This is a genomic window from Candidatus Omnitrophota bacterium (genome assembly GCA_023819145.1).
GTDB lineage: Bacteria > Omnitrophota > Gorgyraeia > DTHP01 > DTHP01 > JBFWKV01.
On record JAMWCW010000001.1, the window covers coordinates 148,111 to 205,781 of the forward strand.

At 37.3% G+C, this 57,671-nt stretch carries 58 protein-coding genes, 3 tRNA genes and 2 pseudogenes (1 of these 63 running past the window's edge); 58 read left to right on the top strand and 5 right to left on the bottom strand.

What is annotated here, in order from left to right; all coding sequences use genetic code 11:
* The coding region (locus NC818_00535; GenBank protein ID MCM8783257.1) for a non-canonical purine NTP pyrophosphatase at positions 1-189 on the top strand (189 nt) is incomplete at its 5' end.
* Here the strand turns inward: NC818_00535 and NC818_00540 are convergent.
* The gene (locus NC818_00540) at positions 155-2,017 is read right to left on the bottom strand and encodes an AsmA family protein (protein ID MCM8783258.1); all 1,863 of its coding nucleotides are present in this window, start codon (positions 2,015-2,017) and stop codon (positions 155-157) included. The two genes, NC818_00535 and NC818_00540, sit on opposite strands and share 35 nt — an antisense overlap.
* A gap of 90 nt (positions 2,018-2,107) precedes the next feature.
* Between NC818_00540 and NC818_00545 the strand changes: the two genes are divergently transcribed.
* The 12 genes and pseudogenes from NC818_00545 (at position 2,108) to mscL (ending at position 8,063) form a co-directional block, all read left to right on the top strand.
* Positions 2,108-3,196, top strand: a complete 1,089-nt coding sequence (locus NC818_00545; GenBank protein MCM8783259.1) for a PilT/PilU family type 4a pilus ATPase — start codon at positions 2,108-2,110, stop codon at positions 3,194-3,196.
* Between the two features lie 79 nt (positions 3,197-3,275).
* A tRNA-Pro gene (locus tag NC818_00550) sits at positions 3,276-3,351 on the top strand.
* A 141-nt stretch (positions 3,352-3,492) separates the two neighbouring features.
* Positions 3,493-3,566: transfer RNA gene (locus tag NC818_00555), tRNA-Arg, on the top strand.
* Between the two features lie 35 nt (positions 3,567-3,601).
* On the top strand, positions 3,602-4,720 hold the full coding sequence (locus NC818_00560; GenBank protein ID MCM8783260.1) for a DUF748 domain-containing protein: 1,119 nt from the start codon (positions 3,602-3,604) through the stop codon (positions 4,718-4,720).
* 18 nt (positions 4,721-4,738) lie between these two features.
* Positions 4,739-4,816, top strand: a tRNA-His gene (locus tag NC818_00565).
* Between the two features lie 99 nt (positions 4,817-4,915).
* The gene (locus NC818_00570; protein ID MCM8783261.1) at positions 4,916-5,722 is read left to right on the top strand and encodes a PKD domain-containing protein; all 807 of its coding nucleotides are present in this window, start codon (positions 4,916-4,918) and stop codon (positions 5,720-5,722) included.
* A gap of 52 nt (positions 5,723-5,774) precedes the next feature.
* The gene (locus tag NC818_00575) at positions 5,775-6,263 is read left to right on the top strand and encodes a hypothetical protein (GenBank protein MCM8783262.1); all 489 of its coding nucleotides are present in this window, start codon (positions 5,775-5,777) and stop codon (positions 6,261-6,263) included.
* A 163-nt stretch (positions 6,264-6,426) separates the two neighbouring features.
* Positions 6,427-6,591 (top strand): zinc ribbon domain-containing protein, encoded by a 165-nt coding sequence (locus tag NC818_00580; protein ID MCM8783263.1) that lies wholly within the window; start codon positions 6,427-6,429, stop codon positions 6,589-6,591.
* Positions 6,588-7,070, top strand: a complete 483-nt coding sequence (locus tag NC818_00585; protein ID MCM8783264.1) for a metallophosphoesterase — start codon at positions 6,588-6,590, stop codon at positions 7,068-7,070. Before NC818_00580 ends, NC818_00585 begins: the two co-directional genes overlap by 4 nt.
* Before the next feature lie 10 nt (positions 7,071-7,080).
* Entirely contained in the window at positions 7,081-7,425 is a 345-nt protein-coding gene (locus NC818_00590) for an MTH1187 family thiamine-binding protein (GenBank protein ID MCM8783265.1), read from the top strand.
* Positions 7,400-7,678, top strand: coding sequence for a GYD domain-containing protein (locus NC818_00595; GenBank protein MCM8783266.1), 279 nt, complete (start codon positions 7,400-7,402; stop codon positions 7,676-7,678). The genes NC818_00590 and NC818_00595 overlap by 26 nt, the downstream gene beginning before the upstream one ends.
* A 70-nt stretch (positions 7,679-7,748) precedes the next feature.
* A pseudogene (mscL, locus tag NC818_00600) lies at positions 7,749-8,063 on the top strand (large-conductance mechanosensitive channel protein MscL).
* Between the two features lie 162 nt (positions 8,064-8,225).
* On the opposite strand, the gene NC818_00605 reads toward mscL, so the two are convergent.
* Both NC818_00605 and NC818_00610 read right to left on the bottom strand, forming a co-directional pair.
* Entirely contained in the window at positions 8,226-9,272 is a 1,047-nt protein-coding gene (locus NC818_00605) for an MFS transporter (GenBank protein ID MCM8783267.1), read from the bottom strand.
* Entirely contained in the window at positions 9,269-9,481 is a 213-nt protein-coding gene (locus NC818_00610; protein MCM8783268.1) for a hypothetical protein, read from the bottom strand. The genes NC818_00605 and NC818_00610 overlap by 4 nt, the downstream gene beginning before the upstream one ends.
* A 30-nt stretch (positions 9,482-9,511) precedes the next feature.
* Between NC818_00610 and NC818_00615 the strand changes: the two genes are divergently transcribed.
* From NC818_00615 to NC818_00675, 13 genes are all read left to right on the top strand, one after another.
* Positions 9,512-10,588, top strand: a complete 1,077-nt coding sequence (locus NC818_00615; GenBank protein ID MCM8783269.1) for a DUF763 domain-containing protein — start codon at positions 9,512-9,514, stop codon at positions 10,586-10,588.
* A gap of 142 nt (positions 10,589-10,730) precedes the next feature.
* A complete protein-coding gene (locus tag NC818_00620; protein ID MCM8783270.1) occupies positions 10,731-11,717 on the top strand; it encodes a hypothetical protein in 987 nt (328 codons plus the stop codon).
* Positions 11,718-11,818: 101 nt separating this feature from the next.
* Positions 11,819-12,814, top strand: coding sequence for a hypothetical protein (locus tag NC818_00625; GenBank protein ID MCM8783271.1), 996 nt, complete (start codon positions 11,819-11,821; stop codon positions 12,812-12,814).
* Positions 12,815-12,835: 21 nt separating this feature from the next.
* Positions 12,836-14,029 carry a pyridoxal phosphate-dependent aminotransferase gene (locus tag NC818_00630; protein MCM8783272.1) on the top strand — a complete coding sequence of 398 codons (1,194 nt, stop codon included), beginning with the start codon at positions 12,836-12,838 and terminating at the stop codon, positions 14,027-14,029.
* 3 nt (positions 14,030-14,032) lie between these two features.
* Positions 14,033-15,292: a hypothetical protein gene (locus NC818_00635; GenBank protein MCM8783273.1), complete on the top strand. Its 1,260-nt coding sequence runs from the start codon at positions 14,033-14,035 to the stop codon at positions 15,290-15,292.
* Between the two features lie 118 nt (positions 15,293-15,410).
* On the top strand, positions 15,411-15,680 hold the full coding sequence (gene rpsO / locus NC818_00640) for a 30S ribosomal protein S15 (protein ID MCM8783274.1): 270 nt from the start codon (positions 15,411-15,413) through the stop codon (positions 15,678-15,680).
* 2 nt (positions 15,681-15,682) lie between these two features.
* Positions 15,683-17,797, top strand: coding sequence for a polyribonucleotide nucleotidyltransferase (gene pnp, locus NC818_00645; protein ID MCM8783275.1), 2,115 nt, complete (start codon positions 15,683-15,685; stop codon positions 17,795-17,797).
* Positions 17,798-17,799: 2 nt separating this feature from the next.
* On the top strand, positions 17,800-20,067 hold the full coding sequence (locus NC818_00650) for a DNA translocase FtsK (protein ID MCM8783276.1): 2,268 nt from the start codon (positions 17,800-17,802) through the stop codon (positions 20,065-20,067).
* A gap of 25 nt (positions 20,068-20,092) precedes the next feature.
* The gene (locus tag NC818_00655) at positions 20,093-20,803 is read left to right on the top strand and encodes a DUF4115 domain-containing protein (protein MCM8783277.1); all 711 of its coding nucleotides are present in this window, start codon (positions 20,093-20,095) and stop codon (positions 20,801-20,803) included.
* A gap of 18 nt (positions 20,804-20,821) precedes the next feature.
* The gene (gene rimO / locus NC818_00660) at positions 20,822-22,168 is read left to right on the top strand and encodes a 30S ribosomal protein S12 methylthiotransferase RimO (GenBank protein ID MCM8783278.1); all 1,347 of its coding nucleotides are present in this window, start codon (positions 20,822-20,824) and stop codon (positions 22,166-22,168) included.
* Positions 22,169-22,219: 51 nt separating this feature from the next.
* Positions 22,220-22,810, top strand: a complete 591-nt coding sequence (pgsA, locus tag NC818_00665; GenBank protein MCM8783279.1) for a CDP-diacylglycerol--glycerol-3-phosphate 3-phosphatidyltransferase — start codon at positions 22,220-22,222, stop codon at positions 22,808-22,810.
* Positions 22,811-22,917: 107 nt separating this feature from the next.
* Positions 22,918-24,753 carry a SpoIIE family protein phosphatase gene (locus NC818_00670; protein ID MCM8783280.1) on the top strand — a complete coding sequence of 612 codons (1,836 nt, stop codon included), beginning with the start codon at positions 22,918-22,920 and terminating at the stop codon, positions 24,751-24,753.
* Entirely contained in the window at positions 24,713-25,522 is an 810-nt protein-coding gene (locus NC818_00675; GenBank protein MCM8783281.1) for a hypothetical protein, read from the top strand. The genes NC818_00670 and NC818_00675 overlap by 41 nt, the downstream gene beginning before the upstream one ends.
* On the opposite strand, the gene thpR is transcribed toward NC818_00675, so the two are convergent.
* Both thpR and NC818_00685 read right to left on the bottom strand, forming a co-directional pair.
* Positions 25,499-26,065: an RNA 2',3'-cyclic phosphodiesterase gene (gene thpR, locus NC818_00680; GenBank protein MCM8783282.1), complete on the bottom strand. Its 567-nt coding sequence runs from the start codon at positions 26,063-26,065 to the stop codon at positions 25,499-25,501. The genes NC818_00675 and thpR overlap by 24 nt on opposite strands.
* Positions 26,066-26,167: 102 nt before the next feature.
* Positions 26,168-27,418, bottom strand: a complete 1,251-nt coding sequence (locus tag NC818_00685) for a competence/damage-inducible protein A (GenBank protein MCM8783283.1) — start codon at positions 27,416-27,418, stop codon at positions 26,168-26,170.
* A gap of 161 nt (positions 27,419-27,579) precedes the next feature.
* Here NC818_00685 and recA point away from each other — a divergent pair, with 161 nt between their 5' ends.
* From recA to NC818_00845, 32 genes and pseudogenes are all read left to right on the top strand, one after another.
* On the top strand, positions 27,580-28,608 hold the full coding sequence (gene recA / locus NC818_00690; GenBank protein ID MCM8783284.1) for a recombinase RecA: 1,029 nt from the start codon (positions 27,580-27,582) through the stop codon (positions 28,606-28,608).
* A 178-nt stretch (positions 28,609-28,786) separates the two neighbouring features.
* Positions 28,787-30,268, top strand: coding sequence for a Do family serine endopeptidase (locus NC818_00695; GenBank protein ID MCM8783285.1), 1,482 nt, complete (start codon positions 28,787-28,789; stop codon positions 30,266-30,268).
* Positions 30,269-30,277: 9 nt separating this feature from the next.
* Positions 30,278-30,736 carry a recombination regulator RecX gene (locus NC818_00700; protein MCM8783286.1) on the top strand — a complete coding sequence of 153 codons (459 nt, stop codon included), beginning with the start codon at positions 30,278-30,280 and terminating at the stop codon, positions 30,734-30,736.
* Positions 30,737-30,823: 87 nt separating this feature from the next.
* Positions 30,824-33,475 (top strand): alanine--tRNA ligase, encoded by a 2,652-nt coding sequence (alaS, locus tag NC818_00705; protein MCM8783287.1) that lies wholly within the window; start codon positions 30,824-30,826, stop codon positions 33,473-33,475.
* Positions 33,472-34,689, top strand: coding sequence for a histidinol dehydrogenase (gene hisD / locus NC818_00710; GenBank protein ID MCM8783288.1), 1,218 nt, complete (start codon positions 33,472-33,474; stop codon positions 34,687-34,689). The genes alaS and hisD overlap by 4 nt, the downstream gene beginning before the upstream one ends.
* Before the next feature lie 76 nt (positions 34,690-34,765).
* Positions 34,766-35,365, top strand: a complete 600-nt coding sequence (gene hisB, locus NC818_00715) for an imidazoleglycerol-phosphate dehydratase HisB (protein MCM8783289.1) — start codon at positions 34,766-34,768, stop codon at positions 35,363-35,365.
* Positions 35,366-35,368: 3 nt separating this feature from the next.
* Positions 35,369-36,091, top strand: coding sequence for a 1-(5-phosphoribosyl)-5-[(5-phosphoribosylamino)methylideneamino]imidazole-4-carboxamide isomerase (hisA, locus tag NC818_00720; GenBank protein MCM8783290.1), 723 nt, complete (start codon positions 35,369-35,371; stop codon positions 36,089-36,091).
* A complete protein-coding gene (gene hisI, locus NC818_00725; GenBank protein MCM8783291.1) occupies positions 36,081-36,467 on the top strand; it encodes a phosphoribosyl-AMP cyclohydrolase in 387 nt (128 codons plus the stop codon). The genes hisA and hisI overlap by 11 nt, the downstream gene beginning before the upstream one ends.
* 52 nt (positions 36,468-36,519) lie before the next feature.
* Positions 36,520-37,998 (top strand): anthranilate synthase component I, encoded by a 1,479-nt coding sequence (gene trpE / locus NC818_00730; protein ID MCM8783292.1) that lies wholly within the window; start codon positions 36,520-36,522, stop codon positions 37,996-37,998.
* A gap of 26 nt (positions 37,999-38,024) precedes the next feature.
* Complete coding sequence (locus tag NC818_00735; GenBank protein ID MCM8783293.1) at positions 38,025-38,594, top strand: aminodeoxychorismate/anthranilate synthase component II; 570 nt, start codon at positions 38,025-38,027, stop codon at positions 38,592-38,594.
* Positions 38,587-39,597: an anthranilate phosphoribosyltransferase gene (trpD, locus tag NC818_00740; protein ID MCM8783294.1), complete on the top strand. Its 1,011-nt coding sequence runs from the start codon at positions 38,587-38,589 to the stop codon at positions 39,595-39,597. Before NC818_00735 ends, trpD begins: the two co-directional genes overlap by 8 nt.
* A complete protein-coding gene (gene trpC, locus NC818_00745) occupies positions 39,594-40,385 on the top strand; it encodes an indole-3-glycerol phosphate synthase TrpC (protein ID MCM8783295.1) in 792 nt (263 codons plus the stop codon). Before trpD ends, trpC begins: the two co-directional genes overlap by 4 nt.
* A gap of 26 nt (positions 40,386-40,411) precedes the next feature.
* A complete protein-coding gene (locus tag NC818_00750) occupies positions 40,412-41,041 on the top strand; it encodes a phosphoribosylanthranilate isomerase (GenBank protein MCM8783296.1) in 630 nt (209 codons plus the stop codon).
* Between the two features lie 172 nt (positions 41,042-41,213).
* Entirely contained in the window at positions 41,214-41,702 is a 489-nt protein-coding gene (locus NC818_00755; protein MCM8783297.1) for a hypothetical protein, read from the top strand.
* A 92-nt stretch (positions 41,703-41,794) separates the two neighbouring features.
* Positions 41,795-42,304, top strand: a pseudogene (locus NC818_00760) (hypothetical protein).
* Positions 42,304-43,269: a DUF523 and DUF1722 domain-containing protein gene (locus tag NC818_00765; protein MCM8783298.1), complete on the top strand. Its 966-nt coding sequence runs from the start codon at positions 42,304-42,306 to the stop codon at positions 43,267-43,269. Before NC818_00760 ends, NC818_00765 begins: the two are co-directional and overlap by 1 nt.
* Positions 43,270-43,356: 87 nt before the next feature.
* On the top strand, positions 43,357-45,075 hold the full coding sequence (locus NC818_00770) for a cation:proton antiporter (protein ID MCM8783299.1): 1,719 nt from the start codon (positions 43,357-43,359) through the stop codon (positions 45,073-45,075).
* 324 nt (positions 45,076-45,399) lie between these two features.
* Positions 45,400-45,720, top strand: coding sequence for a hypothetical protein (locus tag NC818_00775; protein MCM8783300.1), 321 nt, complete (start codon positions 45,400-45,402; stop codon positions 45,718-45,720).
* Positions 45,701-46,390, top strand: coding sequence for a nucleotidyltransferase domain-containing protein (locus NC818_00780; protein MCM8783301.1), 690 nt, complete (start codon positions 45,701-45,703; stop codon positions 46,388-46,390). Before NC818_00775 ends, NC818_00780 begins: the two co-directional genes overlap by 20 nt.
* Positions 46,390-47,535: a tRNA (N6-isopentenyl adenosine(37)-C2)-methylthiotransferase MiaB gene (gene miaB / locus NC818_00785; protein MCM8783302.1), complete on the top strand. Its 1,146-nt coding sequence runs from the start codon at positions 46,390-46,392 to the stop codon at positions 47,533-47,535. The genes NC818_00780 and miaB overlap by 1 nt, the downstream gene beginning before the upstream one ends.
* A gap of 55 nt (positions 47,536-47,590) precedes the next feature.
* On the top strand, positions 47,591-48,325 hold the full coding sequence (locus tag NC818_00790) for a tetratricopeptide repeat protein (GenBank protein ID MCM8783303.1): 735 nt from the start codon (positions 47,591-47,593) through the stop codon (positions 48,323-48,325).
* A gap of 14 nt (positions 48,326-48,339) precedes the next feature.
* The gene (gene miaA, locus NC818_00795; protein MCM8783304.1) at positions 48,340-49,275 is read left to right on the top strand and encodes a tRNA (adenosine(37)-N6)-dimethylallyltransferase MiaA; all 936 of its coding nucleotides are present in this window, start codon (positions 48,340-48,342) and stop codon (positions 49,273-49,275) included.
* Between the two features lie 12 nt (positions 49,276-49,287).
* Positions 49,288-50,544: a GTPase HflX gene (hflX, locus tag NC818_00800; protein MCM8783305.1), complete on the top strand. Its 1,257-nt coding sequence runs from the start codon at positions 49,288-49,290 to the stop codon at positions 50,542-50,544.
* A 27-nt stretch (positions 50,545-50,571) separates the two neighbouring features.
* Positions 50,572-51,180 carry an HAD family phosphatase gene (locus NC818_00805; GenBank protein ID MCM8783306.1) on the top strand — a complete coding sequence of 203 codons (609 nt, stop codon included), beginning with the start codon at positions 50,572-50,574 and terminating at the stop codon, positions 51,178-51,180.
* A gap of 6 nt (positions 51,181-51,186) precedes the next feature.
* Positions 51,187-51,621: a hypothetical protein gene (locus NC818_00810; GenBank protein MCM8783307.1), complete on the top strand. Its 435-nt coding sequence runs from the start codon at positions 51,187-51,189 to the stop codon at positions 51,619-51,621.
* Positions 51,569-52,189, top strand: a complete 621-nt coding sequence (locus NC818_00815) for a nitroreductase family protein (GenBank protein MCM8783308.1) — start codon at positions 51,569-51,571, stop codon at positions 52,187-52,189. Before NC818_00810 ends, NC818_00815 begins: the two co-directional genes overlap by 53 nt.
* Positions 52,190-52,233: 44 nt before the next feature.
* Positions 52,234-52,905, top strand: a complete 672-nt coding sequence (locus tag NC818_00820) for a ribonuclease H-like domain-containing protein (protein ID MCM8783309.1) — start codon at positions 52,234-52,236, stop codon at positions 52,903-52,905.
* Between the two features lie 18 nt (positions 52,906-52,923).
* Complete coding sequence (locus NC818_00825; GenBank protein MCM8783310.1) at positions 52,924-54,003, top strand: DUF362 domain-containing protein; 1,080 nt, start codon at positions 52,924-52,926, stop codon at positions 54,001-54,003.
* A 13-nt stretch (positions 54,004-54,016) separates the two neighbouring features.
* Entirely contained in the window at positions 54,017-54,706 is a 690-nt protein-coding gene (locus tag NC818_00830; GenBank protein MCM8783311.1) for a hypothetical protein, read from the top strand.
* Between the two features lie 78 nt (positions 54,707-54,784).
* Complete coding sequence (locus NC818_00835; GenBank protein MCM8783312.1) at positions 54,785-55,213, top strand: hypothetical protein; 429 nt, start codon at positions 54,785-54,787, stop codon at positions 55,211-55,213.
* Between the two features lie 119 nt (positions 55,214-55,332).
* On the top strand, positions 55,333-57,285 hold the full coding sequence (locus tag NC818_00840) for a hypothetical protein (GenBank protein MCM8783313.1): 1,953 nt from the start codon (positions 55,333-55,335) through the stop codon (positions 57,283-57,285).
* Between the two features lie 98 nt (positions 57,286-57,383).
* Positions 57,384-57,671, top strand: the beginning of a protein-coding gene (locus NC818_00845; protein ID MCM8783314.1) for a thymidylate synthase. Its footprint extends 471 nt past the window's final position; 288 of the gene's 759 nt are visible here — the first part of the coding sequence; it begins with the start codon at positions 57,384-57,386; its stop codon lies off the right edge, out of view.

The window sequence follows — 57,671 nt, forward strand, 5'->3', positions numbered from 1 at the left end:
GGAAGCGTCGCAAAAGAAATAAGGGGAGATTACGGATTTGGTTATGACCCTCTTTTTATCCCTAACGGATACAACAAAACTTTTGCGGAATTGGGAGAGGAGATAAAGAACAGAATTAGCCACCGCAGTCGTGCTTTGAAGAAGATGAAAAAGTTTATTGCAGAATATTTTGAAAAATGTTGCCTATAGCAGGCAGGATTTTATACTCTGGATTTTTGATTGTTCCTTTTATATAAACTTCTTTTATTAGGCTTCCTGCTCCTTTTAATAATATATCCTGAAATTTATCCAGAACGCCACTTGTTTCCTTTTCTTCCTGTGGTAATTCCATCCTTAATTTGAGGTCTAAGTTGCCATTTAGATAGATACTCCCTTCGGTTTTAAGGGTTAGGCGCTTACTGATTAACTCTAAATCTTTAGTGGTTATTGCTTGGTTCTTGACTACAAAATTTGCATGTGCCTCTCTAAAGACATTCTTCTCTATGCCGGGAATCTCTATTATCTTGCTCAATTTACTGAAAACAGGTAATTCCCAGAGTAAGCCATCGATTATTTCAAACCATCCTTCTCCATTTAACTCTTTTAATTTCTTTGCTTCTCCTCGACAAGTAAACTCTCCATGCATGATACCGGCCAGATCCTTCCCTAATTTCAAAGAGATTTCATTCAGTTTTTTTAAATCTACTTCATCAATAATCAGATTGGCTACAAAAGGAAGATTTTCTTTAAGAGAAAGGTCTTTGATATCGATTACGAAAGAACCTCCATAACCATTGCTTTTTAATTCCGTATTCAGTATTCCCCTCTCAGTTCTTACACGCAGACTAAAATCTTCAAATATAAATTTATCCATCGTGAGATTTTTAGCCTTAACTTTTATAAGAGAATTAAGCAGGTTTAACCTTTTTAATTCTCCAGAAACATGTGCATCAATTTCTAAAAGAGAGGTTAGATTTAGTTTTTTTGGCTGGATATTTTGTCTTAAAGGAAAGGCTTCCAGATCAGCGGTATCCATAATGCCCTCTAAATATAATTCAACTTGCCCTGTTTTAAGATTTTGAACCTTCCCCTTTAGGTTTAGTTTTGAATGGGGAAGAGTCAGTAATACTTTTTCAATATTTATTTCTTTATTTATATATTCTCCATTGCCCTCTAAGGAAAGTTTATTATCTTCTAATCTAAATTCAAGGCGCGGTTTTGTGGATAAATTAGTTATTTTTCCTGAAAGTTTATAAGGTCTATTGTTGAAAGATATTCTTAAGTTATTTAAATTAAATGTTTCTTCTTTGAATATTGTTTCTCCTTGTGAAATAACAATATTATCTTTTAGTTGAGGAGAAGAAATAATCATATTTCCCGGATTAAATGTTGCTTTTACTATTTCCCATTTGGATTTTGACTTTTTGGTATTTAACGAAACCGCAAAGGAACCAGTTATGGAATGGTTAAATGCTTTGAGGTTAACTTTCTCTACAGGGATATTTGCCTCTATGCTTAAGTCTCCTGCAGGGGACATCTCAAGGCTTATCTCTGTTTCAGCATTGCCTTCCATGATTTCTACAGGCAGATGAGGAAAGAGATACTTGGCAATGGAAAGAGGCAGGTCATAGATGTATAGTTTTGAAGTTAATTTTTTATCCCTTAGTGAATAATTTCCCGATGTCTCAAAACTCACCCCAATTTTTTCCATAGGAGAGGTGGTAATGTTATAGACAAATTCTTTTCTTAAAAACAATGGTAGATAAGCAATTTTTAGATTAAGCTGGGAAAATTTTAGAGGCAATTTTGCAAAGGGAGTATAAATGGTAAAGTTTTCTATGGTAATGCCTCTTAGGAAAGAAGAATAAATCTTTTCTATCGCTGGTTTTTCACCTGTCCATCCTTGAATAGCATTACTTAAGAGAGGTTCTATTTTTTGGGGAATGATGAAATTATTTATGGCGATGTGAGCTAAAATTATACCGATGCCCACAAAAACAATAATAATTGCTACGATAATAAACAGAATTTTTTTCATAAACAATCACATTCTATAACCAAAAGAGAGATTTATCAAGCAAAAATATTATTGCATTAGATTTTTTTCCATGGTATTCTTTATCAGCAAATGGAGATAAAAAATTTATTTAAAATAATGGTTGAGAAAGACGCCTCGGAGATTTTCTTTAAAGTAGGGTATCCTCCTTATTTAAGACTATTGGGGGAAATTACGCTGATAGAATCAGAAAAACCTATAAGTTCTCAAGAGATGGATGATATAATCAAAACCCTGCTTACCCCCGAACAAATAAATATCTTTCGGGAAAGGAAAGAAGTAGATTTTGCCCTGGATTTACCGGACATAGGTCGTTTCCGGGGCATCCTTGCTTTAGACCGTCAACAGCCGTCTTTAGTTTTTCGTAATGTCAGAAGAAAAATTCCTTCCTTTGCTGATTTAGGACTTCCTCCCAAGATATTGGAGAAACTTTCTTTAGAAAGAAGGGGGTTTGTGCTCTTATCTGGTTCTACGGGAAGTGGGAAATCTACGACCATTGCCAGTATGATTGACTATATTAATCAAAATAGAAAAAAGCACATCCTAACCATCGAGGACCCCATTGAATTTTTATTTGAGAATAAGAAGTCGGTGATTACACAAAGAGAAATTGGTGCGGATTGTCTATCCTATATGGATGCTTTGCGCGAAAGCACCTATCAGAGCCCGGATGTGATTTTTATTGGGACTATTCGCGATAGGGATACAATGCATGCGGCAATTATGGCGGCAGAGGCTGGACAGCTTCTTTTAAGCACAATTCACTCTATCAACGCTTCTCAGACTGTGGAACGCATCATTAATTTTTTCCCTCCCCATCAGCATGATGAAATCAGGATGCATCTTTCCCTCTTATTAAAGGGAATAATCTCCCAGCGACTTATTCCCCGTTCTGATATTCAGGGTAGAATTCCTGTTTTAGAGATAATGGTAGGAACACCTACCATTTCTTCCTTGATTCGAGAAAACAAACTCCATCAACTCAATCAATACATTGAGTCCGGTGCATTTTTTGGAATGCAAACTTTCCATCAGTCCTTAGCGCGTTTATATTTTGATAAAAAGATAAGTTTGGATACCGCAAGAGAATTTGCTGACAATCCTAAAGAATTGGAACTTTTCATTCAAGGAATAAAAAAATTAGACGGAACTGTTGAGTAATCTCTTTCCTTTTTGTAATTGACTTAACTATCCTCTCTTGTTAAAATTAATATCAATTTAGTAATTTAACGATTTATTCCGGGGAGTGGCTCAGTTTGGCTTAGAGCGCTTGGTTTGGGACCAAGAGGTCGGCGGTTCAAGTCCGCCCTCCCCGATAAAGAGTATCTTATATTATTTGAGATTTAAAGGATCAGAATTAGCAGTTTATTAGTTCATCAATTTGGTAATAAACTAATGTGCGCCTGTAGCTCTCCACCACAAAACCTTGACGGATTCACTGGAGGAAATAAGTTAATGCGCCTGTAGCTCAATAGGATAGAGCACCTGCCTTCTAAGCAGGGTGTTGGCCGTTCGATTCGGCCCAGGCGCGTGAGAGTTTAGTTAAATAGTTGAATTAGTTAAGGGATGAAAAAGATAAAGAAGATAGTTTTATTTTTTTTAATTACAATCATTATTTTAGGATATTTCTTCTTAAGGTTTAAACTTAGCTCTCTTTTGGCTATTCAACTTTCTAATTATTTGAATCGTCCAGTTAGTATTGGGAGCATAGATTTGAGTTTTCCTCTTTCTCTCTCTGTAAAAAATTTAGTTATTCTGGATAGACCTTCAGAAAAAGAAGAACAGGAATTCTTGAAGGTAGATGTAATAAAGATTACTCCGGCAATAATTCCAATTCTTAAAGGAAAGTTATTTTTATATTCGCTATTAATTGATAATCCACAGTTGAAAATAGTGAGACTAACTAAAGATAAGTTTAACTTTTCTGACCTTATTACTTCTCGAATAAATACTTCCTCTGGGACAAGTCTTCCTCTATTGGTTCTAAAATTTTTAATAAACAACGGAGAGGTAAACTTTATAGACAAGGCTCTTGGAGAAACACCGTTTAATTTTCTTCTTAAGGACATTAATTTTTCCCTAAGCAAACTTGCCTTTCCCTTGACGGATGTTGCTACCGAATTTGTTTTAGAGGCAAAGTTAGGCAGAGAAATTGTGAAAAATTTTGCAGAATTCAGGTCTTCAGGATGGATAAATTTTACGCGCAAGGATATGGAGGCAAAATTTGGTTTAGACAATTTAGATTATTTTAATGTTAAGCCATATTTAGGAGAGGCGATTTCGGGTAAAATTAGCCAGGGAATAATCAATTTTTATGCCGATGCTAATTCTCAGGCGAATGATTTAAGTTTAAAATGTAAAATTGTCCTGGAAAAGATTATCGCGGAGGAGACTGCTTCTAAGATTTTTGGTGTTTCTCTGGATAAAGTTGTTGAAACATTTAAAGATAAAGAAGGTAAAATAAGTTTTGATTTTGACATAAAAACAAAATTTGACCAGCCCAAGATAGATTATGCTAAAATAGGGGAAGGTCTCTGGAAGCAAATAACCAATAGATTGGCAGGTAAGGCACCTCTGCTTATTTTAGAAAAGGTTACTGATAAAACAAAAGAAGGAGTAGAAAAGGTAATAACTGACCCTTTAAAGGCAATAAAGGATAAATTACAAGAACCTGTAAAAGAATAAGACTTTAATAAGACTTTGGCGAGCGTAGCTCAACTTGGTCAGAGCACCTGACTGTGGCTCAGGGCGTTGGGAGTTCAAATCTCCTCGCTCGCCCCAAATGTTTAAGATGAGGTGAGATTTAATTGTTGGTAAAAGCGTTTTTTCTCTCGAAAAAAAATAACCCCTTTTATTAAAAATAGAGAAAGGAGGGAAAGGATGGATAAAAGAAGGGTTTTTCTGGTTGTTTTGTTTTTAGTAACAGTTTCTTTTTTATTTATGCCATTAAGAGTAGGTTTTTGCGCCGAGCAGAAAAAAGTTACTATTCCGCAACAAATCCAAGCTCAGCCATCCCCACAGTCAACCCCACCCCAGGTGCCCACTACTCAAAGGGTTCCTGAAGGACCAAGAGTTCCTATTCAAGATGAACCGACGATTCGTGAATTTAGTATAGAACCTACTACTGTTTTGCCCAATAATAGAATTGTAATTAATTGGCGAGTTGAGTCCGGGATGAGTCGGATTAGCGAAGTGCGTATTTCTTCGCCTTCATTGGGTATTAATTTACGTTCTTCTAATGCATCAGGAAACTATACCTATACCATACCCGGTAGCGTAGGATTGGGCAGATACCAGGTTAGTCTTACTGCTACTAATGAGGCAGGAAGGACTACGGCTCCGCGTTTAATTGATTTAAATGTTGTTGGGGAATTAGGGCTTAGGGTTACACGACTCTGGGCAGAGCCGGAGGAGTTTGCCGATGGTCAGAATGTAGAACTAAATATAGGTTCAAATACTAATAGCGGTGAAGATATAAGAGATTTAATGGTTTTTATATTCCACGAGGGAAGGGAGGTAGCAAGATTAGGACCTATTTGGATTGGCAGAGGGGGGATGATGCATCGTTCTATCCCCAATTTTTCTGCACGGCCCGGAACTTATGTGGTTGAACTGAGGTCAGGAGAAAGGGGGTCGCGTTCGGAATTTAGAACCGAGAGTTTGACACGCTACAAATTTTTGAGGTAAACAGATAGAGAGAATTATAATAGAGAATAATTTTTAGAAAGGAGGTTAAGAAATGAGTAAAGGATTAGGATATTTTTTAGTTTTGATGCTTTTGGTAAATTTGACATCCGCCTTTGCTGAGACCAAGACCGTCACCTTGCCCCAAGGAACAAGAGTAGAGAAATTGGGAAGTGGAAATTTTAAATTTTTACTTCCGGATAAGAAAATTATTGAGGTGAAAAATTTTGACCCCAAAAGCGGTAATATCGGTTATGTTTCTATTATCGACCTCGCCCCGCCTTTAAAACCTAATATTTCAGGCAGTCAGGGTAGATTTATTGGCCAGAAGATACAGGCAGTGCGTATTTCTTCGGGCACTGAATACGTGATTATTGACGATGATATTGCTTGGCTTAAAAAAGGATTAATTCCTAAATCCAGTTATCTAATGATTGACGATGAACCTACCCGGCTTCCCTCGACTATCCAGTTTGAGGTACAGACGCAAGGAATACAAAAACTTTCTCCCCCACTTGATTCGGCGGGGAGTTTGAAGAAGTGAAACTGCATTTTACTAAAGATTAGGTATTAGCAATTGGAATAGAGAAAGAAGTTTGGGCCTAAAATTTCTTTATTCAAAAAGTCTTTGCCTCTTAGAGGAAAAATTTTTATAATTAAAATAAGAGAAAAATTAAATTTTTTTGATTTTTACAGGAGGTGAGCTTATGCCTGTATATGAATTTCAATGTATAAAATGCAGTCAGAACTTTGAAGTAAAATGCTCTTTGGAAGAATACAGGAAAATGAAACCCGCTTGTCCTAAATGTAAAAGTGAAATGGTAGAAAGGAAAATTTCTCTTTTCTATGCCCAGACCGAATCTAAGACATGAAGATAGGAATTATCTCTGATACTCATGATAATCTTGATAACGCAGAGAAAGCCTTAAATTTATTTAAAGAGCAAGGAGTGGATTTCTTTATTCATGCTGGAGACTTTGTCGCCCCTTTTTCTCTTAAGCCATATTTTGAAAAGGGGTTTGATTTTGTAGGTGTTTTTGGTAATAATGATGGAGAAATAATGGGATTGAAAGAAAAATCAAAAGGAAAGATTAAAGAGCCTCCCTTTATTTTTAATCTTGGAGATAAAGAAATTCTTGTAGTTCACGAATTATCTCAAATTAGAAACCTTAACCAACACAATCTTCCTGCGGTGGTTGTTTCAGGGCATACGCATATCGCCGAGATAAAAAAAGAGAAAAACACTCTTTTTATAAATCCGGGAGAAGCAGGGGGGTGGCTTACGGGGAGAGCGACCTGCGCTATCCTTGATCTTGATAAGATGGAAGCAGAAATTATTGAGGTAAAATAGGAGGACACTTATGCCTATAATGGATATAAATATCATACCTATTGGAACGAAGGGAACATCTTTAAGTAAATATGTTGCTTGTGCCGAGAAAGTTTTAATGAGAGAGAAGGATGTTAAGATGCAAATTACGGCGATGGGAACCATAGTGGAATCAAGGTCTTTGAAGAGGCTTTTAGAAATTGCACAAAAGATGCATCGAGCAGTTATTACTTCGGGAGCAAAGCGAGTTTTGACCAAAATAGAGATTGATGAGCGCAGAGATAAGCGAATAAGTATTGAGAGTAAAGTAAAATCAGTTAAAGAAAAGTTTGGGAAGGAGGTGAAGAAGCATGGCAAAATTTCTGATGTTAGGTAAGTATACTTTGGAAGGGATTAAGGGGATTAGTAAAGAGCGCACAAAAAAGGGGGCAGAGTTAATTGAGAAAGCAGGAGGGAAAGTGGAGAAAATGTATGTTCTCTTAGGAAACTACGACCTTGCTTTCTTGGCAGATTTTCCTGATAATACACAAGCGCTTAAGGCTTCGGTTGGACTCACAAAACTGACGGGGATTGGTTTTACTACCTGTCCTGCACTTAGTGTGGAGGAGTTTGATAAGCTGGTAGGATAATAGAGTAAGAAACAAAAAATATCAATTAAACATAAAAATTTAAGCATAAAATTAGGAGGGGGGAGGCAAGATGTCAATCATTAAAGAATTTAAGGAGTTTGCGGTTAAAGGGAATGCTATTGATATGGCAGTAGGTATTATTATTGGTGCTGCTTTTGGTAAAGTGATAACTTCACTGGTTAATGATGTGATTATGCCTCCCATCGGGCTACTCATCGGAGGAGTGGATTTTAAAGATTTGAAATTGGTTCTAAAGCAAGCTGTGCTTGATAAGCCCGAAGTTGCCTTGAATTATGGTAAATTTATCAATACATTGCTTGATTTCTTAATCGTGGCCTTTGCTATTTTTATAATGGTTAAGGCAATTAATACTCTAAAGAAAAAAGCACAAGCAACAAAATAAACTTAAGTCTATAGAATTTATTAGTTAATCAAAGAAGAAGTAGGGCTTTTTATTTCATAATTTTCAAAAAAGCATATATAGGCAGGTTGATACTGCTTAGTATACCTTAAAAGGTCTTAAGAACTTTCTTTAAGTCAGTTACCTTCAAAAGTAGCTGAGAAGGGGTTGTTTTTTTACCTCTCGCACTTCTCTAATTCTTCGAGAAAGTAAAAGCACTACCAGCCAACGTAAAGAACTTGAAACTAGGAAAAGGAGAAGAATTTTATAGCCTCTTAAAGGAGGAAGGTATTTTACTAAGAAACCTCCTAAAAACGCTCCTAGACAGAGAGCTATTCCATTAAAGACATTAAAATAGGCAACGCACCGCGTTCTTTTCTGAGGGGTTACTGCATCAAGAATAAAATTTGTTGCTGAAAGGTTAAATCCCGACCAGGCAAATCCTGATAGTGCTTGGATAAAAAATAGGTAAAGAGGGTTTTGATTAATAATCCAGAGAAAAGGAAGACAGGCAATAAAATGGGAAGTAATCTTTAGAATCCGCACATTCCCTACTTCATCTGCCATCCTCCCCCAACGGTCAACCAAAATGATGGAAAACATTGCTACGGTTGTAACCAAAATGGTATAGGTCAAATAATTAAATTTGAGGTCTCTGAGCATAAATACTGAGAAAAAGGGAGCGGCGATATTCACAGAGAAGTTTAGTCCAGAGACAAAGGTTACAAATTTCAAAAAATTTGACTCCCTGATGCGTCTAATAAAATCTAAGAAACTAAAATATGATTCAGGTCTGTTCCTAAAAGGAGGTTCATACATCCGGATTAAGAAAAACCAAGAGAGCATTCTAAAGATAAATGATAGGCTAAAAATAATAACAAAGCCTTTTAACGGTTTTTGTTTCAAAAAATGCAATATAAATCCGGAAATAAAGGAAGCACTGATTATTATGGTTTGAAAAAGTTTATTTCTTTTACCAAAGAATTTACCCCTTTTTTGCCAAGGAATATATTCAGAGATTAAAGAAGTCCAAGGTGGCCCGGCGAAGGCATTTAAGCTGTTGAGTAGAGCTACAAAAAGAATAAGAAAAAACACGGTATTTTCTTTGAAGATGTAAGGAATAAAGACAAGTGGTATAAACATTAGGGCATGTAAAAGAACAAAGATATTAATAATCTTTTTCCTGCTTTTCATTTTTTCTGTGAAATCCGCGGATTTAGTTGGACTAAAGAAGATGAAAGATTGGATAAGGCGGAGAGAGTTCCTATTTGTTTTACATTTGCTTTCAAAGCCAAGGCATAAGGAGTGATATAATCGGTAGTCAATCCAAACATACAAGAGGCAAAAATCCCATCCCACAAAGAATAACCAATGCTTTTTCTAATTTTATTTTGCTTATTCATATTTTTATATTATAATAAAAAAATAAAAAGATGAAAACGGGGATAGCACACCTGCCTTTGCATTATGGTAAAGCTCCTTCCTGGCTCTTTACCCGAATGAAAGTTCTTGCCCGCGAAATTATTTTAATTATAGTTAAGGAATTTGGGCAAGAGGAGATTTTATTTAAACTATCTGACCCTTTTTGGTTCCAAGCGTTTGGTTGCGTTTTAGGTTTTGACTGGCATTCTTCAGGGTTGACTACCACGGTTTGTGGGGCAATCAAAGAAGGGTTAAGGGATGTTTCCAAAGAGTTGGGAATTTTTGTCTGCGGAGGCAAAGGTGGGGTTGCGCGTAAGACTCCTCAGGAAATAGAGCAGCTTGCGGAGAAAAGATTCATTGAGGTTTCACCCGAACGACTTGTCTATGCCAGCAAGATGTCTGCTAAAGTAGATTCTACTGCTTTGCAGGACGGTTATCAAATTTATCATCACAGTTTTATCTTGACCCGCGACGGCCAATGGTGTGTAATCCAACAGGGAATGAACAAAGATACACGTTGGGCAAGAAGATATCACTGGTTGAGCAAGAATTTGGAGGATTTTGTTTGCGAACCCCATAAGGCGATTTGCTGTGACCAAAGAGGTAGAGTTCTAAATATGGTGGCAAAAGAGAGTTCATCGGCGAGAGCAATGAGTGTTATTTTGTCGCGAGAAAAACCCCAAAAAGTTTTGGAAGAATTTAGGAAAGTTAAAGAATTAAAATTATCCTCAAAGCATCCTTTATCTTTCAGGAATATTCGTCCAGAAAATTTAAGAAAAATTTTACTAAAGACTTATGAAGAAAGACCAGAAAATTTTGAAGAACTTCTCGCCATAGAAGGGGTAGGCCCAAAAACTATTCGTGCTTTAGCGCTTATTTCTGAGTTAATCTATGGTAAGAAGGTTTCTTTTTATGACCCGGTGAATTTTGCCTTTGCGCATGGTGGAAAAGATGGCTATCCTTATCCGGTAAATAGAAGAACATACGATTTATCTATTCAGGTTTTAAAGGATTGTCTTAATCAGGCAAAGATAGGCGAATATGATAAATTGAGAGCATTAAGGAAGTTATCTCTTTTTGTTGTTTAGTAATTTTTTAAATGAGGGTTATTCATTTTTGTTGCAAAATTCTCTTTATTGTTATAAGGTATAGTAGCTAACCTAATATACGCTCATGAGCTTAAAAAAGTTTAAGACGTTTTCTAGAAAAATAGTTTTATTGATTCTTCTATTGTCATTTATTTATTCTGAACGGGCAATTCCTGCGGAAATAAATGATTATTTGGATAAGCTTATTTTTGTTGATTTACAGACTTCTGCGGTAACCATAGAAATGTATAAATATTTGGGATGGGTTGAGGATCGGAACGAATGGGGCAGGGCTTCGCTCAAAGCTATAGGAGATTTAGAAAAAATAAAAGAACATCTTGAGAGTTTAGATTTTCCCGAGGAATTAAATGGACTGAAAAATATGTATGGGATAATTATTGCAAGTCTTAAATCAATCTATACAGGTATTGACCAAAAAGATGAAAGTAAGATTAAATCGGAGTTTAGAACTTTTAATACTCTATATGCCAAATATTCAGAGAACTTAAAGATGTTTAAGGATGTTAAGAAACAAGCGGGGACTTCAATGCCTGTAGAAGAAATTTTGAAATTTATAGATAATGAAGAGGATAAAAACAATTTCCTGCAGGCGGTAAAGTTGATGAAGTCCAGAAAGTATCTGCAGGCTTATAGTATTTTAAATAAATTAAAAGAAAAATATTCAGGGACCGTTTTTGGAGATTGCGTTATGTTGAAAATAACCGATTGTTATCTCCGGGAAGACACCGACATTGAGGTAGTTAATCGCTATAAAGCGACTGAGGATGCTCTTATAGTTTTGAAAACAATTATTAACAAAAATGTCTATTCTCCTATTCTTTATGAGGCATTCTACAAATGGAGAACGATAGAACAGGAGTTTAATCACGGCATGTCTAATATCTCAGATATACCCAATATGGAATATAATGAGCAACGATGGAAAATAGTTCAGGTAATAAAGGCATATCTTAAGGATAATCCACTTGACCGTTGGGCGAAAATACAGATTGACTTGCTTCTCGGTTTACCTAATATAAAACGTGGTGGTGCGATGGGGAATGATAACTTGATACATTGGGGAGTGCTTTACACTGACCTTGCTCAGAGGATAAGCCCTAATTTCTAACCGCTATTTATCTCTCCTGGTGCTTTTAAGATGCGTATTAAAATTTTAGAAGAAAAACTCATTTCTATTTTTAAACAGTTCGATAAAATGGATAAAATCTAATGAGAAAATTCCATTATTCCACTGATAGATATAATCGGTTAGTTATAAAAGCAAAAAACAAAATGTATCCCGTAGAAGGAGAGTTTAAGATTAAGAATAATGAATTAATATTTTTTCCCCATCCCAAATCGCGTTTTACCAAAGAACTTGACTTACCACGGCGAATACAGTTTGAAGGTAGATGGAGATTGGATAAGAATCATAATCTCTGTCTGTTACTTGAGGATACGGATTACCATTATAAAGGAGACATACTTGAGATTAAGGGTAAGATAATTGCGGTTGAAGCCGAAGAACTGATTTTTCAGACCCGCTTTAAAAAAGCTCCAGAAGAAGAAAATATTACTTTACTGCGTTTAGGAGGGAGGTGGCAGGCGGATGAATTTAATCAGTTGCTTTTTTTAGTTACACGGGATTTAGAAGAAGATGTTTTGAAATTTTCTTCTGGTTGGGAGGTAAACGAAAATTATAGCATTATCTACACTTATGAAAAAAGAGATTTACTTACGCGAGAGAAAACCGTAGAATATATAGAATTTAAAGGCTACTGGGAGATTTGTAAGAAGAGGCGCATAAGTTATGTTCTTGATTTTAAAAATAATTCTTTCTTTCAATTTGTGGGGTATTGGAATATTCCCGATGAGCGCGGAAGGGAAGGAGAGATTAAGTGCAGGATAGGGGTGGGAGTAAGAAAGCTCTACCGGGAGAACGTTTTCTCGCTTCTGGGCGAATGGCGGATTAAAGAAAAAAATAAACTTTTATTTGAGATAGAGTATAGAGACAAAGGCTTGCCAGGGATAGTTTTTAAGACAGAAATTAAGAGGCGTGATGATAAGAATTTAGTTTTTGCGCTTAAGAATAAAAATGGCGAGCCCTTGGGAATAGAGTTAAGTTTCGAAATGAGTTTTTTGAAAAAGAATAAGAAATTTTTTCTACGCTTTTTAAGTTCAGATAAAGAAAAACGTTTAGAAGGAGGATTAAGTTCTAACTGGTAGTTGCTTAAAGAAAGGAGAGAGATGAGCATATCAAATAAGGTTAGTCAAATCAGTCCGTCGTTAACCTTAGGGATTACCGCTAAGGTAAAACAGATGCAGAATGAAGGGATAAAGGTAATTGGTTTTGGCGCAGGAGAACCGGATTTTGATACCCCTTTACATATTAAAGAGGAAGCAAAACGTGCCATTGAGCGTGGTTTTACAAAATATACTCCTTCTTCAGGAATAAGAGAATTAAAAGAAGCAATTTGTGCAAAATTTAAAAATGATAATCAATTAGATTTCTCTCCGGAAGAGGTAATCGTTTCCTGTGGAGCAAAACACGTTATTTTTAATGCTATCTTTACTCTTTGTGATGAAGATGATGAAGTAATTTTACCTTCTCCTTACTGGTTGAGTTATCCAGAAATGATTAAGTTAAGCGGTGCAAAGCCAGTGATTGTAGAAACGAAGGCAGAAAATGGTTTTAAAATCACCCCACAGCAGATAGAGAAAGTAATCAATTCTAAAACAAAGCTTTTTATTCTCAATTCTCCCTCTAATCCTACAGGCATGGTTTACAATCGACAGGAATTAGAGGAAATTGCTAAGCTCTTAGTAAAGCATGGTATCTGGTGCATTTCTGATGAGATTTATGAAAAGCTTATCTATGATAACGTAAAACATATCAGCATTGCTTCTTTTGGGGAGAATGTTAAGAAAAAAACATTGGTGGTAAACGGTGTTTCCAAAACTTATGCTATGACCGGGTGGCGCATTGGTTATTGTGCCGGTCCAAAAGAAATCATTCAGGCAATGTCCAATTTACAGGACCATTCTACATCCAATCCTGCTTCCATTTCTCAGATAGCTGCTTTGGAAGCATTGAGAGGAAGTCAGGAGGGTTTAAATAAAATGGTAAACGAATTCAGGAAAAGAAGAGACTGCATGGTAGAAAAGATAAATTCTTTGCCCTTGCTTAAAACAATTAAACCTCAAGGAGCATTCTATTGCTGGGTAGATATTTCGGGTATACTGGGTAAATCTCTTGATAAGAAATTGATTAAGAGTTCTTTGGATTTTACTGAAGTGCTCTTAAATTCAGCTCACGTAGCGGTTGTTCCCGGAGGCGCCTTTGGCGATGAACGATATATTAGGCTTTCTTATGCTACCTCGATGGAGAATATTGTTGAGGGTTTGAAGAGAATTAAAGAATTTTTGGAAGAGAGGATTTAAAAGTTGAAAAGAGAGTTTGTTCTTTTTATTTTTTGGATATTTTTGGTGTTTCTCTTTCTAAACACAAAGAAAGTATACCCATATTTTTTAGAATTTTGGGATAAGGGAAGAGAATGGTTAAATCCCGAAATGCCTTTTTGTAGCGGTGTAGAAGAAAGTGAAGGAGTTCCTGCTAATGTAGGGAATCTGAATAGATTCTTATCTTCTATAGACAACATGGCGGGTCTATCTGGAGAAGATACGGATGGATATCCCATAGGAGATTTACTGCCCAAGGATTATGATTTTTTTTGGGAAGAGATGCGTTTTATAAATGCCCCTGATTATCTACGTATTCCTACCTATGATGGCAGTGGACAGGCAGTACATCCCGATATAGTTTATTTTCCTCAAGGTTGGCAAGGTTATGCTTATTGGATGGTTTTTACTCCCTATCCTTGGAGCAAACGGAGTTTTGAGAATCCATCGATTGTTGCTAGCCACGATGGTTTTTATTGGGAAGTTCCTCCGGGTTTGAAAAATCCTATCGTAGAGAGAGTGAACATGGGTTATCATGCCGACCCAGACCTTATTTACAATCAGGAAACCAATGAATTATGGATTTATTTTATGCGGTTTAAAGACAATAAAAGTTATCTTTTTAGAATCCGTTCTTCCGATGGGATAAATTGGACTCAACCGGAATTGATATTGTGGGAACCCTTCTTTGGCATGCTTTCTCCTTCCATAGTTTATAGAGAAGGAGTTTATCATCTTTGGTATGTAGATTCAGGAAGACAGGGTATTAATGCGAGCCATACCGAGGTTAAATATCGCACCTCTTACGACGGCGTTAATTGGAGCCAGGCAAGTAAAGTAAATATAAATATAGATGGTATTCAAATCTGGCATCTGGAGGTGAATTACATTCTCTCCCAAGGAGAGTTCTGGATGTTTTTTCCCGGCTTTAAAGAAGGCACTTCTGCTGATAGAACAGATTTATATTTTGCGAGAACAAATAATCCTCTTAATTGGACAACGCTACTTTCACCGGTATTGACCAGAGGAACGGGAAAAATTTGGGATAATACAAGAATTTATCAGACAAGTTTTATTTATGATGAAGAAACCCAAGAAATCCATCTTTGGTATTCTGCAGGACAGAAGGTTTGGAAGGTTTTTTATATTATTCCCTATCCCACCTATCAGTGGAGGATTGGTTATACAAGCCTTAAAATTCCTTTAGTCCAAAGAAACATCCCGGATTTGCGAAAGAACTTTTAAGCTTTTTGGTTTATAATTGACAAACTGAAAGAATTAAGATAATATATTAAAATATCTAAAAGAGATGGATTCTTTTTGTTTTTTATGAGTTTAATATCGTGAAAGGAGGAGATAAAAATTGGCACTACTTACCGAACAGAAAAAAAAGATAATTACTGATTTTCGGGTGCATGAGAAAGATACCGGTTCCTGCGAGGTGCAGATTGCTTTACTTACAGAGAGGATAAATCTCTTATCCGAACACCTTAAGACCCATAAAAAAGACCATAGTTCTCGCAGAGGGCTACTAAAGTTGGTGGGGAAAAGAAGAAGATTGCTTGATTATTTAAAGAGGCACGACCGCAGAAGGTACGAGAAAATCATAAAGGTTCTTGACATACGGAAATAAAGATGGAGCCGATACGTTTAGAGACAAAGATTAATGGCAATCCGTTAATTATTGAAACCGGGAAACTTGCAAAACAAGCAGATGGAGCAGTTACAGTGCAGTACGGCGAGACTGTAGTTTTGGTTACGGCAGTTATGTCGCGAGAGATTAAAGAGGGAGCAGATTTTCTTCCCCTTACCGTAGAGTATCAGGAAAAAACATACGCTGCGGGAAAAATTCCCGGAGGATTTTTTAAACGCGAAGGCAGACCGTCCGAGAAAGAAATCCTTACTTCCCGCCTTATTGACCGTCCTATAAGACCTCTTTTTCCCGATGGCCTACGCAATGAAATACAAATTATGGCGATGGTTCTATCAAGCGACATTAGTAACGACCCGGATATTTTAGGCATTATTGGTGCCTCTTCTGCTTTACATATCTCTGATATCCCTTTCTTGGGGCCAGCGGGAGCAGTGCGTGTTGGGCGTTTAAATAACGAGTTTATTATTAATCCCACGTATAGTGAGTTAGAAAATTCTGATTTAGACCTCGTGGTGGCAGGGACCAAAGAGGGAGTGGTGATGTTAGAAGGCACTGCGCGGGAATTGCCAGAAGAATTAGTTCAAGAAGCAATCAATTTTGCTCTCCCAGAGATAATGAAAATAATTGACTTACAAGATAAACTGAGAGATTTATGCGGAAGACAAAAGAGAACTTTGGAGCTGGATAAGATTGACTCTTCTTTGCTGGAAATGGTAAGAGAAAATAGTATTGAGAATTTACGCGAGATTAATATGCTTTCTGACCGAGAAAAACGTATTGAAGCCATTGATTCGCTGGTTAAAGAGATAACTGTTACGCTTTCTAAAATAAACCCCGAATACGATGAAATAAAGGTTAGAAGCGCGTTGGATAAGATAGAAAAAGAAGAAGTTCGCAAAATTATTATTAAAACCAAAAAACGGATTGATGGGAGAGAGTTAACCGATATACGTCCTGTAAAATGTGAAGTAGGGGTTCTTCCGCGTACCCATGGTTCCAGCCTTTTTACGCGTGGACAGACTCAAAGTTTAGCAGTTACTACTTTGGGTACAAGCACGGATGAACAGATGATTGATGCTTTAGAAGGAGAGACCTTTAAGAAATTTATGCTTCATTATAATTTCCCTCCTTTTAGTGTAGGAGAGGTAAGACCAGTAAGGGGCCCGGGAAGAAGAGAAATTGGACACGGTGCCTTGGCGGAGAGGGCGCTTCTTCCGGTTATGCCCAAAGAGGAGGAATTTCCTTATACTGTACGGGTGGTTTCGGATATTTTGGAGTCAAATGGTTCTTCAAGTATGGCTACTGTTTGTGGAGCAAGTCTTTCTCTAATGGATGCGGGTGTTCCCATAAAGAAAGCAGTAAGTGGAATTGCGATGGGTTTAGTAAAGGAAGCTACCGAGGAGATTGTGCTTACCGATATTGCGGGGCTTGAAGACCACTATGGGGATATGGATTTTAAAATAGCAGGCACAGAAGACGGAATAACCGCCATTCAGATGGACTTAAAGATAAATGGTATTGGCGTGGGGTTGATTAGTAAGATATTGTTCCAGGCAAAGCCTGCCCGAATTTTTGTCTTGGGGAAGATGAAAGAGGTGATAGGTAAGCCACGGGAGAAGATATCCAGTTATGCTCCTAAGATTACTACTTTAAAGTTCCCTCCTGATAAAATTGCGCTTATCATTGGTCCGGGTGGAAGAAATATAAGAAAGATTATAGATGAAACAGGGGTGAGCATTGACATAGATGATTACGGCGTGGTTTCAGTTTCAAGTATTGACGAGAATAATCTTAACCGGGCAATTGAAATGATTAATTTTCTTACTCAGGAATTAAAGGTGGGAGAAATTTATAAAGGTAAGATTACTCGTGTAACAAATTTTGGGGCTTTCTGCGAACTTGCTCCCGGTAAAGAAGGATTAATTCATATTTCAGAATTGTCCAATAAGTTTGTAAAAGATGTAACCGACATCGTAAAGGCAGGAGAAGATGTAAGAGTAAAGGTTATTGGGATAGACGAACAGGGCAGAATAAGTCTGAGTATTAAGCAGGCAAGTCCTTTGGATAAAAAAGAAAGCCCTAAAGAAAAAAGCTGATTATGCAGAGAGAGAAATGGGAAGAGATTTTAGGAGTTATATTTCTGGCTATCGGTATTATCATTCTTTTTAGTTTCATTTCTTACACTACTGATGATTTATCTTTTTACACCTCCTCACCCAATATACCCCCGCGTAATTTTATACGTATTTTTGGTGCGATTTTTTCAGGAATAGTTTTCTTTCTCTTCGGTTATGCAGGATATTTTATTCCGCTTTTCTTTATCGCTTGGGCGGTAAAAAAGTTCTTGCATCTTTCTCCCGAAAGAATAAAATTAAAAATTTTTAGTTTAATTATTTCAGGACTGGTTTTGTCAGGAATTTTTTCAATGATGGGGCTGGAGAAAACAGCCAAATTCAAAATGGGGGGATTTATTGGACACCATATCTCTCTTTTTCTCTTAAATTATTTTGGTAGATTAGGGGCATGGATAATTTTAATGACTTTGGGACTACTCTCTATCATATTGGTTACGGACATTCTCCTCACCCCCTACATTGCCGGTTTTAGAGAGTGGTTTGTGGAGAGTATAGGTTTTTTTAAAAAATCAAGTTTTAAAATACTGCGTAGAGAGAAGAAAATAGATAAAGGAATAAAGGGATATGGAAGAGAAAAAGAAGAATCAATTTCTCTTGTAAATGAGAAAAAATGGGCAGAGACCTTGGATAAGCCTCCGGAGATTAATATTACCCCCTCGGTGACGCGCCCAAGAGAGGAACCTAAGGAAGTAAAAAATATTTCTCATCAAGAAAAGTATTTAAAAGAAGAGAGAAGTTCCCAGTTTGTTCTTCCTTCCTTTGACCTTCTGGAATCTCCTCCTCCCATTGAAGAGCGGGAGATCAAAGAAGACCTTGAAGAAAATTCACGTATCTTAGAGGAAACTTTACGTGATTTTAGTATTGAGGCAAAAGTCGTAAGAGTAGAACGTGGTCCGGTGGTTACTCTTTATGAACTTCAACCTGCTCCCGGAGTAAAGATTAATAAGATTGTTTCTCTAAGTGACGATATCGCTTTGGTGATGAAGGCTTCCAGTGTAAGGGTGGTAGCACCGCTTCCCGGAAGAGGGACAGTAGGAGTAGAAGTTCCTAATTCTCTTACTACTCTTGTATATCTAAGGGATATTCTTGAGGTTAAAGAGTTTAGGAACGCTAATTCCAAATTAGCTATTGCTTTAGGAAAAGATATATCGGGAAATCCTTTAATAAGCAATCTCCAGGACATGCCTCATCTCCTTATTGCTGGGGCAACCGGCTCAGGAAAGACAGTTTGTGTCAATACCATTATTATGAGTATACTTTTTAGAGCCACTCCTTACGATGTCCGTTTTATTCTTATTGACCCAAAGATGGTAGAGTTGGCGATGTTTAATGGGCTACCCCACCTCCTTTCTCCCGTGGTAACCGATGCTAAAAAGACCGCCTTGGTTCTTTCCTGGTTAGTAGAAGAGATGGAGTGGAGATATCGTATATTTGCCAGATTAGGAGTACGTAATATTGAAGGGTATAATGAAAAAATTGACCAAGGAGTAAAACTTTCTGCAGAAGATTTTGATGAAGAATTGGCTAATGATTTTCATACGATAGATTTTGACAAACATATGCCTTATATCGTTACAGTGATTGATGAATTGGCTGACCTTATGGTCGTAGCTTCTCGGGAGATAGAAGAAGCGATTACACGCCTTGCCCATCTTTCGCGTGCTGTAGGGATACATCTTATCTTAGCCACACAGAGACCTTCGGTAGATGTAGTTACGGGAGTAATCAAGGCAAATTTTCCTGCGCGTATCTCTTTCCGCGTTGCCTCCAAAGTAGATTCGCGCACTGTTCTTGATATGAATGGTGCAGATAAACTTTTGGGTAAAGGGGATATGCTTTTTCTGAGACCGGGGACTTCTAAGCCCATCCGTGCTCAGGGGAGTTTAGTTTCCGATAGGGAAATAGAGAGGGTTGTGGAGTTTTTGAAAAAACAAGCTCCTCCTGCCTATAATGAATTTTTATTGAAGGATGCAGAAAAAAGAACATTTGGGTTAGGGAAGGACAAAGATGAGTTATATGATGAGGCGGTTAAAGTGGTATTAGAAACAGGGCAGGCTTCTGCTTCTATTCTTCAGCGCAGATTACGTCTTGGTTTTACACGTGCAGCTAGACTTATCGATATGATGGAAGAAGAAGGTATTGTCGGACCTTATAGAGGGGCAAAACCGAGGGAAATACTGGTTAATAAAGAGGAATTAACGAGAGACCCCAATATTAAAGAACAAACATAATGGTAGTAAGTTTTAGATTAGAGCGATGATAAACATTGGTGAAACATTAAGAAAGAAACGTGAAAGCAAGAAATTAACCTTGGAATCTGTCTATCAGGCTACGCGTATTCCTCCCCATATTCTTTCTCATTTAGAAAAAGAAGAGTTTGATAAATTAGCAGGTGTTTTGTATGTAAAAGGTTTTTTAAAAAAATATGCCGAATTTTTAGGTCTGAATAGTAGCGAAATAGTTAATACCTATCTTTCTTCTCTTTCTCAAACCGAACCTCCTTCTGTTACCCCCGTTGCTTCTTCTAAAGAGGTGTTTTCCATATTCAAGAATAAGGGAATTATCAGAAAAATAATTGTAGGCCTCGTTCTAGTTATTGCAGTGTTTCTTCTTTTTAAAACTATCAGTTTTTCTAAGAAAATATCGGCGATGAGAAAAGAAAAAAAGATTTCTCTGAAGGAGAAACCCGCTGAGAGTCTTTTTATCCCCAAGAAGGAGGCGTTAATCTTAAAGATTAAAGCCAAGAAGGATACATGGATACAGCTCAAGGCAGATGGGAAGATTGTTTTTCAGCACATCTTGAAAACAGGTACTGAAGACTCCTGGAATGCGAAAGAAAATTTTGAACTCTGGGTAGGTGAAGCGAAAAATCTTACTCTTTTCCTTAATGAGAAGCCTTTGGAGATTAAAGGTGAAGGGGTGCAAAAGGGCATTCTCATTGACCATGCAGGGCTACATAGAGAATAGTTTCCCTCCTTTGTTAACATGAAAAAACTCAAAGTATATCTTTTAAGTTTAGGTTGCGCTAGAAATCTTATCGACTCAGAAATTATCTTGGGTATTTTAAACGATAAAGGTTTTAGAATAGTTAACCAGCCTAAAGACGTAGATTTAGCAATTGTCAATTCCTGTGCTTTTATAAAAGAGGCTAAGGAAGAGTCGATTGAAACAATTCTGGAATTTATTGAACTTAAGAAGGAAGGAGTTATCCAAAGATTATGGGTTATTGGTTGTCTTTACCAGCGCTATGATGAGGAGTTAAAGAAAGAGTTACCTGAAGTGGACGGTTTTTTAGGAGTAGAAGCGTGGAAACATAACTTAGAGGAGATGATAGAAAATTTAGTAAACCCCAGTTCACAAAGAGTTAAGTTTAAGATTCCTCGAATGAAGAGTAAACGAGGATTTAGGTCTTTGAGGTTTAGGCTTACCCCTTCCCACTATGCTTACATAAAATTAAGCGAAGGTTGTGATAACTTTTGTAGTTATTGTATCATTCCTAAAATCAGAGGCTCCTTGCGTTCCCGTCCGCTGGAGGAGATTATTAAAGAAGTAAAGAGTTTGGCGAGAGGGCATTTATTGAAGGAAATAAATCTGGTGGCTCAAGATACCACTCTTTACGGTAAGGACCTTTATGGAACGCCTACACTTCTTGCCTTGCTAAAGGAACTGGTAAAGATAAAATCTATCTCTTGGATAAGGATACTCTATATGCATCCTGCCCACATAACTGATGAATTGATTGAGTTTATTGCAGAGAATGAAAAAATATGTCGCTATATAGATATGCCTATTCAACACATCTCTAATAGAATATTGGCAAGGATGGGAAGAAAGATTTCAAAAGCGCAAATTTATCAACTTATAGATCGTCTGAGAAGAAAGATTAAGAATGTTGCTTTGAGGACTTCCATTATAGTTGGATTCCCTGGAGAAAAAGAAGCAGATTTTCAGGAATTAGTTAAATTTGTTCAAGAGGTTAAATTTGAACATTTGGGTGTTTTTGTTTATTCCAAAGAAGAAGACACTCACGCCTATAATTTTCCAGAGCAGGTTCATGAGAAAATAAAAAGGGAGCGTTATAACTATCTTTTAGAAATACAGAAAGAAATTTCTTTAGAGATTCTCAAGGGTTATATAGGGAAAAGCATAAAGGTGCTTATCGATGAGAAGCTTCCCGAGGATAGTTTTACCTTCTTAGGAAGGACTGAATATGATGCTCCCGAAGTAGATGGGGGTGTAATTATTAGGGATAAGAGTTTGAAGCCGGGAGAATTTATAAAAGCAAAGGTCATTGATACCTGGGAATATGATTTACTGGCACAGAAAATATAGATTTCTGTTTGTGAAAATCGTTTATACATAAAGGAATTTTTTGTTTTCAAGATGAATCTACCCAATATTCTTACCATTCTGCGGGTTTTACTTACTTTCATTTTTATGTATTTTCTTTTCTTGCCGGGAATCTTTGCCAAATTGATGGCGATCTTTATCTTTTTTCTAGCAAGTCTTACAGATTATTGGGATGGGTATTTAGCGCGGAAGAATAATTTAGTTACAAACTTTGGTAAACTTATGGACCCCGTAGCAGATAAAATTCTTGTTTTGGCGGCATTTATTGCTTTTGTAGAGATGGGGTTAATGTTCTCCTGGATGGCAATGATTATTGTGGGAAGGGAATTATTGGTTACAGGAATCAGAATCTTGGTGATGATGAATGGGACAGTAATTCCTGCAATGCGCGCCGGTAAGCATAAGGCGGTATCTCAGTTCTTTACAATCATTACCGTCCTCTTATTTCTCTTTGTTCGTGAATTGTTGATAGGCAAGAACTTATGGAACAGTTTCTGGGAGGGTGCTTTTAACCATACGGTTTTTTGGTTATTTTTCTTTGTTACCTTTGTGACTTTGCTTTCCGGGATAAGCTTTCTTTATCATCACCGTTTTTATCTATCCCGGATAATTAATAAAGAATAATGTTCAGAAAATAGATTAAATTTACAATTTTTTCATACTTTTTAAAACTTGACGATTTGGTGGTGTTGTGTTATATATTTAATAAGTAAAAGAGAGGAGTTCTGGTGATGGCCAAAGTTATGAGAAAATCACAGAAAATTTGCATAAGAATTTTAAGCTTGGGATTCTTTATTTTAATATTTTCTTCTTTATTAGGTTGGCATGACTCAATAGAGTTAAAAATCTATGATTTCTTTCTAAAGTTTAGGCCTAAAGGAAATTCTTCTAATTCCCTCATTATTTTAGAGGTAGAGGAAGAGGTAAGAGAAGATGGACTCTGGCCATGGAAAAAGGAGTGGCTACCTTATTTGGTAAATTACTTGAGCGGTTTGGGAGTAAAAGCAATACTTGTGGATTCATCATTGAAGAAATATATAGATTTTGAGCATCCTTTTTTGAAATCTCCCCCCACCAAAACTCAAATATTTTATCCGCAAGAAAATTCTTTGGATTTTGAAGACAGAGATTTAATTCTTGACCAGGATGGAAAAATACGTAGATATCGATTGTTTTTAGAAGGGAAAAAATCTTTAGTCCTTCAAACTTACCTATCCTATATGGAAGAGGACTTAAGCTTTCCTTTCCATAAAGAGTTTTTGATAAACTACGATAAAAATAAATATTCAGGGGTTGAGAGGTATACATATTTTAATTTAGTAATCTCTATTTTCTTATCTTCCCGACAAGAATCTCCTAAAATAGATTTCTCTCGTTTTAAGGACAAAATTTGTATAATTGGTATGGCTCCGGTGGTAGTAAACAAATCTTATCCTACACCTTTTAATTTAACTTCTCCCTTAGAGATTCGTCTGCAGGTTCTTGATAGTCTTCTAAGAAGCAAATTCTTACACCGGGCTAATAGATGGGGAAATACCGGAATTCTTTTGCTTTTATCTTTATTAAGTACTGTGGTGTTTCTAAAAGTAAGGCGTTCCCGAAGATTTCTTTTTGTCTTTCTTTTTATTCTTTCTTATTTAGCGATTTCTTTTATAGTATTTTATCTTTTGGGATTTTGGATGGATAATTTTCTTCCCGCTTTTTCTTCTTTTTATATTTTCCTGGCTATCACTATTTATCGCTATAGTGCCGAAATAATGCTTAAAAAAGAGGAAAAGAAAAAAGAACTGGCTTGGAAATTGAAGCAAGAAACATTTATTAACAACAATTTAGTAACCAAGGACGTAGAAATAGTTATTAAGACATCCTTTAGTCATGAGGCAGAAGGAGATTTTTTTGATATTATTAAACTTGAGGATAATCAGATTGGGGTTTTGTTAGGCAGGGCATCGGGTAAAGGATTGGAGACAGTTAACTACATTACGAAATTAGTAAATGAGTTTCGTCTCCAGGCTCCTTTATGTAAAAGGCCACGCATATTATTCAATGCGGTAAATAATATTCTTTTTGCGGAAGGAACAAAAGGAATGTATGCTACTTGTTTATATCTTTTAGTTGATATGGAAAAAAGGATTTTAAGTTTTGCTAATGCAGGACATGAACCTTTAATTATGGCTTCCGAAGGCAAACAGGAGATAAATCTATATGAAGCTTTAGATTCTACTCCTTTAGGTATTGCTAAGAATGTAGGATTTTTTGACCAGGAAGTGGGATTGAATAAAGGTGATTTAGTTGTTGGTTTTACCGCGGGCGTTGTAGAGATAAGAAACAGAGAGGGTAAAGAGTTTGGTATAAACAATTTGAAGGATATCATTAACCAGTATCGGACTTGGAATGTGGCAAAGTTGGGAAATAAAGTTTTTGAGAAGATTCATCGTTTCAGTCAAAGCCAAGGTGCTCATAGTGAATTTAGTCTTTTGCTCCTAAAGGTTAAGGAAGAAGTAGTTAAAGAAAAGGAAACGGTCCATGAAAGAAGAAAAACGCTTGTTCAACAGATGGTTAAATAATAAAAATGGCTTTCGTATTGACAGTGGTAATAAAGAAAGAATTAGCCAACTGTTGATAGAAGGCATTGCTAATCTGGAGAGGGGATTGCGCGTTTTAGACCGTAATCTCATCCTTACCAAGAGACCTTTAGATATTCTTGCGGTAGACCTCTTAGGAGAATTGGTGATAATAGAATTGGAAGTAGGGGATGATGAAACGGTAATTCTTCGTGCCCTAGAACACTTTGACTGGATTCTTAATAATATAAATTCTATAGTCCAGAAATACAATAAAGATAAAATTGATATAACTCTTGCACCCAGAATAATAATTGTAGGAGGTAATTTTGGCGAGGATTTTATCCGGAAACTCAGCTATGTCAACACTACAAAGATTGAACTCTATGAGTATGAACTTAAGAATGAAGATGGTATTTCCCACCTTATTCTAAGACCATATGCTTTGTCTGTTTCCGTACAGAAGAATATCGAAATAAGTAAACCACGGTTTGAAGATTTAATTAATTCCATTAAAATTTTATCCTTAAGGCAATTGTGCCATAGAATTATTAGGGAATTGCGAAACATAAATATAGATGCTACTGTAGATACATCACGGGGATTTATAGAAATGCAAGAAAAAGGAAAGATTTTGCTCCGTGTCTATCCTCAGACCGATTTCTTCTGGGTAAGTTTTTCTTCCCATGGTAGATGGCAAGGGATTAAAGTTGATGAGGTCAAGAAAGGTGAAGAGATTATTCGGAGATTAAGAGAAGGGGAATTCAACTAATTTGGTATAGATAGGGCCCAAAGAGGTAAGCTCACTTTTAAAAAGAAATATTTTATCGACAATAAGGTTATTTTCTGTCCGAAAATTAATTCTCTCCTCAAAAATCTTTTTTAATTTATCTTTATTTTTAAAAGACCTTAATCTCCCTAAGGTAAGATGGCAGGAATATGGTTTTTTTTCTTTCGGAAAACCTCTTTGTACTAAACATTTTTCTATCTTTTCAGCCAAGAGAGTTAAGTTTTCCTTGCCCTTTTCTATCCCTACCCAGATAACACGGGGAAAGTCCAATTTTGGAAAAGCGCCGAGTCTAAAAAAATTTATTTCAAAAGGATTTGTGTCCTGGATGTTTTTCTCGAGAACCTCTTTTATCTCTCTAAGCTCCTTTTCTTCGGTGTTTCCTAAAAATTTTAGCGTAAGATGCATGTTCTTGGGGTCAACCCACTTTACATCTGCGTCAGATTTTTTCAACTCATTTTGCAATTGAGAAAATTCTTTGCGTAAAGGTTCAGGGATTTCTATGGCGATAAAGGTTCGTATACCCATTTTTAAAAATAGTAAATGTCAAATATTCATGATAAAAAACTTGGGGGTTAGGTAGATATTTTCATTGTTAACGGTTACCATAAGATTAATCAATGAGCAATATTACTTGGTTTTTGTATTTAGTAAGCGTTTTCTTACCATTTCCAAAGCTGCTTGTGATGTTTTCAGTTTTATATCTAACCTGTCTCCGATAAAGCGAAATTCTTGGACCATCGTTTTATCTTCTGTAGATAGGGCAATATAGACCAAACCCACCGGTTTCTGGTAAGAACCTCCTTTAGGACCCGCGATTCCTGTAACTCCTAACCCGATGTCTACTTTTGCTATTTTACGGACATTTTTTGCCATGATTTCTGCTACTTCTTTACTTACCGCGCCATATTTTTCTAAAATTTTCTCAGGGACTTTAAGTAATTTAATCTTCTCTTGATTGGAATAAGCGACTATTCCTAAAACAAAATACTGCGAACTTCCAGAGATATTTGTAAGACGGTTGGCAATCAGTCCTCCAGTGCAAGACTCCGCTACCGCCAGAGTTTTTTTATTTTTGGCTAAAAATTTTCCCACCACTTCCTCCAAGGTTTCTTTATCTTTCCCAAAGACATAATTTGGGAGACGGCTTTTGATAATTTTCTCAATTTTAGCAATCTTTCTTAAAGCCTCTTTCTTGTTTTTTGCTTTGGCAGTAATTTTTAAATCTATCTCTGCAGGATGAGCATATATGCCTACGGTTAAAGGAGGTTTTGATTCCAAAAGGTCTTTTATACTTTCCGCAATTTCTGATTCGCAGAGACCAGTAAGTTTTAAAGTTTTGCTGAAGATAATTTCTTTTGTCTTGGTTTTATCTTTTAAGAAAGGAATAATTTTCTTTTCAAACATCGGTTTTAATTCTAAAGGAGGGCCAGGTAAAGCAACGATAAATTTCTTATCTTTATCCAATATAAAACCAGGAGCAGTTCCTATGCTATTTTCCAAAATATGAGAGTTTTCAGGAACATATGCTTGACGTTTGTTACTGGGAGGAGTTTTTAACCCGCGCTTTTTGAAATGTGCTTCTATCCTTGAAAGAATTTCTTCATTGAATATAAGTTTACATTTAAAAGTTTTGGCAATGGTAGCAACAGTAATGTCATCTACTGTAGGACCAAGACCACCGGTGGTAATGATTATCTCCGAACGTCTAAAAGCTTGTTTCAAAAGAAAAGAGAGTCTTTTGGGATTGTCGCCTACGGTTGATTGATAGTAAACATCTATTCCCAACTGCGCCAGTTTCTCAGCTAAATAGGCAGCGTTGGTATTAATAAGTTGACCTAAGAGTAATTCTGTGCCGATAGAGATAATTTCTGCCTTCATTTAACTCTAAAGTATAGAATAGATTTCAACAAAAAACAACCAGATTTTTCTTTACAAGATAAAATAGAGGGGATATAATTTAATAAATCAAATTTTATTATTAGTTTAGCAAGAAAATAAGCATAAAACAAATTGTTATTAGATGAACAAAAGGAGGCAATATGGCAGAAATAAAAGCTAAAGAAGAAAAAAAAGAGGTAAAGACAGAGAAGGACCGTGCTTTAGATTTAGCCCTTGCGCAGATTGAGAAACAATTTGGTAAAGGTTCTATTATGCGCTTGGGTCAGGAGACAAAATTAGAAGTTGCTTTTATTCCTACGGGGTCGATAGCTCTTGACTATGCCTTAGGTATCGGCGGTGTTCCGCGAGGAAGAGTAGTAGAAATTTTTGGTCCTGAATCTTCAGGTAAAACTACACTTGCTTTAAGCATTATTAGTCAGACACAGCGCACAGGAGGGGTGGCCGCTTTTATCGATGCGGAACATGCTCTCGACCCCACCTACGCAAAAAAAGTGGGGGTAAATCTGGATGATTTGTTGATTTCTCAGCCCGATACAGGAGAGCAGGCTTTAGAGATTGCCGAAACTTTGGTGCGTTCCAATGCGGTAGATGTTATTGTGATTGATTCGGTAGCAGCACTGGTTCCCCGCGCGGAGATCGAAGGCGAAATGGGGGACCAACTTGTTGGCCTACAGGCAAGACTTATGTCCCAGGCAATGCGTAAGCTTACTGCTGCCATTAGCAAGTCCAAGACGTGTGTTATTTTTATTAACCAAATAAGAGAAAAGATTGGGATTATGTTTGGTAATCCTGAGACTACTCCGGGAGGAAGGGCTTTGAAATTTTATGCTTCCGTGAGAATAGATTTGAGGAGACAAGAAACTATAAAATCAGGTGATAATATTTTGGGGAGTAGGGTTAAGGCAAAGGTGGTGAAGAATAAAGTTGCTCCTCCTTTTCATGAGGCAAGTTTTGATATCTACTATGAAGAGGGAATCTCTAAAGAGAGTGGAATTATTGATTTAGGTACAGAACTTGGGATAATTGAAAAATCAGGTGCTTGGCTGGTGTATGGAGATAAGAAATTAGGTCAAGGTAAGGATAATGCGCGGATTTTTTTGAAAGAAAATGCCAAAGTTTCCCAAGAAATTGAGACAAAGATAAGAGAGCGGATAGAAGCTACTTCTTGATAAAATCAGCCACTGGGCAACAAGTCTAATTAAATTAATTTTGTAGGTCGTAATCTAGTAGTCAATGACCCAAAAATTAAGAATAAATTTTATGTTTTGTAATTTGCATTTTGTTTTTTGGAGGTATTCAAGATTCAGGATTGTTTGTCTATAACTTGGATTGAAAGGAGGGTGGAGGATGAAGGTAAATTTAAATAAAAAGACTTTTGCCGGAATTTTAATGATGGGATTGATTGTAGGATTAATTAGTGGGGTTATTATTACCGCGAGATTCAATTTTACGCCACAGAGCCAAGCTCTTTCTCAGGGAGAGACAGGTGATATTCTAAACGCTTTAGAGAGTGCTTTCATCAAAGTTGCCGAAGAGGTAGGACCTGCGGTAGTAAGTATTAGCACAGAAACTACCGAGGTGATGAAAGGAGGAGATTTCTTTTTTGGACCTTTTGGAAATGATTTCTTTGATGATTTCTTTAAGGAGTTTTTCGGAGAGGTTCCACGGAGAAAATTCAAGCGTATGGGAATTGGGTCGGGAGTAATTGTGCATAAAGACGGTTATATTCTTACCAATCAGCATGTGATTGAAGGGGCGCAAAAGATTATGGTTACTTTGCCTGATGGTAGAGAATTTAAAGGCGAAGTTAAGGGAGTGGATGCACGAGGAGACCTGGCGGTGATTAAGATTAGTGCCCATAATCTTCCGGTGGCAAAATTAGGAAATTCTGATGGAGTTAAAATTGGACAGTGGTCAATTGCTATTGGTAATCCTTTTGGATTTGCAATTAATAATCCTAAACCGACTGTAACTATAGGAGTGGTTAGTGCTTTAAATCGTTCCCTACCGCGCACCAGTCGGCGTGACCGTCTCTATACAGGGTTGATCCAGACCGATGCTGCCATTAATCCAGGCAATAGCGGAGGCCCTCTAGTTAACATCAAAGGAGAGGTAATTGGTATCAATGTCGCTATATTTTCTACCAGTGGTGGATTTCAAGGGGTGGGGTTTGCTATTCCTATAAATACTGCCAAAGCGGTCTTACAGAATTTAATTGAAGGTAAAAAAATCTCTTATGGTTGGTTAGGAGTGAACATTCAAGATATCGACGAAAAGATTATGGATTATATGGAATTGACAGATAGAGAAGGAGTGATTATTGCCGAGGTTTTACCTGAAACTCCTGCAGAAAAAGCAGGTTTAAAGGAAGGAGATATTATAAAAACTTATGAAGGGGAAAAGATTAAGGATACCAATGATTTGTTGGTCAAGGTGGGATATACTCCTATAGGCAAGAAAATAAAATTGGGTATAATCCGAGATAAAAAAGAAATAAATATCGAAGTAGTGGTGGGAGAAAGACCGGAAGAATTTGAAACTGCAAAAGGTAAGGCTTCTGCTGGGAGTTGGAGGGGGATGGAAGTGGAGACTTTAACTTCTGAGGAAGCAAAGCGGAGGAATTTGGGAATATCACGGGGAGTGATTATTGTTAAAGTTGAAGAAGATAGCCCTGCAGAAGAAGCAGGTCTTAGTGAAGGTGACGTAATTTTATCCATTAACAATATCCCCATCAAAAATGTGGAGGATTATCAGAAAGTGATCGATTCTGTCAAGGGAGATTGTTTGGTTCGGACGCAAAGAGGATTTGTGGTTTTGAAGGAGAAATAGCTTTATTTAATGGAACAAGACAAAGCAAGAAGTTATGCGCTCCGTTTGCTTAAATATCGTCCACGCACAAGGAAAGAGATTTTAGAAAGGCTTAGGAAGAAGAATTTTTCTTCGGAATCGATAGAAAAGACAATTCAGGATTTAACAGATTTGGGTTTAATTGACGATAGAGCGTTTGTAAAGTTTTGGATTAACTGGAGAAAAGAAGTTAATCCGCGCAGTAAGAACTTTGTTTTGTGGGAGCTTCGTCAAAAAGGTATCTCGCCAGATTTGATTGAAGAAGAGATAAAGGCGATAAGTTCAGAAGTAGACTTTCTACAGGCAAAAGAACTGGCAAAAAGGCGGTTTGAAAAATTTAAATATCTCACACCTGATAAAGCCAAACGTCGTATATACGGGTATCTTCAAAGAAGGGGTTTCGCTCAAGAGGTGATTTTTGAGGTAATAAAGACGATATTCAAAAGTTAAGAGGATTTTCCCTCTTAATTTGCTATCGTATTTTTCGTAAAGTAAACCAAGCACATATACAAGTATAGCCGGTTAAGCAAATATTTTATGCAGACAGATGAGATTCGGAAAAAATTTCTGGATTTTTTTTCCTCTAAGGAACACCGAATATTTCCTTCTTCTTCATTAGTTCCCCAAGACGACCCTACAGTTTTATTTACCACCGCAGGTATGAACCAGTTTAAAGAGCAGTTTTTGGGAAAGATTACTGATTTCCGCAGAGCGGCAAGCTGTCAGAAGTGCTTAAGGACAGATGATTTGGATAAGGTAGGTAAAACTCCCAGTCATCATACTTTTTTCGAAATGTTGGGCAATTTTTCTTTTGGTGATTATTTTAAAGAAGAAGCAATTACCTGGGCTTGGGAATTTGTTACGCAGGTTCTCAAAATCTCTGTGGCCAAACTTTGGGTTTCCGTCTATCTTGATGATAACATCGCGTATGAAGTCTGGGAGAAAAAAATAAAGATAGACAGAAATCGGATAATAAGGCTGGGACAAGAGGAAAATTTTTGGCCTTCTAATGTTGTTATTGAAGGTCCCAATGGTCCCTGCGGTCCTTGTTCTGAGATTTTCTTTGACCAAGGAGAAAAAACCGGCTGTGGTAGAAAGGACTGCAATCCCTCTTGTAATTGTGGTCGGTTTGTAGAGGTTTGGAATTTAGTCTTTACCCAATACAATCGCCTTGAGGATGAAAGTGGCAGAGGATATCTTAAACCCCTTCCCCAACAAAACATTGATACGGGAATGGGACTGGAGAGAATTTCCGCGGTTATGCAAGGAGTATTAACTAACTTTGAAATAGATATTCTTAAGCCGATAGTAAAAGAAATTAAAGCCGAAATTCGGAATCCAGTATCCGGAAACCTAAGTTCAATTTATGCTATTGCTGACCATACTCGGGCAGTAGTTTTTGCCATTGGCGATGGAGTTTTACCTTCTAATGAAGAAAGGGGTTATGTGGTAAGGAAGTTAATTCGTCGTGCATTTTGGTATGGATATTGTTTAGGCATAAAGAAGGAATTTCTTTATAGGATTGTTCCTATAGTTACCAAGGCAATGTCTGTGCCCTATCCTGAACTGGAGGAACGAAGAGAAAATATTTCTCAGATTATTCTTGCAGAGGAGAAGCGTTTTCAGAACACCCTGGAAGAGGGATTAAATATTTTAGATGGCTTAATGGGTGAGGTTAAGAAAAAAAATGACAAGGTAATAAGAGGAGAAGATGCTTTCAAATTGTATGATACTTATGGTTTTCCTCTTGAACTTACCCAGTTGATTGCCAAAAGAGAAGGTTTAGAAGTAGAGAGAGAAAAATTTAATCTGCTTATGGAAGAACAAAGAAAGCGTTCCCAAGAAAAGAGTAAAATCAGGAAAGAAATTTTTATTTCTGAAGTTGCCGATGGTTCCAGAATTGAGAGGATTAATCCCACGGTATTTGTGGGTTATGATAATTTTGTTATTTTTACAAAAGTTTTAGGTATTTTTAGCAAAGAAGAGTTTATCGAAGAAGCAAATTCCGGAGAAGAGGTAGAGATAATTTTGGAAGAAACTCCTTTCTACCCAGAAGGCGGGGGGCAGGTTGGAGATACGGGATTAATAGAAACAGAAAGTGTTAAGGTAGAGATTGAGAATACACTGCGCAAGGGAGACCATATTTTGCATCACGGAAAGGTGATTTCGGGTAAGATAAGCTTAAATGATAAGGTTAATGCTAAAATAGATAAGGAGAGAAGGTTGGATATTACGCGTAATCATACCGCAACTCACCTTTTGCAATTTGTTCTACGGGAGGTTTTAGGAGGGCATATTCAACAGTCAGGTTCTCTTGTAGAATCCGAACGTCTCCGTTTTGACTTTTCCCATTTTAAAGCTATAAGCGAAGAGCAACTTGGACGGATAGAAAGTAGGGTTAATGAACTTATCAGAAATAATAATAAACTGGAGTTTGAATTTAAAAATATTGAAGAGGCAAAAAGGAGTGGGGCTTTGGCTTTCTTCGGAGAAAAATATAAGGAGGAAGTAAGGGTAGTAAAAATCGGTGATTATAGTAAGGAATTATGCGGGGGGACGCATGTGAATTACACTGGAGAAATTGGTTTATTTGTCATTATCAGTGAATCTTCAATTGCTCAAGGTGTAAGAAGGATAGAAGCCTTAACGGGAAGAGTGGCGTATAATAGAATAAGCCAGATGTTTGCGCATATAAAGGGAATCTCCTCACGTTATAAAATTAGCGCAGAAGAGGTTTCTAATTATATTGATAATTTACGGGAAAAGTTAACCTCTTTGGAGAAGGAGACGCAAGAATTAAAACTAAAGATTTTTGAAAAAATAGATTTAGGAAAATTGATGGAAGAAGCAAAGGAGTTGGGATGGGTAAAGATAATATTTAAGAGAGTTGATGAACCTGTAGAGATATTGAGGAAATATATAGATATTTTGAAAGAAAAGGCTAAAGAGGATCTCTGTATAATATTTTCCTCTTTGTATGAAGGCAAAGCAACAGTGCTAGTTGGGCTGACGAAAGAAATTACAGGGGTTCTTGAAGCAGGGAAGATAGCCCAGAGGATTTCTTCATTAATTGGTGGTTCGGGTGGAGGAAGGAATGATTTAGCTCAGGCAGGGACAAAGGATGTGGATAAAATTAATTTTATTAATATTGACACTGTTTCTGAGTTGATAAAGGAGTTTAAAAAATGAGGCTTTTGAAACTTTATAGTAAAGAGCTGGAGAAATTAATCAACCGTATTTGTCTTCGCAAAAAACGGGTGGAGAAGACAGTAACAAAGATTATTGACAATGTGCGCAACAATGGAGACGAGGCGGTTCTGAAATATACCTATAAGTTCGACAGAGTAAAATTAAACTCTCGGCAGATGCGCGTTACTGAGGCAGAGATAAGCGGAGCGTTTCAGAATATCCAGCCAGAATTTGTAACTAATCTTAAAGCCATCATTGATAACGTAGAGAGATTTTATAAGAAAAGAATAAAGAAATCCTGGCGCATGCGCAGTGATGAAGGAGTAATTTTAGGAGAGGAAGTCTTTCCGCTTAAGAGAGTAGGGATATACATCCCGGCAGGAACCGCGCCTCTGATTTCTACTATTTATATGACGGTTATTCCCGCAAGAATTGCCGGAGTGGAGGAGATTGTTTTGGTTACTCCTCCTGGCAAAGATGGTTTTGTAAACCCTTATATTTTAGTGGTTGCCAGTCTTCTTAAGGTTAAAGAAATTTATAAGATGGGAGGAGCTCAAGCAATTGCCGCTCTTGCTTTAGGAACAAAAACCATAAAAAAGGTGGATAAAATTGTTGGACCAGGTAATGTTTATGTTACGGAAGCAAAACGTCAGGTTTTTGGATATGTGGACATCGATATGCTTGCAGGTCCTTCGGAAGTGGTGATTATTGCAAATAGATTTAGCAATCCGGCTTTCGTCGTTGCGGATTTGAAGGCACAAGCAGAACACGTTGGGGGAACATCTTTCTTAATTACTACTTCTAAAAGTCTGGCGAAGTTGGTAAAAAAAGAAGTAGATACAGGTTATCTTATTCTGGTCAATAATTTAGATGAAGCGATAGAGTTAGCCAACCGCATTGCTCCGGAGCATCTTGAGATTCTTGTAGAGAATCCTCGGCGGATAATCAAGAAGATACGCAATGCGGGATGTGTTTTTGTTGGTCCTTATAGCCCGGTGGCGGTAGGAGATTATGTAGCAGGACCGAGTCACGTATTGCCCACCGGAGGAAGTGCAAGATTCTTTTCTGCTTTGGGGGTTGAAGATTTTATGAAGACAACTCACTTGATCATATATTCCAAAAAAGCTCTCGAGAAGGAAAAAGGCCTTATCGAAACAATTGCCAAGATTGAGAGGATGGAGAAGCATATTAATTCAATAAATGTGAGATTCTAAAATAAGTATAAATCTCTTTCCAAAAGGGCTATTTGGTTATAAATTTTGAATAAATTTGAATAAAAAGGAGAGAATAATGGAAAAGCGTAAAGCTTCATTACGAAGAAAGACAAAAGAGACAAACATTTCTATTCGTTTAAACATAGATGGAACGGGTAGATACCAAATAGATACAGGTATTGGTTTTCTAAACCATATGTTAGAATTATTTTCTTTTCATGGATTTTTTGATTTAGATATTAAGGCAAAAGGAGATTTGGATGTGGATATTCATCATACCAACGAAGATATTGGTATAGCTTTAGCCGAGGCATTTAATAAAGCTTTGGGTGATAAGAAAGGTATAAGAAGATTTGGTTCTTCTTTTATTCCCATGGATGAAACACTTGTGCAGGTTGTTTTGGATATTTCCGGAAGGCCGAATCTGATAATTGCTGGAGTCCCAGAGCAACAGCGTGATAAACAGAAAAAAGGCTACAATTTAAATGATGCTAAACAGTTTCTCAAGGCATTTGTTAATACTTTAGGCATTAACCTCCATATTCAGATTCTTTATGGCGAGGATACCCACCATATTATTGAGGCGATATTTAAAGGGTTGGCTAAGGCATTAGATGAGGCTTCACAAATAGAGGAACGTAAGCGAATAATTCCTTCCACTAAGGGGAAAATATAAAAGGTGTTAGTAATTCCTGCAATAGACATTAAAGAAAGTAAGGTAGTTCGTTTAGAAAAAGGAGAATTTGATAAAGTATCTCTTTATTCTGATAATCCTCTGGAGGTGGCGCTTTTTTGGGAAAGAGAGGGTGCAGAGATACTTCACATTGTAGACCTGGAGGGAGCATTATTAGGGATTCCTCGAAACTTAGATTTAATTAAGGAAATAGTCAAGAATTTAAAGATTCCTGTACAGGTGGGAGGAGGCATTAGAAGAAAAGAAGATATTGTCCAACTTTTGGAGGCAGGAGTAAAAAGAATCGTGATGGGAACAAGGGCTTGCGAAGATATTGATTGGCTAAAAACGGTAATAGAAGATTGCCCGGCTAAAATTATCGTTAGTTTAGATATTAAGGATGGTTTTTTAGCTACTGAGGGATGGACAAAAAAAACCGTAATTAAACCTGAGGATTTTGTTAGAGATTTAACTAATTTAGGAATGGACACTTTTATTCTTACCGATATTAAAAGAGATGGAACATTAAAGGGGATAAGAATTGATTATATTTCTGAATTCTTATCAAGGACAAATATAAAGGTTATTGTTGCCGGAGGAGTGGGAAGTCTCGAAGACCTCCAGGCACTTAGAGCGATTTCCGATAAGGGGGTAATAGGTGTAATTATCGGAAAGGCACTCTACGAGAAAAAATTTACTTTTAAGGAGGCGAGGAAAATTGCAGAATAAGTTACGGATTATACAGGTAAAAAAAGGATTAAAATCGTTTCTCAAAGAATTGAAATTTGATGAAAAAGGGCTTATACCCGCAGTTATTCAAGATTTTAAAACAGGCGAAGTGCTGATGGTGGCTTATATGAACAGGTCTTCTTTGAGCAAAACAATTGAAGCCGGAAAAACTCATTTTTGGAGTCGCTCAAGGAATAAACTTTGGTTGAAGGGAGAAACTTCGGGGAATTTTCAGATAGTTAAAAAGATATTCTATGATTGTGACGGTGATTGTTTATTGTTTAAAATAAAACAGGTGGGAGGGGTTGCTTGCCATACGGGAAACCGTTCCTGCTTCTTCAGAGAATTTAAGCCTAAAGTTAAAGAGCAGAAATAAAAACTTCTAATTAGGGATTACCAATTTCAAATTACGGATAAGAGAATATTCCATGGTTTACCCAACTAAAAAAGATTTTATCAAATTATCCAAAAAAGGTAATCTCATTCCCGTATACTGTGAGTTATTGGCTGATTTAGAGACACCTGTTTCTGCTTTTATGAAAATTGATACTGAAGATTATTCTTTTTTATTAGAATCTGTGGAGGGACAAGAGAATATTGCCCGTTACTCTTTTTTAGCAAGTGGAGCATCTTTGATTTTCAGCGCCAAGGGTAAAGAGGTAGAAATTATTGAGAAAGGCAGAAAGGTAAAATCCTTAACGGAAGACCCTTTAGAGAATATTAAGAAGGTGCTGAAGAAGTTTCAATTCGTTGTTCTTGAAGACCTTCCGCGTTTCTCCGGAGGTTTGGTAGGGTATATTGGATACAATACGGTAAGATTTTTTGAGGATATACCACTCCAGAATAAAGATGACCTTGGCCTTCCCGATTGTTTATTCATGCTTGCGGATAGTCTGATTATTTTCGACCATCTCAAGCATAGAATTAAAGTAGTAGTCAATGCTTATATCGAGGATAATAAATATAGTGGGGCTATCTATGATAAGACTGTAACAAAAGTAGAAGCGCTGGTTAAAAAACTGAAAAGTTCGTTCAAGCCTTTAAGTCATCATTGCCGAAAAAATTCGTTGCTCAAGGTTCGTTCAAATTTTACCAAGAAAGATTTTATACAGGCGGTAAATAAGGCAAAGGAATATATAAAAAAAGGAGAGATTATTCAGGTGGTTCTTTCTCAGCGTTTGATTACCAAAATTAATACAAAAAGTTTTGATGTTTATAGGGCATTGCGTTCAATAAACCCCTCTCCCTATATGTATTATCTTAAATTTAAGAATTTCTCCCTTGTAGGAGCCTCTCCGGAAGTATTTGTGCGTTGTGAGGAGGGAAATGTAGAATTGCGTCCGATAGCCGGGACCAGGGTAAGGGGAGGAAATCTTGAAGAAGATAAGTTATTGGAAGAGGAACTTTTAAAAAGCAAAAAAGAATGTGCGGAACACATTATGCTTGTAGATTTAGGAAGAAACGATTTGGGTAGAGTTTGTGAATTTGGAACTGTAAAGGTAACTGAACTTATGGTAATTGAGCGCTATTCCCATGTGATGCATATTGTTTCTAATATCGTGGGAAAATTAAAAAAAGATAGAGATATCTTTGATTTAATAAGAGCAACTTTTCCTGCAGGCACCGTGACTGGCGCTCCTAAGATTAGAGCGATGGAAATCATTGCTGAATTGGAAGAAATTGCTCGTGGTCCTTATGCAGGTTGTGTTGGGTATTTCAGTTTTTCCGGGAATTTAGATTCCTGTATTACCATTCGGACGATTATTATTAAAGATGGTCAAGCCTACATTCAAGCAGGCGCGGGTATTGTGGCAGATTCCGAACCAGATTCGGAGTATCAGGAGACAGTAAATAAAGCAAAAGCGATGCTGAGAGCAATAGAACTGGCAGAACAAGGGATGATTTAGACCTAAGAAATAAAGGGGATAAGAAGATGATATTGATGATTGATAATTATGATTCATTTACCTATAATCTTGTTCAGTATCTTGGAGAATTGGGTGGAGAATTAGTGGTTTATCGCAATGATAAGATTACCTTAGAAGAGATTAAGAGGTTAAAGCCTAAGCATATTGTAATTTCCCCTGGTCCGGGTAGACCTGAAGATGCCGGCATATCTTGTGATTTAATTCGTGAATTCGCAGGTAAAATTCCTATTTTAGGAGTTTGTCTTGGCCATCAATGCATTGGTGAAGTTTTTGGAGGAAGAGTTGTTCAGGCAGAAAGACTGATGCATGGGAAAACATCATTGATTTATCATAAAGGTACAGACATTTTTGAGGAAGTAGAAAACCCTTTTGAAGCAACCAGGTATCATTCCTTGATTGTAGAAAGAGAGGGTTTGCCTGCTCTTCTGGAAATCATTGCCGAGACAAAAGAGAAAGAAATTATGGGGTTAAAGCATAAAGATTACCCTCTTTGGGGAGTTCAGTTTCATCCCGAGTCCATTCTTACTAAAGAGGGTAAAAAAATCCTAAATAATTTCATCAAGATAAATGATTAGAGAGTCGATTGGAAAACTTATAGAAGATTTATCTCTTACTAATGAAGAGATGAAGAGGGTGATGGAAGAGATTATGACCGGAGAAGCTCTCCCTACTCAGATTTCCTCCTTTTTGACTGCCTTACGGATGAAAGGAGAGACGGTTGAAGAGATTAGCGGTGCTGTCGAGACGATGCGCAAATTTGTGATTAGGATTAAAGTGGATTCTCCAGTTATTTTTGATGCCTGTGGAACCGGAGGAGATGGATTGCGCACTTTTAATATCTCTACAGTTTCTTCTTTTGTTGTCGCAGGCGCAGGAGTTACTGTAGCAAAACACGGTAATCGTTCGGTTTCCAGTCAGTGTGGAAGTGCGGATTTAGTAGAAGCTTTGGGAGTGAATCTCGAGGTAGATAAAGAGATAATTGAGTTATGCTTAAAGGAAATTGGTATCGGGTTTTTATTTGCCCCAAAATTTCATCCCGCAATGAAATATGCTACGCCTGTGCGTAAAGAAATAGGGATAAGGACTATCTTTAACATTTTAGGACCTTTGACCAATCCTGCGGGTGCAACCCATCAACTTTTAGGGGTCTATGATAGAAATCTCGGAAGAAAAATTGCTCAGGTTTTAGGAGATTTGGGCTCAAAACATGTTTTAGTGGTGCATGGTCTTGATGGGCTGGATGAAGTTTCTACCAATTCGGAGACTTTGGTCTGGGAGTGGCGTGAAGGAAATTTGGAAGAGTATAGCATAGTTCCTTGGGATTTGGGGATAAAGAGAAGTTCTTTAGATACGATAAAAACTCCCGATTTAGAGACAAACAAAAAAATAGCTTTAGAGGTATTAAACGGTAAGGAAAGTCCCTATTATGATATCGTGGTATTGAATAGCGGTTGTGGACTCTATGCTGCAGATAGGGTGAAGGATATTGAAGAGGGAGTAAATCTGGCAAGGGATGTTATTAAAAAAGGATTAGCAAAAAATAAATTGGAAGATTTAATACGCTATACCAACTCATGAGTAGCAAAAGCATATTAAGTCAAATTATAGAATATAAACAAGAAGAGATAAAAAAAAGAAAAGCTTTAATTTCTCAAAGAGATATTCTCAAAGAGATAAATTCCCTTCCTGCCCCACGTGATTTTAAATCAGCAATTTCTAAAACCACGAGAATAAACCTTATTGCCGAATTAAAGAAATCCTCACCATCAAAGGGTATTTTACGCAGTGATTTTGATCATCGGGAGATATCCGCGATTTACGAAGCTTCTGGAGCTGATGCTTTATCGGTGCTTACAGAAGAGCCATTTTTTCAAGGAGCCATTTCTTACATAAAAGAGATAAAAGAGGTTGTTTCGCTTCCTCTATTGAGAAAAGATTTTATTATTGATCCTTATCAGATTTATGAATCGCGCTATTATGAAGCTGATGCGGTGTTACTCATTGCCTGTTTGTTGAGTGGAGATGAACTAAAAAGGTTTTCCGAAATAGCTAAAAGTTTATCTTTAGAGGTAATGGTAGAGGTGCATACGGAGGAAGACCTGAAAAAAGTTTTAGCCCTTAAAGATATTTTTATAATTGGTATTAACAATCGTAATCTCTTTACTTTTGAAGTTGATTTGGAAACCACCGTTCGTTTAAGACGTCTTATTCCTGAGGAGAAGATTGTGGTATCGGAGAGTGGAATTGATTCTTATGAGGATGTAATGTATTTAAAAAGTTTAGGGGTAAATGCAGTTTTAATTGGGGAAGCATTTATGACGGCGGAGGATATAGGAGGTAAGATTAAGAAAATCATGGGACGCTGATAAGGGTTAGAGGGTTAATTTATTTAATGGGTAAAATAAAGGTTAAGATTTGTGGAATAACCAATTTGGAAGATGCAAAACAGGCAGTAGATTTAGGTGCGGATATATTAGGCTTCGTTTTTGCGCGAAGTCCACGCCAGATTACTCCCCAAAAAGCCAAGGCAATTATTAAAAATCTCCCTCCTTTTGTCATTAGGGTGGGGGTTTTTGTGAATGAAAAGTTGGAGAATATTGAGAAAATCGTGAATTTTTGCAGATTGAATTTAGTGCAGCTTCACGGTGAAGAATCTCCAGATTTCTGCAAGAAAGTAAGAAAATTTGTAGGGGTGATTAAAGCCTTCAGGATGAGGAGTGCATTAGAGTTAAAGAAAATGCTTAATTATGATGTGGATGCTTATTTATTAGATTCTTTTGTTACCGGAGTATATGGTGGAACAGGGAAAACTTTTGATTGGGGACTGGCAATAAAAGCGAAAAGAATTTTGAATAAACGTCCTTTAATCCTTTCGGGAGGGCTTAATCCAGAAAACATTGCTCAAGCCATAAAAAAAGTTCGTCCCTACGCAGTAGATACTTCCAGTGGAGTGGAGAAGTTTCCTGGGAAAAAAGATAAAGTTTTATTAAAGAGATATTTTCGCAAGCTTTTCCTTCCATAAAATTATTTTTAGAACTTACATGGTCAAAAAATTGTTTATCCGCACTTACGCTTGTCATATGAATGCGTTGTTACATTTGGGTTTTACAATCATCCAGGAATATTACGATAGAAATTAATCATTAAGAGATTTATTGTTTTATAGATATCCTTAGAAAGGGGGAAAGACGTAAATGGAAACTAACGATTTTCAGAATAAAGAGGGAATTGTTAGGTCTTTAGGTGCATTTATTATTGTGTCGGTGGTGGTTGTAGTTGTTGTTTCTTTTATTATCTATAAGAAGAGTTTGCTGGGTCCAGTTTTAATTGGGTTGGGGTTATTGCCTTTGATATGGGTAAAATTTTCTGGGCGCAGTGTAAAGTCAATAGGAGCTGACATAGTGTTTGGAGCAATTGATACTAGTCTATTAGGGGTAGCAGCTCTAATCGGTGCAAACTTTGCAGGAACGCTAGGTGCTGTTGTGGGTGGAGCAGTAGGAGATGTTATCACTGATGGTATTGCAGGGCTTTTTGAAGGAAGAATCTCATCAACTTTAAGAAGATACGGCATTGAAGAGGCAAGGACTCCTTTAAGTAGCTCAATGGGTAAGATGTCCGGATGCTTAGTAGGCATAGGGGTTGTCTTGACTATTGCGTGGACGATTTTACGTTTGAAGATGTAGAACATTTTAAATAAAGAATTTTAGCGGAGCGAGAGTTTCGCTAAAGGGTCATATGGAATAAATCGTAAAAGCATTAGAGAGTTAAAAAAGAGATGAAAAAGAGATGGGTTGTGGTTAACGATTTTATGCAGCGAGGATATCGTTATTTGCGTGTTGAGCCGATGGGCAAGAATTTTGACAAAGAGTTTAAACCTCAACTTACTCCAAAACAGATGTTGTAGATGGGCGTATTTGGCGGTAAATACATGACCGACTGTCGTCATGAATTTCCCGCATCATGGTTTAAGAAAGCGAAGTTATGTCCTGAAAAACATGACCCAAAATTGAATTATTTTGGTGTAAATGCCAGCCAACCGCTTTCAGTGTGGAGAAAGAAAGGATGGATCTATAAAGATGACCCCCGGGGATGGTTCCAGTGGTACTGTCGGTATTATATGGGCAGGAGAATTCCCGAAGAAGATAGGCGTCAGATTAAAAGATGGAAAGCTATAAAAAGACATATTGCTCAGATAAAGAAAAATTGCGGAAAGAGCAGGCGCTTATGCAGACTGAAACAACGCCAGGTACTACTTCATTGGGCTTATGATAGTAGGAGGATATAATGCGAAGCTCTTTTCCAAAACCAAATATCTTTATCAGTAAATGTCTCGGTTTTGCCAATTGCCGTTGGAACGGAGAAATCATTCCCGATATCTTTGTTGAAAAATTAAAACCTTTTGTGTCCTATACCACTACGTGCCCTGAATGTGAGATTGGTTTAGGAGTTCCCAGAGACCCGATACGAATCGTGTTTAAAAAAGATGTATACCGTTTGATGCAGCTTAACACTGGAAGAGATGTGACTCGTGAAATGAATGAATTTTCTCTGGATTATCTGGGATCATTAGAGGAGATAGATGGATTTATCTTAAAAGACCGTTCTCCATCATGTGGCATAAAAGAAGTTAAGGTGTATCCAAGTCTTGATTCCTCGGCTTCGTTTAAGAAATCATCAGGATTCTTCGGTAAGGCGGTTTTGAACCATTTTCCTCATTCCGCGATTGAAACTGAAGCCCGACTTACCAATTTGGGAATCAGAGAGCATTTTTTAACGAGGATATTTACGTTTGCGCGGTTTAGGAATATGTCAAGCGGATTTAAAATAAAAAATTTGGTGCAGTTCCATACCGAGAATAAATTCTTATTAATGATGTATAGTCAGAAAGAGCTAAAACTTATGGGTAATATCGTAGCTAATAGGCAAAAGAACCTACCACAGCGAGTTTTTAAAAATTACCAAGAAGCACTTTACAGAGCTTTAAACAAAAAACCTACCTTTAGCGCAGCGGTCAATGTTTTAATGCACGGTTTAGGTTATTTTACAAAAGTTCTCAAACCCGAAGAAAAACGTTTTTTTCTTAATACCTTGGAAGAATATAGAAGGGAACAGATTCCTTTAAGTGTTCCACTGAGCATTCTGCATGCATATGCGCTCAGACATAACACATCATACATCAGTCAACAAACATTCTTAGAGCCTTTCCCTCGGGCATTATTAGAAACGAGGGACACGAGTAAGGGTAGATAGAGTTTCTGTGCTTATTCACCGGTTCTCTTTGGTGGAGAGAAGATAGTTTGCGATAGAGTAAGTTATTTTGTAGAAAAACATAAGATAATGCATTATCTAAGTGAACATAATATCTTCGTATTTTTAGTCCAAATTGTTATTCTCCTTGGTCTTGCCAGAGGATTGGGTGAATTATTTCGCAGGTGGAAGCAACCGCCTTTAACCGCAGAACTTTTAGTAGGAGTTTTTTTAGGGCCTACGATTCTGGGTAGATTGGCTCCTACTTGGCATCAAATTATTTTTCCTCAGGATGTTACACAACATAATATGTTTGAAACCGTAGCTTGGCTTGGAGTCCTATTCCTGCTTTTAGAAGCGGGGCTTGAAATCGATTTTACCTCTGCTTGGAGACAGCGAGGAGATGCTTTGAAGATAGCAATATCCGATATTATCATACCGATGGTTATTGCATTTATACCCTGTTTTTTCCTCCTTGATTCATATTTGGTAAATCCAGAGCAAAGGTTTATTTTCGCTATGTTTATGGCAACAGTGATGACCATCAGTGCTTTACCGATTGCGGTAAGAGCATTACATGATTTGAAGCTTTCAAAAACCGATCTGGGGTTTTTGATAATGTCGGCATTATCGGTAAATGACTTTATCGGATGGTTGTTCTTTACCTTAGTGCTCGGAGTATTTACGCAGGCTAATTTGGATATTATAAAGGTCTTAGCAATTGCTGGCACAACGATTATCTTTACAGTCATTTGCCTTTCTATTGGGAGAAAAACCGTTGATAAAATAATCACAGGTATAAAGTCTGCTCAGATGCCTCAACCGGGAATACCCTTGACTTTCATCTGTTTGCTCGGTGCCTTTTGTGGAGCCATAACTCAGAAGATTGGCATTCACGCATTGTTTGGATTTTTTATTGCAGGAATTATGGCCGGCGGTTCACGCGCGCTATCGGAAAACGTCCGGCAAGTTATCTCTCAAATGGTCTATGCCATATTCGTTCCGTTATTTTTCGTAAATATTGGTTTAAAAGTCGATTTTCTAAAAAGTTTTGATATTTTTCTTGTTCTGTTTATTAGCATTATTGGTATTGGCGGAAGATTTCTGGGGGCATGGATTGGGGTTAATTTTACAAAACTACCCAAGACGAATAGACTTGCTATAGCGATTGCCCATACACCCGGCGGAGCGATGGAAATCGTTGTGGCTTTGCTTGCTTTAGAATACAACCTTATCAGCCAGCCGGTATTTGTAGCTATTGTTTTTGGTGCAGTAATATCTTCTGTTATCCTCGGGCCTTGGTTTAGCTACGCGATAAAGAAGCGGAAAGAAATAAGCATTCTTGAATATTTTTCTGCAAGAGGCATAATTGGGTCTATTAAACAAGATGACAAAAGTAAAGCAATTAAGGATTTATGTAGGCTTGCCGATAGTCAGGATGATATGCCCGATTCAGAAACTATTTATGAAGCAGTAATGAAGCGTGAGAATGAAATGGGTACGGGGATGGAGGAGGGTTTGGCTGTTCCTCACGCGCGACTCTCGGCAATTAAACGACCATTGGTCTACTTTGGACGTTCGGTTGATGGTATTGAATGGGATACCCCGGACGGCAAGCTTGTCCGTTTTATTTTTTTAATATTGACTCCCAGTGATGACGATGATTCTCAGGTACAGATATTAGGTGCTATCGCAAGAACAATAAGTGATGAACAGATAAGGGATTCTATTTTAAAGGCGATAGACGAACATGAAATTTGGTTAATCTTACAGAAGGTTTTTTCCACCCAGCACATTAGAAAAGAGTAATGTCAGAAATTAAAACAAAAAAAGTCTATTTACCTGCACTTTCGGCTGACTGAACGTTACAGTGGTTCGGGATGGTGCTTGAAACATTACGCAAGATAAGTGCCTTAGAATAAAAGGATTACGAAACACTGTTATTAATAAGTGATTTTTTTTGAAATATGGCATAATGTTGTATAAAGTTGACATCTGTTTGGTAGGTATCAACTTTTAGTCTGTTACCCAACAGGATATGTAATATTAATATTTGTTAGGTAATTATTTCCTTGACATTTGTTACCCAACAAGTTATATTGTTATGTAGTTTGTTGGGTAATGGGAGGGTTTATGCGAGGTATAATAAAAGGGGTCTTAGCAGAAGAACTTGAAAATTCGCTTCGGATGAGAAAGGAGTATGAAGAGGTATTGGGTAGATTACCTAAAGGATGTCTTGCGATAAGAAAGATAAGAGGTCACGAGTATTATTATCTGGTAAAGAGAATAGGTAAGAAGGTAAAGTATATCTACAAGGGAAAAATATCCGAAGAAGAGAAAAAGAAGTATGACGAAGCCAAAGAGTTGCGGGCAAAATACAAGAAATTATTGTCCCAAGTCAAAAAGCAAATAAGATTCTTAAGGAGTTCATTGCGTGGAAAAGAAGCAATTTGATTTATGTCTTGAAATTTTAAGAAGATTTCATAAAGAGGGTATCTTAGACGACTTAATTCTTATAGGTAGTTGGTGTATATATTTTTATAAAGAATATTTTAGTAATGTGCCTTACATAGAACAAGCCGCCATACGAACCAGAGACATCGATTTTTTAATCGCTAAGCCAGCAAAAATAAAACATACCGTAAATATTCCCGAGCTTCTAAAGGATTTAGGTTTTGTAACGATTCTAAAAGGGCGCGAGGGTTATGTCAAACTTGACCATCCTGACTTAATGCTTGAGTTCTTGGTTCCGGAAAGGGGGAAAGGCACGGACAAGCCGGTTCCGCTAACAAAGTTGGGTATAAATGCAGTGGCGCTAAGATTTTTGAACCTACTCACTGATAATATAATTAAAATAAAAGTTGAAGATTTTACTATCTCAATGCCACATCCCGCCAATTTCGCTCTTCATAAATTAATAATCTTCCAGCGCAGACTCAGGGAAGAAAAAGCGATAAAAGATAGAAACGCTGCCATTGATATTTTAAAGGCCTTGATACGTAAAGGAGATATAGCAATTATTCAACGGATTTTTAATTCCATGATTCCGAAATGGCAAAAGAAGATTATAAAGGGGTTGCAAGAAGTTAAAGAAAAAGAAATATTAGAAATATTGACCGATTAATGGTTAAAAATGAAAAAGTTTTTGTCCGCACTTTCGGCTGTCAGATGAATGTGCGCGATTCTGAGGTGATTGCCGGTTTACTAACCGCTAACAACTATACGCTCACCACTAACCCCCAGCAAGCCGATATTATCATATTTAACACCTGTTCTGTGCGTCAACATGCGGAAGACAAAGTATGGTCAGAAATAGGGAAGTTTAAAAAAAAGCGAAATTCCCCGATGATTGGTCTTGTCGGTTGTATGGCACAGGTATATAAAGAGAAAATTTTTGAGCGTGTTCCGCAGGTAGATTTTGTAGTGGGTCCATCTGATATCCACAAAATTCCCGAAATAATCAGTAAACTATCCGCTATGCGCTGGCCGCTATACGCTACTAAAATCTGGGAGACCGGTGGAAACATTCGTCCTGAGGAAATATACCACAGCGGATTTTATGAGGATAAAGAGCATACTTATGTGATTATCTCCGAAGGTTGTTCCCATTATTGTTCCTATTGTATTGTGCCCTATGTTCGAGGCCCTCTAAGAAATCGGAACTATGCAGATATCATCAAGGAAATAGAAAAAGCAATAGATAAAGGTATAACAAAGGTTACTCTTTTAGGTCAGAATGTAAACGCCTATCAATATAATGGCGTTAATTTCGTTAAATTCGTTAATATGGTTAATGCTGTTAAAGGATTGAAAGAATTCAGCTTTGTTACCTCACACCCTAAAGACACAACTTTAGAACTATTTAAGGCAATGCAAGATTTAGAAAAGTTAAAGAAGTACCTACACCTACCAGTGCAGTCGGGTTCGGATAGAATCCTAAAATTAATGAATAGAGGTTATACCCGAAAATTATATTTGGATTTAGTAGATAATTATCGTAAAATTGTTAAAAATGGCATATTAACCACCGATATTATTGTGGGTTTTCCCACAGAGAGTAAAGAGGATTTTCAGGAAACTTACAATTTAGTTAAAGAGATAGAATTTAATGCAGGTTTTATTTTTAAATATTCTCCTCGCCCCTATACCGAGGCAGAAAAATTGCCTGACGATGTTTCTAAAGAGGAGAAAGTGAGAAGACATAGATTGGTATTGGAATTGCAGAAGAGAATATCCCTAAATAAAAATGATAAAGCAGAGGCAAAGTAGAAATAGCTACCGAAACAAGCGCTTTTTTAGATTAATAATTATTCTTCTGTGTTTGATGATTTTTGTTTTATTGTGGAGAGATTTTTCTTGGGGAGAGGATTTTGATTATCTTTGGGAAAGTTTTCTTAAAGGTGATTATCATAAGGTAATCAATACTTCTGAAGGATTGGGGAGTAAAGGTACGCGTGATAAACTCAGTGCCGATTTTTATTATCTCTTAGGAATGAGTTATCTTCAGATAGGCGATTCTATTCTTGCACGCAATAATTTTAACTTTTTGCTGGAAAAATATGCCCAGAGTGAGTGGAGGGATTATGCCAAACTTGCTTTGGGAGATTCTTTCTTCATCGAGCATGATTTTACTAAAGCCGCAGAGTTTTATCAGAATTTTATAGAAAAAAATAAAAAATCTCCTCTTTTAAGTTTAGCCTACTTTAAACTTGCAGAAACAAAACGTAAACAAGGGCTATGGGAGGAGGCAAAAAAACTTTATGAGAAAATAAAATCCGTGTTTCCCCATTCCTTGGAAGCAAAATTATCCCGGGATATAATTTCCAATAATGAGTTTTTCTTCACTCTTCAGGTGGGTTCTTTCCTTAATAAAGAAAATGCAAACAAGTTGGTTGAGGAGCTAAATGCCCAGGATTTTCCTGCGTATCTCTCTGGAATTGCAAAATCGGGACAGGTTTATTACCGGGTGCGCGTAGGCAAGTTCTTAAATCGTTCCGAGTGTGAAAATACACGGAAGAGACTGATTAAAGCTGGATACACCCCTTATCTCTATCCTTGACATAAAAATATAAAATGGCTCTCCTTGTTTTTTTAGTTGGTCCTACTGCGGTAGGTAAGACTGCTTTAGCTTTAGCACTTGCTCCCCTTATTGATGCCCAGATAGTTTCTTGTGACTCGATGCAAATCTATTCAGGTATGGATATTGCTACTTCTAAACCCACTATCGCAGAAAGAGAGATTGTAAAGCATCATATGCTTGATGTGGTTTCCCCCCGGTGCGAATATTCGGTAGCGGATTACCGCCGTGACGCTTTAAAGATTATAGAAGGGATAATCAATAACGGAAGAATTCCGCTTATTGTAGGAGGAAGTGGTCTGTATTTTAAGGCATTGTTAGATGGTATCTTTAACGGGCCATCCAAGGATACAGCTTTGCGCGAGAGTTTATATAAAGAGGCTAGTGAGAGGGGTAATGAATTTCTCTATGAGCGATTAAAAAAAATAGACCCCGCCACAGCGGAAAAGATTCATTCTCATGATTTAAGGCGAATAATAAGAGCCCTGGAAGTATATTATCTCACAGGAATGCCTATTTCCGTATTACGAAGACACACCACCGGTCTTTTTTCACACTACAAGACCGTTATCTATGGTTTAATCCGTCCGAAGAAAGAACTCTATCAAATTATAGATGAGAGAGTGGAAATGATGTTTGCAAGAGGGTTACTTCCTGAGATAGAGAGGTTGAAAAACATAAAGATTACGCCTATCGCTCAACAGTGCTTGGGTTATAGAGAAATAACCGCTTTTTTAGAAGGGAAAATTACTCTTGATGAGGCAAAAGAGTTATTAAAACGCCATACGCGGCAATTTGCTAAACGCCAGCTTACTTGGTTTCTTCGGGATAAGCGGATTAAATGGATTAACCTGGATAATTCTGTTGATATAAATACCTTGGCCAAAGAATTAGCCAACGAAATAAAACAATTTTCTCATTTAACCATTTAACCATACTTCTATATGGAACGAGCAATTTTAGTAATTACCCATCTAAAACAGGAAAAAAAAGGCTGGGATCTTGAGGATGATGCCCAGGAATTGGAAGAGTTAACTTTGTCTTCAGGTGGCGAGGTGTTAGAAAAAATAACCGTGGAGATAAAAAAACCACATCCTGCCTATTTTATTGGACGGGGTAAGGTTCAAGAGATTGCCATTAGTGCTCAAAGAAACGGTGCAGAGGTGGTTATATTTAGCGATAATCTTTCTAGTACCCAGCAGAGAAACCTTGAAGAGATTATTCAGGTTAAAACTATTGATAGGACACAGTTAATTCTTGATATATTTGCTCGTCATGCGCGGAGTATGGAAGGCAAGATTCAGGTGGAACTGGCGCAGTTAGAATATCTTTATCCTCGTCTTACGGGTAAAGGGATTATGCTTTCCCGTTTGGGAGGGGGCATTGGAACACGTGGACCGGGTGAACAAAAGTTGGAGGTTGACCGAAGGAGGATTAGGAAACGCATTGCCAAATTGAAAAATGATTTAGAGCTGATAAAATCAAGAAGAGATACGTTGAGAAAGAAAAGAAAAGAGCTTGATATTCCCCTTGTAGCGATCATTGGTTATACCAATGCTGGTAAAACCACTCTTCTCAATACCCTTACTGCCTCCCAGGAATTGGTGCAGAATAGTTTATTCAGCACTCTTGATGCAGTTTCCCGAAGATACATTTTACCGGATAAACAAAGGATTCTCTTTATAGATACAGTGGGGTTCCTTCATAAGCTTCCCCATGGACTCATTGAAGCATTCAAATCCACTTTAGAGGAGGTAAAAGAAGCAGATATTCTCTTACATGTTCTGGATATTTCTGACCCGCTGGCGCAAAAAAAGAAAGAAGCGGTTTATGAAGTTCTGTCAGAATTGGAAGCAATAGGCAAGCCGATTATTACTGCTCTGAATAAGATAGACAGATTGGAGAATAAGGAAGTTCTTGAGAATAAGCTTTCACGTTATGAAAATGCGGTAGCAGTTTCTGCGTTGTATGGGATGGGATTAGAACTGCTTATAAATAAAATCACCACTATCCTTAAATCCCGATTGGTTTCTCTAAAAATATTTCTTCCTTTAAAAGAAGCAAAATTTATTTCACTTATCCATCGAGAAGGAAGGGTCATTAAGGAAGAATATTCCCCTCAGGGGGTTTATCTTGAAGCAGAGATTCCTTGTTTGCTAAAAGAGCGCATTGTTTCCAGTTGGAAAAGTTTTGCAAAATAAAGCAACATTTTGTATAATATTTCACCCATGAAGATAAAGACCATAATTTTTGACTTGGGAAATGTTTTGATTAGATTTAGCCATTCTATCGCGGCAAAGAAACTTACTCAGTATAGTCCCTATAGTCACGAAGAAATTCATAATCTTATTTTTGATTCAAACATTGTTTCCCGTTACGAGACAGGGAAGATAAAGACAAAAGATTTCTTTTTCCGCCTTAAGAAACTTCTAAAACTAAACATCGGTTATCTTGAATTACGCAGAATCTGGAATGAGATTTTCTTTGCTAATCCCCCTGTAGAGCTGATTGTTAAGAAATTGAAGGGGAGATACCGTTTGATTTTGCTTTCTAACATAAACTATTCCCATTTTGCTTATATCAAAGAGAAATTCCCGGTGGTAGGAGAATTTGACCGGATCATTCTTTCTTATCGGGTGGGTTTCAGGAAACCACATCCTTTGATATACAAGAAGGCAATAGAAGTGAGCAATTGTTTGCCTGGGGAGATTCTCTATATTGATGACCGTGTGGATTTGGTTTCCGCAGCCCTTGTGTTGGGGATAAATGCGCTATGTTTTAGGACAGTGGGAGAGTTAAAGAAAGCAATGGGACGATTGGGAGTAAATAGCTTATAAAAAGATATGGATATTGAGTTCTACAAAAAAATTAAAGAGATACTAAAAGTTGATCCCCGTTATAAAATTTCTGCCTATGAATTTTTATTTCAGGCGCTTTTCTATACTCAGACAAAATTGAATCGGCGCGGTCATGTTACGGGGAAAGAACTTCTGGAGGGGATAAAAGAGTATGCAGTAGAGCAGTTTGGGCCACTGGCTCAAAGTGTTCTTGAAGATTGGGGAGTAGAAAAAACCGATGATTTTGGAGAAATAGTTTTTAGCTTAATAGATAAGGGGTTGCTTAAGAAGACCGAAGAAGACTCGCTTGAGGATTTTAAAGGAGTATACGATTTTCAAGAAGCATTTAATGAGGAATATAAAAAACGACTGCGGGAGGAAATTAAGCGTGTCCTCAGTATATCGGAGTATCCTTCAAAGAAGGACGATAAGAAGCTTTAAATCCAAGAAAATTCCTCGCTCTATTTTGAGAAAATTGGTAAATGCCGGCAGGCTTGCTCCCTCCGCCGCCAATCTGCAACCTTTGGAATTTCTGGTGGTAGACAAGAAAAAACTTTCCCAAAGCATTTTCCCTTTTCTTAATTGGGCAGGCTATATCTCACCTTATGGAACACCACCCCAGCATAAAAGGCCGGTTAGTTATATTTTGATTCTTGTCAATAAAAGGAAGGAAAATCCCCAATATAGTCCTTACGATGTGGGAGCTGCTGTGGAGAACATTATTCTTACTGCTTGGGAGTTAGGGATAGGAGTTTGCTGGATTAAGTCGATGCAGAAAGAAAAAATCTCTTCCTTATTTAATTTACCTGATTATCTAAATTTGGATTCTGTGCTTGCTTTAGGTTATCGCGATGAGATGCCGAGGTTAGAGGTATTGAAAGATTCGGTAAAATACTGGAAAGACAAGTTTGGTCGGCTCCATGTACCCAAGCGTAAATTATCCGAAGTTTTGCATATAAATCGGATGGAAAGAGGAGAAAGCGATTTCTATTTCTTAACGGAGAGATAATTTTTGGTATTTTCTTTAACTCTTTAACTAATATACGCTTATCTATGACGAGAGTAATTTTTGATATTGAGACGATCGGAGAAGATTTTGAGAATCTCGATGAGACCTCCAAGGAGTATATGCTTAAATATTCTGAGACCGAGGAAGACAAAGAGTCAGTGCGTCAGTCTTTGGGTTTTTATCCGCTTACGGGTGAAATCGTGGCTATTGGCATGCTCAATCCAGACACAGACAAAGGGGTAGTGTATTTCCAAGCACCGGGGACAGAATTAACAAGATTAGTTGAAGACAATGTAGAATTTGTGCAGGGAGATGAGCAAGAAATCCTTATGCAATTCTGGCAGACCATAAGGCGCTATGACCAATTTATTACCTTTAACGGGAGAAGTTTTGATTGTCCTTATATTATGATTCGTTCTGCGATTCACAAAATAAAACCCACGCGGAATCTCATGCCTTATCGTTATGACTCCAAAGAACACATTGATTTACTGGACTTATTTACTTTTTACGGAGCAGTAAGAAAGAGATTCAGTTTACATATGTGGTGCAGAGCCTTTGGCATAAAAAGCCCTAAAGAAGAAGGCATCACCGGCGATACAGTTAAGGATTTCTTTAAGGAGAAGAAATTTTTAGAAATCGCACGGTATTGTTTAGGAGATTTATACGCCACCAAAGAACTCTATTTTTACTGGGATAAATACATCAAGGTCTAAAATTTCTTTCCAGAATAAATGGATAAGTCTATTGTTTTTTTTATTCCTGCAGAGCAAAGCAAAGACATAGAGCGTTTGGGATATCTTTTAAAAGTCCTTATCAAAGAGAGTGAATTGCTTGAGGATACCGAGAAGCATTCCTTGGTTGCCATAAAGCTTACCTTTGGGGAAAAAGACAATAAGGGTTTTCTTGATCCACGTTTGGTAAAAATTATTGTGGAGAGATTAAAAAAAAAGGGAGCAAAACCTTTTCTCACCGATACCAATGTAATTTATCCGGGAAAGAGAACCAATGCCGTAGACCATTTAGAGCTTGCTTCTGGGCATGGTTTTAGCTGGGAGGCATTAAATTGTCCACTTTTTATCGGCGATGGTCTTCTGGGTGAGAGTAGTCGTGAGTTGGAGATAGATAAGAAGCATATTAAAAGTGCCCACATCGCCCCTTTTATTTTTTATATAGAGCATTTAATTTCCCTTGCTCATTTTACAGGACATCTGCTTACCGGTTTTGGAGCGACATTAAAGAATCTGGGAATGGGTCTTGCTACCCGTAAGGGAAAATTGCAACTGCATGCCAATATCAAACCTAAGGTTATCGCTAAGAATTGCCGTTTTTGCAAACTTTGCATCGCAAACTGTCCAACGAAGGCAATTGTCGAGAAAGAGAATTTTTGTTTCATCCAAGAAGAACGATGTTTAGGTTGTGGCGAGTGTTTGGTAGCCTGTAAATTTAATGCTATCGAAGTTGACTATGGTGAAGAGGTCAATATTCTTTGTGAGAAGATAATAGAGTATGCCTATGCAGTTTTAAAAGGTGTAAAAAGAAAGGCATTTTTTAATTTTCTGGTGCATATTACCAAAGAATGCGATTGTATGGCTAAAGACGACCCTTTAGTTATTCCCGACATCGGCATTTTAGCTTCTACTGACCCTGTAGCCGTCGACAAGGCAGGAGTGGATTTAGCAAGAGAGAAGGCAGGGAGAGATATTTTTAAAGAGTTACATCCCAAATCTGCACGATGCGAAATTCAATTAGAATATGCCCAAAATATTGGATTAGGAAGTTTAGATTATGAATTAATAACTTTAAAATCATAGAAAGGAGGTAAACGTGTTTTTCCTTATCTTTAAGACAGTATTGTTTTTTTTCTTTCTCGTAAATAGCGTATCAGCCGCCCCTACCTGTGGCACGATTGTCCCTGGGAGGAATAAGTTCCAGTGGGGATTAGCGATTAATTCTATCCAGAAATACAGAATGAAGGGGGCGGTAAATAAGATAGATTTTAAAAGCAATCAGGCGTTTTTAACCCTTGCTTACGGAATTCTTAATAAACTTGTTTTGGACGGAAAATTGGGAATTGGCTCTATCAAAAATGATTATGTAAATAACAACGACTTTGATTACGATACCGGATGGGGAGGGGGTTATGGCTTGAGATTTAAACTTTATGAAAATGAAAACCAAAAGACAAAAATAATTTTGGGTGCACATCATATAAGTATTCATCCTCCTGATGAAGAGTTAAATTCCGTTGAGTATAAAACCATATTAGATGACAACCAGTTTGATGCCCTTTTCTCTAAAGATTATGACTTTGGTACCCCTTATGTGGGTCTGAAATTATCCCGCAGTAGGCTCTTGCGTCGGGATAATAACGGGAATAGTTCCTTTCACTCACCCTGGAAGATAGGAGTGGTTTTTGGTTATGATAGAGAAGTTTCCCAAAACACTTTTCTTAATCTGGAGATGCGTTTTATTGATGAGATCTCCTTTAGCCTTGGGCTTTCTCGTCTATTTTAGCACTTGACAAATTTTAGGACTATGTTATAATTTTAATAGAAAAACTTAAGGCAAGTTAGCTTCTAAACTTCCCAAGAAATGGCTATTTATTGTTGTCCTAAATGTGAACTGTGGAATTCTTGCTCTACCAAGTGGCTCCGCTCAGAGAAAGGTGAGGAGAATCTTTGTTGTAGTTCCTGTTCCGCTTATAAAGATTGCCTCAGAAAAGACATCGAAAAACTTCTGGAAGAAAAAGCAGTAAAAATTGATTGGCTAAGAGAGCAGTTGGATGAGGCGATCAATCCCGAAACAATAGTTTCCTCGGAAAATATCTACGGTTTAAATCTACGCGATTTTAAAGCCTTTGTGGCTAACTATGCGCTTACAGGTTTCTGGATACTTCTTGGTCTGGAAACAAAGTTGTTACAGCAGAGTATTCTTTATACCATCTCCATTATTCCTTGCCTTCTCGTCTTTTGGATAATTTTGAGAAAGGTGCAGAAATCCGTATCCATAGCAAAAGCTTAAATTCTCAAATTCTCAATTTCTTAATTTTATAATTTTATTTTTACCATTGCATATTTTTATTTTTTGTGTTAACATTACATTCCTAAATTTAAAGAATATTTTTTAAAAAGGAGGTAGAGATGAAAAGTTTTTTTCTTGCTTTAATTTTGGGTTTTTTGCTTTTTACGACGTTGGTGGAAGGTGCTTCTCGGGTAGTTCCCTTAGAATATCCTGATATAAGTGAGTTAGAAGATGATAAATTTTTAGACCTTGTTCAGAGAAAGGCATTTGAGTTTTTCTGGTATGAAGCAAATCCCGAAAATGGGTTAATCAAAGACCGCGCTAACAACTTTGGACCAGATGAATATAAGATTTCTTCTATTGCCTCCGTAGGGTTTGGTCTGACCGCGCTGTGCATTGCCGAGAAAAGAGGTTGGCTTACTCACGAAGAGGCATACAACCGTGTGCTTACTACCTTAAAGTTTTTCAAAGATAAAATGAAGCGCGAATTCGGCTTTTATTACCATTTTGTGCATATGGATAATGGTGAACCCTTGAGAAAGACAGAAGTTTCTTCCATTGATACCGCGCTCTTTCTCGCAGGAGCATTATTCTGCGGTGAGTTTTATAAAGGAACAGAGGTAGAGAAGTTAGCAGTTGAGCTCTATCGGGAAGTGGAATGGGATAAAATGTTAAATGGAGGGACTACCCTTTCGATGGGTTGGAAACCAGCGCACTTGCCCGATGCCGGATTTATTGTTGACCGCTGGAGTTATTATTCCGAAGCGATGATGCTCTATCTTTTTGCCATTGGTTCGCCGAACCATCCTATACCCAGTGAATATTGGTTTGAATGGATGCGTCCCATAAGAAAATATAAAGATTTTGTTACGGTATCTTTTCCTGCTTTGTTTGCGCATCAATATTCTCATCTCTGGATAGATTTTCGCAACAAAAACGATGGGATTTGCGACTATTTTCAGAATTCTGTAAATGCCACTTTAGCCAATCGTCAGTTTTGTATTGATAATATGAATAAGTATAAAACCTACGGCCCTGACTCATGGGGGTTAACCGCCTGTGACGGACCAGAAGGCTACAATGTCTACGGCGCTCCTCCTTCTATCTATTTACCCAAACATGACGGAACCATTGCTCCTACTGCAGCGGGTGGTTCGTTAATGTTTACTCCCCAGGAGTCCATTTCCTGTTTAAGAAATCTCTATACCCAACACAAAGAGAAAATTTGGGGAATCTATGGATTTTCCGATGCCTTCAATTTAGACAAAAACTGGTTTGCTTCAGATGTAATCGGTATTGATTTAGGAGCGATTGTTTTAAGTATTGAGAATTACCGTTCGGGAATGGTTTGGGATTATTTTATGCGTAATGAATTTATAAAGAAGGCATTGGAGAAAGCGGGATTTAAAGAAGGGACAAAAAATTTGGTCTGGGAACTGCCTCAGGTGAAGGCGAAATTTACAGCCAAACCTCCCAAACTTGATGCCGATCTCAAAGAATGGAAAGAGGTTGATTATGTCGAACTCATTCCCCAGAAGCATCTGGAATACCTTTATGTTACCGATACGAAAATTGACTTAAGAGGAAAATTTTATTTTATGTGGGATAAAGAAGCCTTGTATATTGCTGCAGAGGTGATAGATAATGAAATTATTGGGAGGATGCGCGATAACTTAATTTATAAAGATGACTGTATTGAAATTTTTATCGACCCTAAAAATGATGGTTTTATTTTTAGAAATCCTGATGATTTTCAATTCGGTTTTGCTCCCACAGGATTTGAAGGAAAGCCCATTAAGTGGGAATGGTTTCATCAGGACAAATTTCAGGATAAAATAGATTTCGCCATGAAAGAGCATAAATTAGAAGGGAGAAACGGCTACATCTTAGAAGCAAAAATTCTCTGGGAATTTCTCGGGATAGAACCAGAAAAAGGAGTTGTTTTTGGAATATCGCCAGCTATTCATGATGTTGATGAATTGGATAACTCCCCTCAGGCAAAATTAAACTGGTTTTATATCTATCAGGTTAACGACCCAAGAATTATCTTGGGGCAAATACTGTTGGAATAGAAAACTAAAAGTTTGTTATCTGGTGATGTTTGTTTTGCGCGTAACGAGATTAACCCCACTTTTGAATTTAGAGTTTCGAGTTTAGAGTTTAAAAAGTAATGTCCCAAAACGATTTCTTAAAGCCCGTTTACATTGATGCTTTTGATTTAGACGACGCCTGGTTTCAATGCCTCTCCCAGATTTTAGAGCAGGGTTATATCTACACGATTACTCGAGGAAGTTACCAAGGACAGCGAAGATTAGAATTTGATTTTGTTACAGTTAGGGTGCGCAAGCCCGAGCACCAGATTATTCCCCTTATGCCTGAAGGTTGTGGAATTCCTGCTCCTACCAGTATGGAATATATCCAGAGTTATCTGAGTTATTTACTTACCGGTGCCAAGACC

Bases quoted from the DNA above. Each gene is read 5' to 3' on its own strand.
- hisB (MCM8783289.1), top strand. From the start codon at position 34,766: ATGGAAAAGCGTAAAGCTTCATTACGAAGAAAGACAAAAGAGACAAAC.
- trpC (MCM8783295.1), top strand. From the start codon at position 39,594: ATGAGTAGCAAAAGCATATTAAGTCAAATTATAGAATATAAACAAGAA.
- NC818_00655 (MCM8783277.1), top strand. From the start codon at position 20,093: ATGATAAACATTGGTGAAACATTAAGAAAGAAACGTGAAAGCAAGAAA.
- NC818_00675 (MCM8783281.1), top strand. From the start codon at position 24,713: ATGAAAGAAGAAAAACGCTTGTTCAACAGATGGTTAAATAATAAAAAT.
- NC818_00825 (MCM8783310.1), top strand. From the start codon at position 52,924: ATGGATAAGTCTATTGTTTTTTTTATTCCTGCAGAGCAAAGCAAAGAC.
- NC818_00560 (MCM8783260.1), top strand. From the start codon at position 3,602: ATGAAAAAGATAAAGAAGATAGTTTTATTTTTTTTAATTACAATCATT.
- pnp (MCM8783275.1), top strand. From the start codon at position 15,683: ATGGAGCCGATACGTTTAGAGACAAAGATTAATGGCAATCCGTTAATT.
- NC818_00650 (MCM8783276.1), top strand. From the start codon at position 17,800: ATGCAGAGAGAGAAATGGGAAGAGATTTTAGGAGTTATATTTCTGGCT.
- NC818_00615 (MCM8783269.1), top strand. From the start codon at position 9,512: ATGAAAACGGGGATAGCACACCTGCCTTTGCATTATGGTAAAGCTCCT.
- hisD (MCM8783288.1), top strand. From the start codon at position 33,472: ATGAGGCTTTTGAAACTTTATAGTAAAGAGCTGGAGAAATTAATCAAC.
- NC818_00765 (MCM8783298.1), top strand. From the start codon at position 42,304: ATGCGAAGCTCTTTTCCAAAACCAAATATCTTTATCAGTAAATGTCTC.
- miaB (MCM8783302.1), top strand. From the start codon at position 46,390: ATGGTTAAAAATGAAAAAGTTTTTGTCCGCACTTTCGGCTGTCAGATG.
- NC818_00610 (MCM8783268.1), bottom strand. From the start codon at position 9,481: ATGAATAAGCAAAATAAAATTAGAAAAAGCATTGGTTATTCTTTGTGG.
- NC818_00840 (MCM8783313.1), top strand. From the start codon at position 55,333: ATGAAAAGTTTTTTTCTTGCTTTAATTTTGGGTTTTTTGCTTTTTACG.
- NC818_00605 (MCM8783267.1), bottom strand. From the start codon at position 9,272: ATGAAAAGCAGGAAAAAGATTATTAATATCTTTGTTCTTTTACATGCC.
- NC818_00810 (MCM8783307.1), top strand. From the start codon at position 51,187: ATGGATATTGAGTTCTACAAAAAAATTAAAGAGATACTAAAAGTTGAT.
- NC818_00695 (MCM8783285.1), top strand. From the start codon at position 28,787: ATGAAGGTAAATTTAAATAAAAAGACTTTTGCCGGAATTTTAATGATG.
- NC818_00625 (MCM8783271.1), top strand. From the start codon at position 11,819: ATGAGAAAATTCCATTATTCCACTGATAGATATAATCGGTTAGTTATA.
- trpE (MCM8783292.1), top strand. From the start codon at position 36,520: ATGGTTTACCCAACTAAAAAAGATTTTATCAAATTATCCAAAAAAGGT.
- NC818_00820 (MCM8783309.1), top strand. From the start codon at position 52,234: ATGACGAGAGTAATTTTTGATATTGAGACGATCGGAGAAGATTTTGAG.
- rimO (MCM8783278.1), top strand. From the start codon at position 20,822: ATGAAAAAACTCAAAGTATATCTTTTAAGTTTAGGTTGCGCTAGAAAT.
- NC818_00700 (MCM8783286.1), top strand. From the start codon at position 30,278: ATGGAACAAGACAAAGCAAGAAGTTATGCGCTCCGTTTGCTTAAATAT.
- NC818_00835 (MCM8783312.1), top strand. From the start codon at position 54,785: ATGGCTATTTATTGTTGTCCTAAATGTGAACTGTGGAATTCTTGCTCT.
- NC818_00545 (MCM8783259.1), top strand. From the start codon at position 2,108: ATGGAGATAAAAAATTTATTTAAAATAATGGTTGAGAAAGACGCCTCG.
- NC818_00750 (MCM8783296.1), top strand. From the start codon at position 40,412: ATGGGTAAAATAAAGGTTAAGATTTGTGGAATAACCAATTTGGAAGAT.
- NC818_00670 (MCM8783280.1), top strand. From the start codon at position 22,918: ATGGCCAAAGTTATGAGAAAATCACAGAAAATTTGCATAAGAATTTTA.
- NC818_00585 (MCM8783264.1), top strand. From the start codon at position 6,588: ATGAAGATAGGAATTATCTCTGATACTCATGATAATCTTGATAACGCA.
- alaS (MCM8783287.1), top strand. From the start codon at position 30,824: ATGCAGACAGATGAGATTCGGAAAAAATTTCTGGATTTTTTTTCCTCT.
- NC818_00805 (MCM8783306.1), top strand. From the start codon at position 50,572: ATGAAGATAAAGACCATAATTTTTGACTTGGGAAATGTTTTGATTAGA.
- recA (MCM8783284.1), top strand. From the start codon at position 27,580: ATGGCAGAAATAAAAGCTAAAGAAGAAAAAAAAGAGGTAAAGACAGAG.
- hflX (MCM8783305.1), top strand. From the start codon at position 49,288: ATGGAACGAGCAATTTTAGTAATTACCCATCTAAAACAGGAAAAAAAA.
- NC818_00775 (MCM8783300.1), top strand. From the start codon at position 45,400: ATGCGAGGTATAATAAAAGGGGTCTTAGCAGAAGAACTTGAAAATTCG.
- NC818_00580 (MCM8783263.1), top strand. From the start codon at position 6,427: ATGCCTGTATATGAATTTCAATGTATAAAATGCAGTCAGAACTTTGAA.
- trpD (MCM8783294.1), top strand. From the start codon at position 38,587: ATGATTAGAGAGTCGATTGGAAAACTTATAGAAGATTTATCTCTTACT.
- miaA (MCM8783304.1), top strand. From the start codon at position 48,340: ATGGCTCTCCTTGTTTTTTTAGTTGGTCCTACTGCGGTAGGTAAGACT.
- NC818_00755 (MCM8783297.1), top strand. From the start codon at position 41,214: ATGGAAACTAACGATTTTCAGAATAAAGAGGGAATTGTTAGGTCTTTA.
- NC818_00540 (MCM8783258.1), bottom strand. From the start codon at position 2,017: ATGAAAAAAATTCTGTTTATTATCGTAGCAATTATTATTGTTTTTGTG.
- NC818_00570 (MCM8783261.1), top strand. From the start codon at position 4,916: ATGGATAAAAGAAGGGTTTTTCTGGTTGTTTTGTTTTTAGTAACAGTT.
- NC818_00735 (MCM8783293.1), top strand. From the start codon at position 38,025: ATGATATTGATGATTGATAATTATGATTCATTTACCTATAATCTTGTT.
- thpR (MCM8783282.1), bottom strand. From the start codon at position 26,065: ATGGGTATACGAACCTTTATCGCCATAGAAATCCCTGAACCTTTACGC.
- NC818_00575 (MCM8783262.1), top strand. From the start codon at position 5,775: ATGAGTAAAGGATTAGGATATTTTTTAGTTTTGATGCTTTTGGTAAAT.
- NC818_00770 (MCM8783299.1), top strand. From the start codon at position 43,357: ATGCATTATCTAAGTGAACATAATATCTTCGTATTTTTAGTCCAAATT.
- NC818_00685 (MCM8783283.1), bottom strand. From the start codon at position 27,418: ATGAAGGCAGAAATTATCTCTATCGGCACAGAATTACTCTTAGGTCAA.
- NC818_00595 (MCM8783266.1), top strand. From the start codon at position 7,400: ATGGCAAAATTTCTGATGTTAGGTAAGTATACTTTGGAAGGGATTAAG.
- pgsA (MCM8783279.1), top strand. From the start codon at position 22,220: ATGAATCTACCCAATATTCTTACCATTCTGCGGGTTTTACTTACTTTC.
- NC818_00590 (MCM8783265.1), top strand. From the start codon at position 7,081: ATGCCTATAATGGATATAAATATCATACCTATTGGAACGAAGGGAACA.
- NC818_00630 (MCM8783272.1), top strand. From the start codon at position 12,836: ATGAGCATATCAAATAAGGTTAGTCAAATCAGTCCGTCGTTAACCTTA.
- NC818_00790 (MCM8783303.1), top strand. From the start codon at position 47,591: ATGATTTTTGTTTTATTGTGGAGAGATTTTTCTTGGGGAGAGGATTTT.